We start from the raw sequence: 56,278 nt of genomic DNA on the forward strand, positions 1-56,278 counted from the left end.
TCGACGAGGATGAGCACCTCGGGGTCGGTGATCAGCGCTCTGGCGAGCCGCAGCCGCTGCTGCTGGCCGCCGGAGAACTCGCGCCCCGCCTCGGCCACCTCGGTGTCGAGCCCGTCGGGCAGGGCGTCGACGATGTCGGTGGCGCAGGCGGCGCGCAGGGCCCGGTGGATGTCCTCGTCGGTGGCCTGGCCGCGGACGTCGAGCTCGTCGCGGAGCCGGCCGTTGAACAGGCGGGCGTCGTTGTCGGCGACGAGGATGCGGGAGCGCACCTCGTCGATGGGGAGGGTGCGCAGCTCGGCGGAGCCGAAGGTGACGTCGCCGTCGGCGTAGCGGCCGAGCCGGTCGGCGATGGCGATGGCGTCGCCGGGCGCGGCGGCGGCGACGGCGCTGAGCCAGCCGGGCTGGAGGGTGACCCCGCTGTAGGAGTCGCGCAGCACGCCGCCCGCGCTGCTGCCGGTGCCGCCGGTGACCTCGGGCTCTAGCGACAGGATGCGGATGACCCGGCCGGCGGCGACGTGGCCTTTGGTGAGTTTGTCCGCGGCCTCGGTGAGGGTGCGCATGGGGCCGATGAGGAAGACCGCGTAGAGGTAGAAGGCGACGAGTTGCCCGGTGGGGATGTCGCCGGCGACGGCGAAGGAGGCGCCGATGCCGGTGACGAGGGCGATGAGCAGGCCGGGCAGCACGATCTGGGCGCCTTCGAGCACGGACTCGACGCCGGCGACGCGGACGCCCGCCCCGCGTACGTCCTGGGACTCGTCGCGGTAGCGCCGGGAGAAGACCTGCTCGCCGCCGACGCCGCGCAGCACCCGCAGCCCGGCGACGATGTCGGCGGCTCGGGTGGACAGCTCGCCGGTCAGCTCGCGCTGGTGGCGCTGGCGCCGGTGGAGCGGGCGGAGCAGGGGCGCGACGGCGGCGGCCATGATCGGCACGCCGACCAGCACGAGGAGGCCGAGCGGCAGCGAGGTGGAGATGAGGATCACCGTGACGGTGACGATGGCGACGACCGCGCCGGTGCCGCGCAGCAGGATGTCGATGCTGTTGCCGATGTGGGCGATGTCGGAGTTTCCGACGCTGACGACCTCGCCGGTGGACAGGCGTTTGGGCAGCGTGGCGCCGAGCCTGGCGGCCTGGCGGGAGGTGAGCTGGACGGTGCGGTAGGCGGCGGCCAGCCAGTTGTAGACGGCCATGCGGTGCCGCATGATGCCGCTGAACGCCTGGATCAGCCCCAGCCCGAACAGCACGGCCGACCACGTGACCAGGGACGGGGTGTCCTTGGCGGTGACGGCCTGGATGCCCTGCCCGAGCACGGCCGGCATGAGGGCCTGCACCAGCCACCACAGCACGGCGAAGCCGATGCCGAGGAGCAGGGACGGCGCCTGGCGCCCGGCGTTCCACCACAGGTAGCGGAGCGGGCTGCGGATGTCGGGCACGCCGGGATCGGCCTCAGGAAGGGAGCGCATAGCTCGACCACCTTGACAAGGCGTCACCTGGACCGGCAAACCGTTTTCATCCAGTTACAAGAGCCCCGTCCACAATCTTTACAAGGTGCACATCCGGGGCGAATGGGGTGCCCCGGACGCTTCCCGTCCAGCCTCCCGGTGCCCAGAATTTCCGCCCTGTTGGGGCATTTGTACCGTCCTTACATCGTGTATCGGAGCCGCCCGGATCGCGCGGCGCAGCGCCCGGCGAGGGTACGCGTACGCCAGAATCGACCCTTGTGAAGCACGGGTACACCAACAGCACGTTCGGCGACGGCGCCCTGGTCGTGAAGTGCTACCAGGGTCCCGAGGCGGCCTTCAGGCTGACCACCGAGAGCCGCTACCTGCGCCGCCTGCGCGGCCGCCTGCCCGTCCCCCGCGTCCACCAGGTCACCGCCACCAGCCTCACCACCCGCTACGTCGACGGGCTGCACGGCCAGGACCTCCTCGACGAGGGGCGGGCCGAGGAGGTGTTCGCCGAGTGCGGACGCATGCTGGCCCGCATCCACCGGCTCGGCATCGTCCACGGCGACTACGGGCCCCAGAACATGCTGTTCGACCCGGCCACGTACGAGACGGCGGCCATCCTCGACTGGGAGTGGGCGCACCCTGGGCGCCCTGTCGAGGACCTCGCCTGGGTGGAGTGGATCGTGCGCAGTCACCACCCCGAGCACGTGGCCCTGCTGCCGCGCTTCTTCGCCGCGTACGGCGACCCCGTGCCCGCCTGGCCCGACCGCCACGCCGCCATGGCGGCCCGCTGCCGCGCCCTGCTCGACTTCTGCGCCCGCTGGGAGCCGGGCGGCGACGGCGAGAAGCTGTGGCGCACCCGCCTCGACGCCACCACCGCCTGGACGGAGTGACCCACCGGCACACCGTGGACGGTTTCTGTCGGTGGGCTTTGCTTGAGTGCGGGGATGAACTCTCAAGTGATCCTTGTCCTCGGTGCCACGGGGTCCACCGGCCGCCGCGTGGCGAAGATCCTGCGTGAGGCCGGTCACCCCGTCCGTGCCGCCTCCAGGAGCGGCCAGACCAGGTTCGACTGGTCCGACCAGGCCACCTGGGAGCCGGCCGTCACCGGAGCTTCGGCGGTCTACCTCATGGCGCCCGACGGCGTCCCGATCGACCCTGAGTTCGTGTCCCTGGCGGTCGCCAGGGGCGTGGCGCGGGTGGTGCTGCTGTCGAGCGGCGCCATCGAGGTGATGCGCGACGAGCGCCTGCTGGCCGCCGAGCGGACCGTGCGCGACTGCGGCGCCGCGTGGACGATCCTGCGGCCGAGCTGGTTCGACCAGAACTTCGACGAGGGCTTCCTGCGTCCCGCGATCATGGCGGGCGAGCTCCTGCTGCCGCTCGGCGACGTGGGCCAGGCGTTCGTGGACGCGGGCGACATCGCGGCGGTCGCCGCGGCGGCGCTGACCCAGGACGGTCACGCCGGCCGCTCGTACGAGGTCACCGGCCCGCGCTCGCTGTCGTTCGGTGAGGCCGTCGAGATCATCGGCCGGGAAATCGGCCGCGAGGTGCGTTACCGGGGCGGCGAGGAGGACTACATCGCGGCCAACGCCTTCTCGGACGAGTCGATCGGGGCGGCGAAGGCGTTCGCGGCGCTGCGCGCGCTCGGCGACCAGCCGGTCTCCGAGGTGGTCGCCCAGGTGACGGGCCGCCCGCCGAAACCCTTCGAGACGTACGCGGCCCGGGCCGCGGCGGCAGGAGCATGGCGCTGACCTGGCTGTACAGGGCCTGAGCCACCCCCCGAACGGTAAAATAGATGGGAAATCCTCTCGGGTCACGACACACTGATCACGACTCAGTGAGGAGATTCCTTTCATGCCGAACCAGCCCGCACCGAACCTGCTGTCGTGGGCCAGCGAGATCGACGAAGGCGCGATCATGCAGGCCGCACGCACCGCCCGCCTGCCATTCGTCGCCGGTCACGTCGCTCTCATGCCTGACGCTCACGTCGGCATCGGTGCGACGGTCGGCTCGGTGATCCCGACCGAGAACGCCATCATCCCGGCCGCCGTCGGCGTCGACATCGGCTGCGGCATGGTGGCGACCGAGACCACGCTCACGGCCGCCGACCTGCCCGACACGCTGGCCGCGCTGATGCCGATGGTCGAGCGCCGCATCCCGGCCGGCGTCGGCAAGGGCCACGACGACCCGGGCATCGACCGTTCGCTGAGCGAGCTCGGCCTGCCCCACACCGACCTCAACCCGAAGCAGACGAAGAAGGTCGCCGACCAGTTCGGCACCCTCGGCTCCGGCAACCACTTCGTCGAGGTCTGCCTCGACGAGCGTGACCGGGTCTGGACGGTTCTGCACTCGGGTTCGCGTGGCATCGGCAATCAGCTCGCCCAGTTCCACATCACGGGCGCGAAGAAGCTCATGCGCAAGCAGGCCGTCGGTCTCGAGGACCCCGACCTGGCCTACCTCGTGCAGAGCACGCCGGAGTTCACCGCGTACATCGAGGACATGCTGTGGGCGCAGCGCTACGCGATGGCCTCGCGGGCGCGGATGGACCGGGTGCTGATCAACGCGCTGTTCAAGGTCGTCGGGAAGGGGCAGCGGGTCCGTACGATCAACTGCCACCACAACTTCACCCAGCAGGAGACCCACTTCGGCAAGTCGTTGTGGATCACCCGCAAGGGCGCCATCAAGGCCGACCACGGTGACGAGGGCGTGATCCCGGGCTCGATGGGCACCCGCTCGTACATCGTGCGCGGGCGCGGCAACCCCGACTCCTACCACTCGTGCTCGCACGGGGCGGGGCGGCGCATGTCGCGGACGAAGGCCAAGAAGCAGCTGTCGGCGCGGTCGCTGACCGAGGCGATGAGCGGCCGCACCTGGAACGCCGACCGGGCGGCCGCCCTGGTGGACGAGCATCCGGAGGCGTACAAGCCGATCGACCAGGTCATGGCCGACCAGCAGGACCTGGTCGAGGTGCAGCACACGCTGCGCCAGATCTTCAACTACAAGGGGTGAGCCGGTGGCGATGCCGAAGAAGGGCTCGCGACGCATCACCGTCGCCGGCGGTTCCTACCGCTGGCGGGTGCGCCGCAAGCCGTCCTACAGCCAGGGCAACGGGTGGACGCCGCTGACGTTCGCGGTCGAACGGGCGGAGGAGCCGGGCGACGTCCTGGTGGTGTCGCTGCCGTGCGCCCGGCCGGACAACTGGCTGGGTCACCGTACGATCCCGGTCACGCCCGCCCTGGTGGCCGCCTGCGTCGGGCGGGCGCTGGAGCGGGGCTGGGACCCGGGGCGGTCCGGCTCGGCCGTCACGCTGAAGGTCTCCGAGGACGATCTCACGCACTTCCTGGGCGAGCAGCCGCGCTACCTGATCCCGTTCTTGTGGGGTTTCGTCCCCGCGGACGGCACGGCCTCCGCCTGAGCCGCCGCTGCTGCCCGGCCCGGCAGCAGCGGGATGAGCGCCAGGACGACCACGACGGCGGCGAACGAGATCCAGAAGACGCCGCGCAGCCCGCTCATGGTGTCGGCGGCGGTCTGGACGACGAGCGTGACGAGGGCGACGCCCAGGGCGGCGCCGAGCTGGTTGAGCATGTACAGCACGGAGCTGCCCTGGGCCACCATCGGCCCGGGGAGCGTGCGGTAGAGGGAGCCCATGGTGGGCGCGCTGAAGCAGCCACTGCCCAGCCCGAACGTCAGTGCCGCCAGGGCCGGCCACACCTCGGGGGTGTCGGGGCCGATGCGGGTGAGGGCGTACACGCTGAGCAGGGCCACCAGCGCGCCTCCCGTGGCGAGGCCGCGCGCGCCGAGCCGGTCGGACAGCCGGCCGGCCAGCGGCATCGCGATGGAGCCGCCCAGCCCGAGCGGCGCCATGAGCAGCCCGGCCGCCAGCACGTCATGGCCGTGCTCCTGCTGGTAGTACAGGGGCAGCGCGAACAGGGCGGCGTACAGGCCCATCCCGCCGAGCCCCATGATCGTGACGCTGGCGGTGAAGCCGCGGCTGCGGAACAGCCCGAGGTCGATCAGCGGGCGCTCGCGCCTGGCGTGCCCGGCGTACGCGATGAGCAGCACGATCCCCGCGACCAGCGGCAGCAGCACCTGCCACGCGCCGAACCCGCCCTGCTCAGCCGTCTGCGACAGCCCCAGCACGACGGCCGCGAACCCGGGCCCGAGCAGCGCCAGGCCGATGACGTCGAGCCGCGCGGGCCGCTCGCCGGCCGGTGAGTCGGCGGGTGAGTCGGCGGGTGAGTCGGCGGGGATCACCCGTACGGCGAGCACCAGCGCCACCACCCCCACGGCCACGCTGAGCAGGAACATCGCCCGCCACGACAGCGACCCGAGTATCGCGCCACCGGCGATCGGCCCCAGCACGGGCCCGAGCGACAGCACGACCCCCATGAGCCCCATCACCCGCCCGGCCCTGGGCGCCCCCGCCGCCCTGGCGAGCAGGATGAGCACGAGCGGGTCGAGCAGCCCGGCCCCGAATCCCTGCACCACGCGGAACGCGATCAGGCTGCCGATGTCCCAGGCCAGCCCGGCGGCCAGCGACCCGGCGAGGAACACGCCGAGGCCGGCGAGCCAGAGCCGCTTGCCGCCGTAGCGGTCGACGGCCCAGGTGGTGAACGGGATGGTGGCCGTCACCGCGAGCAGGAACCCGGTGGACGCCCACCCGACCGTGCTCAGCGAGGTGTCGAAGACCGTGGCCAGGCTGCCGGTGGCGACGGCGGCCATCGTGCTGTTGAGGATGCCCAGCAGGCCGCCGAGCAGGACCACGGCGATGGTGGCGAGCAGCCGCCCGTCCATGCGGTCGTCATTTGAACTCATGAGTTCAACGTAATGATCCCATCCGTTGCATGGCAACCCGACCAGTCCACCTACTTGAACCCGTGAGTACAATCGGAACCATGACGACCACGCGCGGCCGGATCGACAAGCGCCAGGCGATCCTGGAGGGCGCGTTCACCGTGTTCGCCCGCGAGGGCTACGCGCAGGCGTGCGTGCAGGCCATCGCCCGCGAGGCCGGCGTGGCCAAGCCGACGGTCTACAACCACATGACCGACAAGGCCACCCTGTTCAGGCACGCGCTGGAGGCCGCGGCACGCACCGTGCTCGACGAGCGGATCGCCGCCCTGGAGCCGCTCACCGCCCCAGGCGACGACCTGCGCGCCACCCTGGAGCAGGTGGCCGGCCGCCTGCTCGGCCTGCACACCGACGGGCGCTCATGCGCGCTGCGCCGGCTGCTCTACTCCGAGGTCACCCACTTCCCCGACATCCTCGACATCGTCAAGGACAGCGGCCCCGACCGGCTCACCAGGGCGCTCGCCGACCGGCTGGCCCGCCTCGCCCTCGCCGGACGGCTGCGCGCCGCCGACCCCGACCTCGCCGCCGAGCAGTTCCTCGCCCTGCTCCTCGGCCCACTCGAAGCACGCACGCAGCTCGGCACCCGCACATTGGCGGACGCCGAGCTGCGCGCGATCGCAACGTCGGCCGTGGACACCTTCGCCCGGGCCTGGGACCTCTCCTAGCGGGGCAGCGTGTCCGTCCAGCTCGCCTCGATGAGCGCGTTCGAGTTCCACACCGTGCCCGGCTCAAGCCCCGCCTGGTAACCGCCGGACCGCACGACCACGTGCTCGTTGGCGAGCGGGCGGCCGGTCGCCTCGTCGAAGATCAGCCGGTTGTCCGAGACGCCGCCCTTGGGGTAGGTCTCGCGTACGGACACCGCCGTGCCCCGCCGTCCCTCGGCGTCGGTGACGCCGGCGGTCACCTCCACCTCGTCCAGGTCGGCCAGCATGCGGAAGGCGGCGCCGCGCACCTCGGGCGTCACCGGCATGTCCATGATCAGGCCCATCGCGACCCTGAACAGCCAGGCGTCGCCGGTCATCTCCTCGCTCGTGGACTCCGTCCCGTGCCCCGCGTACGACGCCATGAGCCACTTCTTCAGCGCCTCCGGCTCGTCCGGCAGCCCGCGCAGGTCCTTCATCGTGACGTTGCGGCCCAGCCAGAACACGTGGCCGTCCACCAGCTTGCTGCTGTCGAACCGCTCCGGGCGCGGCGTCGTGGGCAGCGTGAGCCTGCCCGGCTTGTTCTTCCTGTCCTTCGCGGGCATCCGCACGTCGATCTCGGACGGCTTGCCCGCCGCCTCCCACGCCTGCCTGTCGGCGTCGGTCATCGGCTGCACGCCCAGCGACCGCGTACGCCACCACTGCTCGCCCTTGGGATCGGCGGGCGTCCACTGCTCGCTGCTCGACCGGTCGACGACGCGGTAGCCGTCCTCGGCGACGTACACGTTCCTGCTGATCGTGACGCTGTGCCAGAAGTCGCCCTTGCCCTCCACCTGCCGCCCGGCCTTCTCTGCGGCGGCCAGCAGCACGTCACGCGCCGACAGCCGCACCGTGGGGGCCTGCTCGGTCGGGGTCTGCTCGGTCGGAGTCTGCTCGGTCGCCACCGGGTGCCGCACCCCGGGGCCGGGGACGGCGGTGTTGCCGGAGACGACGATCGCCACCGCCGCCGCGGCGGCCACCGCGCCCGCGAGCCCGAACCCCCACACCGGCCGCGCCACACGATTGCGCCCCCGTCTCGGCTCGCGCGGCCGCGCCATCGCCCTGGCCAGCTCCACCGCCCGGGTCTGCTCGTCCACCTGCCGCTCATCGAGATGCGCGGGCCTGGCCGCCCGGAGCTCCTCCATCGGGTTCATGACCACTCCTCGCTGAGATTCCGCACGTGGGACCGCTTCGGCGCCGGCTCCGTCTCCATGGCCTGCTTCAGGCGCTTGCGGGCCCGGTGCAGGCGTACGCGGTAGGCCGCGGGCGAGCAGCCGACGACTCCGGCCGCCTCCTTCGGCGACAGGCCGTGCCAGGCGACGAGGACGAGGATCTCCCTGTCGTCCTCGTGCAGCGCGGCCAGCGCCCGCAGCACCCCGAGCCGCTCGGTCACCTGCTCGGCCACGTCGCCCTCGGTCCAGGCCCGCAGCTCGGCCGCCAGCGCCTCGCGGCGCAGCTCCGCGCGTACGTTGTCGCGCAGCACGTTCCTGGCCACGCCGAGCAGCCACGGCAGCGCGGGCTCCGGCACGTCGTCGAGCCGCCGCCAGGCGATCGCGAACGTCTCGCTCACCACCTCGTCGGCGACCTGCCGCCCGGCGCGACTGACCACGTACGCCCACACGCGTTGCCGGCATGCGTCGTACATGCCGGTGAACCGGTGCGCATCATCCGCCACCGCCCAGCCCCTTCGTTCGGACATCGTTTCTTCCTGACACCGGGAAGTGGTCCGAACCGCCCCCTTGTTACCGCCTTCTCAGAAAAAGAGCTATTCGCCCGCGTACAACCGGTGCAGATCCACCAGCTCCACATCCCGCCGCCCGCGCGCCGCCTCCACCAGCTCGCCCGTGAACCCCGCCCTGGCGAACAGCAGCAGCTTGGGCGGCCCGTCCACCCGATCGTCGGGCAGCAGCGCGCGCAGGTGCTCCAGCCGCTGGAGCTGGGGGACGTCCATGGGGGCGAGCGTGCCCTTGGCCTCGCCGATGGCGGTGATGCGATCCCGCTGCGACGAGGCCGTCCCGGTGACCACGACCCCGTCGGGAGACGATCCCGCGGTTGAGATGGCGTCAAGGGACCACCGTCTCCGCACGCGACCTCCTCCACAGCCGTCAGCCGCAAGACCCTCACGATTGAGGTGGGCAGCCTTCGCTCCGGGCCTCACAGGCAACTACGATGAACGGCCCCACGGCCCTGATCGTGCAAGGCCACAGGTCAACACGCTCAGGACGATCCCAAGGTCAGGGAGGGCGTAGAGGGCCCACCGTCTCCACGGGCAACGGGTGGGAGACCAGTCACCGGAGGCGTGGGGTGCGCCGGGAGGCGCCGAAAGCAGAACTGCCTGAGCTCACTTGCGCGAAGCGCTCCAGAGCGAAGACCTGTTTGCTCGGAGCACCAAAGCCGAAGGGGCAGGTGAGCGCAAGCTCACCCGCCCCTTCGGCGTGATCGGCTACTTGGCGTTCGCCTTCAGGTAGTCGCTGTTCATCTGCGCGATCGTGTCCAGCGGGATCCCCTTCGGGCACACGGCCGTGCACTCACCGGTGTTCGTGCAGCCGCCGAACCCTTCGGCGTCCATCTGGTCCACCATGGCCTTGGCGCGGGAGAGCCGCTCAGGCTGCCCTTGCGGCAGCAGGGACAGGTGGGTGATCTTGGCGGCGGTGAAGAGGGAGGCGGAGCCGTTCGGGCAGGCCGCCACGCAGGCGCCGCACCCGATGCAGGTGGCCGCGTCGAAGGCGGAGTCGGCGTCCTCCTTGCGCACCGGGACGCTGTGGGCGTCCGGCGCGGACCCGGCCGGTACGGAGACGAAGCCGCCCGCCTGGATGATGCGGTCGAACGCGCTGCGGTCCACGACGAGGTCCTTGACGACGGGGAACGGCGCGGCCCGCCACGGCTCGATGGTGATCTCGGCGCCGTCCTCGAAGTGGCGCATGTGCAGCTGGCACGTCGTGGTGGCGCGCTGCTCCCCGTGGGCGACGCCGTTGATGACCATGCCGCACATGCCGCAGATGCCTTCGCGGCAGTCGTGGTCGAAGGCGATCGGGTCGTCGCCCTCCAGGATGAGGCGCTCGTTGAGCACGTCCAGCATCTCCAGGAACGACATGTCCGGGGAGACGTCCTCAACCTTGTACGTCACCATGCGGCCCTCGTCCGAAGGGCCCTTCTGACGCCAGACGCGTAGGGTCAGGTTCACTTGTAGCTCCGCTGGGTCATCTTGACGTACTCGTACTCGAGCGCTTCCTTGTGCAGGACCGGCCCGTCGGGGGTGTGCTCCCAGGCCGACACGTGCGCGAAGTTCTCGTCGTCGCGCAGCGCCTCGCCGTCGGCGTCCTGGGACTCGGCGCGGAAGTGGCCGCCGCAGGACTCGGTGCGGACGAGGGCGTCCAGGCACATCAGCTCGGCCAGGTCGAAGAAGTCGGCCACCCGGCCGGCCTTCTCCAGCACCTGGTTGAGCTCCTCGGCGGTGCCGGTGACCTTGACGTTCTGCCAGAACTCCGCACGCAGTTCGGGGATGCGATCGAGGGCCTTGCGCAGCGACTCCTCGGTGCGCTCCATGCCGCAGTAGTCCCACATGAGCTTGCCGAGCTCGCGGTGGAAGGAGTCGGGCGTCCTGGTGCCGTTCACGGACAGGAGCCGGTCGATCTTGTTGCGGACGCGGATCTCGGCCTCGGCCACGGCCTCCTCGTCCACGTCGCCGAACGGGCCGGCGGCGAGGTAGTCGCCGATGGTGGTCGGCAGCACGAAGTAGCCGTCGGCCAGGCCCTGCATGAGCGCGGACGCGCCGAGGCGGTTGGCGCCGTGGTCGGAGAAGTTGGCCTCGCCGATGACGAACAGGCCGGGGACGGTGGACTGCAGGTCGTAGTCCACCCACAGCCCGCCCATCGTGTAGTGGACGGCGGGGTAGATGCGCATCGGCACGTCGTACGGGTTCTCGCCGGTGATGCGCTCGTACATCTCGAAGAGGTTGCCGTACTTCTTCTCGACGGCGTCGCGGCCGAGCCGGTTGATGGCGTCGCGGAAGTCGAGGTAGACGCCGAGCCCGCCGGGGCCGACGCCGCGGCCTTCGTCGCAGACGTTCTTGGCGGCGCGGGAGGCGATGTCACGCGGCACCAGGTTGCCGAAGGCGGGGTAGATGCGCTCCAGGTAGTAGTCGCGCTCCTCCTCCGGGATGTCGCCGGGGGCGCGGGTGTCGTTCTTGAGCAGCGGCACCCAGACGCGGCCGTCGTTGCGCAGCGACTCGGACATGAGCGTGAGCTTCGACTGGTATTCGCCCGACACGGGGATGCAGGTCGGGTGGATCTGCGTGTAGCAGGGGTTGGCGAAGTACGCCCCGCGCTCGTGCGCCCGCCAGATGGCCGTGGTGTTGCAGCCCTTGGCGTTCGTGGACAGGAAGAACACGTTGCCGTAGCCGCCGGTGGCGAGCACGACGGCGTCGGCGTAGTGGCGCTCGATCTCGCCGGTGACCATGTCGCGCACGATGATGCCGCGCGCGCGGCCGTCGGAGACGATCAGGTCGAGCATCTCGTGCCTGGTGTGCATGGTGACGGTCCCGGCCGCGACCTGCCGCTCCAGCGCCTGGTACGCCCCCAGCAGCAGCTGCTGCCCCGTCTGGCCGCGGGCGTAGAAGGTGCGGGAGACCTGGGCGCCGCCGAAGGAGCGGGTGTCGAGCAGGCCGCCGTACTCGCGGGCGAACGGCACGCCCTGCGCCACGGCCTGGTCGATGATGTTCACCGAGACCTGGGCGAGGCGGTAGACGTTCGACTCGCGGGCCCGGAAGTCGCCGCCCTTGACGGTGTCGTAGAAGAGCCGGTAGATCGAGTCGCCGTCGCCGCGGTAGTTCTTGGCGGCGTTGATGCCGCCCTGGGCGGCGATGGAGTGGGCGCGGCGCGGGGAGTCCTGGTAGCAGAAGGACTTGACGTTGTAGCCCAGCTCGCCGAGCGTGGCGGCGGCGGATCCGCCGGCCAGGCCGGTGCCGACGACGATCACGTTGAGCTTGCGCTTGTTGGCCGGGTTGACCAGCTTGGCGCTGAACTTCCGCTTTTCCCAGCGCTCCTCGATGGGCCCGGCGGGAGCCTTGGTGTCCCGGATCTCGGGGCCTTCGGTGTACTTCACTTGACTACTCCGAACGTGATCGCGAGGGGCGGGGCCAGGAAGCCGATGACCAGCGCGGCGGAGACGAGGCCGGCGGTCGCGCGCAGGACGCGGTAGCGGCTGCGGTTGGCCCAGCCGAGCGTCTGGAAGCCGCTCCAGATGCCGTGCCGCAGGTGGAGGCCGACCATGACGACGGCGACGAGGTAGATCAGCGTCACCCACCACCGGGAGGGGTCGAAGCCCGCGATCATCCGGTCGGCGGGTTCTGAGTTGAAGCCCTTGGGGTTGACGACGCCGAAGGTCAGGTCGAGCAGGTGCCAGATCACGAAGAGCACGATCGTCACGCCACCCCACCGCATGATGTGCGTGGTGTAGCCGCTCGCCTGGGACTTCTTGGCCACGTACTTGACCGGCCTGGCCTTGCCCGCGCGGCGGGAGAGCGAGATCGCGGCCCACATGTGCGCGACGACCGAGACGACGAGGACGATCTCGACGAGGGTCAGCAGCGTGCGGTAGGGCGCGATGGGCTCCAGCAGGGTGCGCAGCGCGTGGGCGTACTCGTTGAAGGACTCACGGCCGAAGAAGATCTTCAGGTTGCCGAGCATGTGGCCGACGAGGAAGAGCACCATCACGGCGCCCGTGACGGCCATGACGACTTTCTTGCCGTTGGACGAGCTCAGGAACCCGCCGGGCTTCTTGCCCGTCGGGGCTTTCTTGGGGGCGGAAACAGGCGCGGTGGCGGACCCGCGCTCTATCGTGGCAGTCACAACGCAAAAGCTAGGTATCCAGCAATGATCCGTCCAAGTCATCGTGGGTCTGGTTTCGATAGCTTGCGGCTATGATGTGGGTCGGTGCGGCTTTCTCGAAGTTCCCCGCACGCGCCGATGCGAGGAAAATCACATGCAGTTTCAGCAGCTCGCGTACTTCGTGGCGGTCGCGGAGGCCCGTCACTTCACGCAGGCGGCCGAGCGCATGCGGGTCGCGCAGCCGTCGTTGAGCAAGCAGATCAAGGCGCTGGAGGAGGATCTCGGCGCCCGGCTGTTCTCGCGGGCGCGCGGCAACGTCACGCTGACCGCCGCTGGCGAGGCGCTGCTGCCGCTGGCCCGCCGCATCCTCGCCGACGCCGACACCGCCCGGCAGGAGGTGGCGCAGCTCGCGGGGCTGCGCAGGGGCCGGGTACGCCTGGGCGCGACGCCCTCGCTCTGCGCCGGGCTGATGGCCGACGCGCTGGCCCGCTTCCACCGCTCGTACCCCGGCATCGAGCTGCTGGTCGAGGAGGGCGGCTCGCGTGACCTGGTCAGGGCGCTGGCGAGGGGGCAGCTCGACCTGTCGCTGATCATCATGCCGCTGCAGAGCGACGACCCCTCGCTCGTCACCCAGGAGATCCTGCGCGAGAACCTCGTCGTCGTCGCGCCCGCCCACGAGCCGCTGAAGCGCCCCTACCTGCACATCGAGGACCTGCGGGGGCGGCAGATGGTGATGTTCAGGCGCGGCTACGACCTGCGCGAGGCGACGCTGGCGGCCTGCCGGCAGGCGGGGTTCGAGCCGCGGTTCGCGGTGCAGGGCGGCGAGATGGACGCGGTGCTGCGCTTCGTCGAGGCCGGGCTGGGCGTGGCGGTGGTGCCGTCGATGGTGCTCGACGGCCGTCCTGGGCTGCGCGGCACGCCGCTCGCGCCGCCCGGCCTGAGCAGGACGATCGCGCTGGCCCACCGCAAGGACGTCGAGCCCACGAGGGCCGCGCAGGCCTTCAGAGAGACCCTCCTCTCATACGTCGTCGAGGCCGGGCACGACGGTACGCTTCCGGAAGGGGTCGAGCTCATCGCAGAATGAGCATCCAGGGCACCGCACTCCCCAGAAGAGGTGTTTTGACCGCCAATCTCTCCGAAACGCTGACGTTGCTCCTCATCGAGGATGACGACGGTGACGCGTTCCTGGTCGAAGAGCTGCTGAAGGAGGCGGTGGCGCCGCCCCGGATCTTCCGTGCCCGCAGCTTGAGCGAGGCCAGGCGCAAGCTGACTCCGGAGATCCAGTGCGTGCTGGTCGACCTCTCGCTGCCCGACGCCAGCCGGCTGGAGGCCCTTGAGGAGGTCATCGCGCTCGCGCCGTACACCGCCGTGCTGGTGCTGACCGGCCTCAGGGACGTCCACGTGGGCGTCACGGCGGTCCAGGCGGGCGCACAGGACTATCTGGTCAAGGGCGACGTGGAGGCCCGGCTGCTGGCCAGGTCCATCCGCTACGCGATGGAGCGCAAGCGGGCCGACGTGGCGCAGCTCAAGCTCGTCCAGGCGGAGCTGACGGCCAAGGAGAACGCGCGGCTGGAGAGCGCGCTGTTGCCCGACCCGCTGCTGCGTACGCAGGAGATCGAACACGTCACCCGCTACCTGCCCGGCAGCGGCGGCACGCTGGCCGGCGACTTCTTCGACACCGTGCAGACCCCCGACGGCTCGGTGCACCTGGTGATCGGCGACGTCTGCGGCCACGGCCCCGACGAGGCCGCGCTGGGCGTGGCGCTGCGCATCGCCTGGCGCACGCTGGTGCTGGCCGGGCAGACCGGCGACACGCTGCTGCGCACGCTCGACGCCCTGCTGCGCGCCGAGCGCCAGGCGCCCGAGATCTTCACCACGCTGTGCACGGCCACGATCTCTCCCGACCTGCGCCACGCGACCATGCGCGTGGTCGGCCACCCGCCGCCCGTGCTGGTGCGCGGGGGCACGGTGGAGGTGGTGGACGGCACGCCGTCGGGGCCGCCGCTCGGCATCTTCCCCGACGCGGCGTGGTCGGTCATCGACGTGCCGCTGGGCGACGACTGGTCGATGATGCTCTACACCGACGGGCTCATCGAGGCGGCCGTGCACGAGCCGGGCCGGCTGCTCGGCGTGGACGGCCTGGTCGAGCTGGTACGCGCCCACGGCGTCATCGACCTCGACGGCCTCATCAGACATGTCGGCACGCTCAGCGACGATCTGGCCGTGGTCATGCTGAGGAGGAGGAGAATGTGAGCATCCACCCGCTTCCTCCGCCGAAGGAGCCCACGGGTCTCGGCCGGCTGCCGGTCGCCCGCTGGTTCCTGCTGGTCGCGATACTCGCCGGGCTCATCTTCGCCGCCGGGGTGGCGACGGTGATGACGATGACCGCCAAGACCGCCGAGCTCAACCCGCGCCCCGAGGTGGCCGCCCAGGTCGACCGGCTGATCGTGGCGCTGGTCGTGGTGTTCGTGCTGCTGCTCGGCTGCGGCGCGGGGCTGGTGGTGATCGTCAGGTACGCGGTGCTCAAGCCCATCGACCAGCTCACCGACCAAGTACGCGCGGTCGCCGCCGGCGACTTCGACCGCGACCTGCACGTCGACCGGCCCGCCGAGCTGGCGGAGCTGTCCAGCCACATCGACTCCATGCGCGGCCGCATCCTGTCGGCCTGGCGGGTGGCCAACGACCAGGCGGAGGAGCTGCGCCGGTCGAACGGCGAGCTGGAGCAGTTCGCGTACGTCGCGAGCCACGACCTGCAGGAGCCGCTGCGCAAGGTGGCGAGCTTCACCCAGATGCTGGAGCAGCGCTACGGCTCCCAGCTCGACGAGCGGGCGAAGCAGTACATCGCCTACGCGGTCGACGGCGCCAAGCGCATGCAGCTGCTCATCAACGACCTGCTGGACTTCTCCCGGGTGGGCCGGGTCACCGGCGAGCGCACGGTGACCGAGCCGGGCGCGGCGCTGGACCGGGCGCTCGACAACCTCTCCGCCACGATCGAGGACACCGGGGCCACCGTCACCCGCGACGAGCTGCCCGCGGTCATGGGCAACCACCTGCAGCTCACCCAGCTCTTCCAGAACCTCATCGAGAACGCGGTCAAGTTCCGCTCGGAGGAGCCGCCCCGGGTGCACATCGGGGTCAGGCGCGACGGCGACATGTGGGAGTTCAGCTGCTCCGACAACGGCATCGGCGTCGAGCCCAAGTACGCCGACCGCATCTTCCTCATCTTCCAGCGCCTGCACGCCCGAGACGTCTATCCGGGGACTGGCATCGGGCTGGCCCTGTGCCGGAAGATCGTCGAGTATCACGGCGGACAGCTCTGGCTCGACGGCGAGGACACCGAGCCGGGCGGCCACGGCGCCACGTTCCGCTGGACGTTGCCTGCGGCGGGAGACGGACGATGAACGGATGGCGGCCCATCGAGGTGCTCCTGGTGGAGGACGACCAGGGGGACATCCTGCTGACGAAGGAGGCGTTCGACCTCAACAAGGTGCGCAACCGGCTCAACGTGGTCAACGACGGCGAGCAGGCGATGGCGTTCCTGCGGCAGGAGGGCGAGTACGTCGACGCGCCGCGCCCCGACCTGATCCTGCTCGACCTCAACCTGCCGCGGATGAGCGGGAAGGAGGTGCTGCGGGAGGTGAAGGCCGACGCGGTGTTGCGGACGATCCCCGTGGTGGTCCTGACGACGTCGGAGGCCGAGGAGGACATCCTCCACAGCTACCACCTCCACGCCAATGCTTATGTCGCGAAACCGGTGGATTTCGAGCAATTTATCCGGGTTGTCCGACAAATCGATGATTTTTTCGTGACGGTGGTTAAGTTGCCGGCACAGGGGCAGCGCCTCTGACGCGGGTACGTGACAGGAATCACAGCTAGTCATCGAAAAAGTGAGTGACCCCGCTCACAAAACACGATCCTGTCGTCGTAACGTATCCCCCACCAACGCGCGCCCGAGCGGATCCCGCCGTGTGAGCGCGCCCAGCGAAACGAAACCACGGACCCCCTGCGCGAAGGGTCCGCGGGAGGTGGAGAGGTCCGCGATGACCCAGACGACGCCCGAAGCTCCGGTCCGACGGCAGCGTGCGCAAGTGAGAGTACGCACCCTGCGAACAGACAGATGGTGGCTGGCCCCGCTCGTGACATTCCTCGGGCTCGCCTCCTTCCTCGTCTACGGCGTATGGGCGATCATCGACAACAGCATCTTCGTCGATCCGTACATCGCCCCGTTCGCCTCGCCCTGCCTGGCGGCGGTGACGTGTCCCGAGGGGGCGCAGCTGTTCGGGTGGGCGCCGATCGGCGACTGGTACACCCTGTCGCCCGGCCTGCTCATCCTGGCGCTGCCCGGCGGATTCCGGCTGACGTGCTACTACTACCGCAAGTCCTACTACCGCTCGTTCTGGCTCTCGCCGCCGGCCTGCGCCGTCCAGGAGCCCCACGGCAAGTACACCGGTGAGCGCCGCTTCCCGCTCATCCTCCAGAACGTGCACCGCTACTTCTTCTACGCGGCCATCGTGATCGGCCTCGTCCTGGCCTACGACGCGGTGCTGGCGCTCGTGCACAAGCCGCTCGGCCTCGGCAGCTGGATCCTGATCGCCAACGCCGTGCTGATCAACGCCTACACGCTCTCGTGCCACTCCTGCCGGCACATCACGGCCGGGCGGCTCAACCACTTCTCCCGTCACCCGCTGCGCTACCGGGCCTGGACGTTCGTCTCCAAGCTCAACGCCAAGCACCAACCCCTCGCGTGGGCCTCGATGTTCTCGGTGATGGGCGCCGACCTGTACGTCCGCCTGGTCGCCAAGGGCATCATCGCCTTCCCGTACGCGTAAGGACAGCTTTCAAGTGGAAAACACGCACAACACAGAGCGCCACGAGTACGACGTCGTCGTCATCGGCGCCGGCGGGGCCGGTCTGCGAGCCGCGATCGAGGCCCGCCAGCAGGGCAAGCGCACGGCCATCGTCTGCAAGTCGCTGTTCGGCAAGGCGCACACGGTCATGGCCGAGGGCGGCGCCGCCGCCGCGATGGGCAACGTCAACCCCGACGACAACTGGATGGTGCACTTCCGTGACACCATGCGGGGCGGCAAGTTCCTCAACAACTGGCGGATGGCCGAGCTGCACGCCAAGGAGGCTCCCGACCGCGTGTGGGAGCTGGAGGCGTGGGGCGCGCTGTTCGACCGCACCAAAGACGGCAAGATCAGCCAGCGGAACTTCGGCGGGCACGAGTACCCACGGCTCGCACACGTGGGCGACCGCACCGGCCTTGAGCTCATCCGCACCCTGCAGCAGCGCGTCGTCGCGCTCCAGCAGGAGGACTACGAGACGCACGGCGACCACGAGGCCTACATCAAGGTCTTCGCCGAGTGCACGGTCACCCGGCTGCTGAAGGACGGCGACGCGATCTCCGGCGCGTTCGGCTACTGGCGCGAGACCGGCAACTTCGTCCTCTTCGACGCGCCCGCCGTGGTCCTCGCCACCGGCGGCATCGGCAAGTCGTACGTCGTGACCTCCAACTCCTGGGAGTACACCGGCGACGGCCACGCCCTGGCCCTGCTGGCCGGCGCCAAGCTGATCAACATGGAGTTCATCCAGTTCCACCCCACCGGGATGGTCTGGCCGCCCTCCGTGCGCGGCATCCTCGTCACCGAGTCCGTCCGCGGCGACGGCGGCGTGCTGCGCAACTCCGAGGGCAAGCGCTTCATGTTCGACTACATCCCCGAGGTCTTCAAGGACAAGTACGCGACCACGGAGGAGGAGGGCGACCGCTGGTACACCGACCAGGCCAACAACCGGCGCCCGCCGGAGCTGCTGCCCCGTGACGAGGTGGCCAGGGCGATCAACGCCGAGGTGAAGGCCGGGCGCGGCTCACCCCAGGGCGGCGTCTTCCTCGACGTGTCCACCCGGCTGCCCGCCGAGGAGATCAAGAAGCGGCTGCCGTCGATGCACCACCAGTTCAAGGAGCTGGCCGACGTCGACATCACCGCCGAGCCCATGCAGGTGGGCCCGACCTGCCACTACATCATGGGCGGCGTCGAGGTCGACGCCGACACCGGCTCGTCCAGCGTGCCCGGCCTGTTCGCGGCCGGCGAGGTGTCCGGCGGCATGCACGGCTCCAACAGGCTGGGCGGCAACTCGCTGTCCGACCTGCTGGTCTTCGGCCGGCGGGCGGGCGCGGGCGCGGCCACGTACATCGACTCCCTGCCCGCCCGGCCCAAGGTCGCGGCCGAGCAGGTGGAGACCGCCAGGGAAGAGGCGCTGGCCCCGCTGGGCCGCAGCGGCGAGAACCCGTACGAGGTGCACCACGAGCTCCAGCGGACGATGAACGACCTGGTCGGCATCATCCGCAAGGCCGAGGAGGTCTCCGAGGCGCTCGGCGTGGTCGAGAAGCTCAAAGAACGCGTCCGCATGGTCGGCGCGGCCGGCTCGCGCATCTACAACCCCGGCTGGCACCTCGCGATCGACCTGCGCAACATGGTGCTGGTGTCGGAGTGCGTCGCGCGCGCCGCGCTCATGCGCGAGGAGAGCCGCGGCGGGCACACCCGCGACGACTTCCCCGGCATGAGCCCGGAATGGCGCCGCAAGCTGCTCGTCTGCTCCACCGAGGACGGCTCGACGGTCAACGTGGAGGTGAAGGTCCAGCCGCCGATGCGCGACGACCTGATCAGCCTGTTCGACCGGGACGAGCTGAAGAAGTACCTCACCGACGAAGAGATGGCCGAATTCGACAGGATAGCGAAGACGTCATGAGCTACAAGGCAAAGTTCAAGGTCTGGCGCGGTGAGGGCGGCGAGGGCCGGCTGGAGGACTTCACGGTCGAGGTGAACGAGGGCGAGGTCGTCCTCGACATCATCCACCGCCTCCAGGCGACCCAGGCACCCGACCTCGCCGTACGGTGGAACTGCAAGGCCGGCAAGTGCGGCTCGTGCAGCATGGAGATCAACGGCAAGCCGCGGCTGGGCTGCATGACCCGGATGTCCACCTTCGAGGAGGACGAGACCATCACGGTCACGCCGATGCGGACGTTCCCGGTCATCAAGGACCTCGTCACCGACGTGTCCTACAACTACCAGAAGGCCCGCGAGGTGCCGTCCTTCACGCCGCCCGCCGGCGTGCGGCCCGGCGAATACCGGATGAAGCAGGTCGACGTCGAGCGCTCGCAGGAGTTCCGCAAGTGCATCGAGTGCTTCATGTGCAACAACGTCTGCCACGTCATCCGTGACCACGAGGAGAACAAGACCAACTTCTCCGGTCCCCGGTTCCTCATGCGGATCGCCGAGCTGGACATGCACCCGTACGACGTGGCCGACCGGCAGGAGGCGGCCCAGCAGGACCACGGGCTCGGCTACTGCAACATCACCAAGTGCTGCACCGAGGTCTGCCCCGAGCACATCAAGATCACCGACAACGCGCTGATCCCGATGAAGGAGCGCGTGGTGGACCGCAAGTACGACCCGCTGGTGTGGCTGGGCAACAAGATCTTCAGGCGCGGCGCCGACACCACCAAGCCGTAGCCCGCTCAACCGAAAGGGCCGGTTACCCCCGCGGGGGTCACCGGCCCTTCGCCGTCTACGGCCCGGCACGCTCGCGCCCCTCAGAGCCTCCGCGCCTTCTCGGCCCGTGCCCCCAGGGCCTCCGCGCTCCCTGGCCCGGCGCTCCCTGGCCCGGCGCTCCCTGGCCCGGCGCTCCCTGGCCCGGCGCTCCCTGGCCCCGCGCTCCCTGGGCCCGCGCTCCCTCCCTGGGCCCGCGCTCCCTCGCTCGGCCCGCGCGCCCAGCGCTCACCGGCCCCGCGAGCTGTCCGCCCGGCGCCTCGGGCGGTTCGCTACTTCTTCTTCCTGCCGAAGAGGCGGCGCTTGGAGTCGGGCATCTCCTTGGTCGGCTCCTGCGGCTGAGCCGCCTGCTCCTGCTCCTGCTCCTGGGCCGGAGCGTCGGGCTGGGGCTGGGGTTGGGGCGGGAGAGGCTGGATGGCCGTCGCCTCGCCGTCGGCCGGCACGTACGGCGGCGGCTCATAGTCCTTGGCCGGCTCGAACAGCCCGCGCTGATGCTGCTGCCACGGCTCCGAGTCGCCCGACTCGGCCGCCGAGGCCGGCCCGAGCGGCTGGTCCTGGTCAGGATCGTACGGGCCGGCCCCACCCGGCGGGATGTCCGCCGCCACCGGCTCCGGCGGGATCACCGGCTCGAACGGGTCACGCTCACGGGAGGCCGGCGGCTCGCTGTAGGAGTCGAACTCGTCCGGGTGCAGCACCACCGGCTCCTGCGGCGGCTCCGCGTAGGGGGTGGTGGGTTCCTGCACGTACCCCTGCGGCGGGTAGGGGTGGTGGGGGTCGTACTGGGGCGGGGTGGCCGGCGGGTAGGTCTGCACCGGCACGAAGCTGATGATCGGCGCGTACGCCGTACCGCCCGGGTAGCCGGGAGCCGCGAACCCGGCCGTCGCGTAGCCGGGGCCCGCCGGGTAACCGCCGGGCGGCATGGCCGCCGCGTCCGGGGGCAGCTGCGGCCCCGCCTTCCGTACGGCGGCCGCGTGGGCCATCCTGCGCAGCCGTCCCTCGAAGATGAGCACCGCGAACAGCGCGAGCAGCACCAGCACCAGCGCCGGGATGCTGAGCTTCTGCGTCAGCGTGCGCTGGTCGTACTCCGGCGCCGCCTGCCGCAGCTCCAGCGGCACCTCCTCGGTGGAGGCGGCCTGCGTCTGGCTCGGGGGCGTCTCCGGGGTGGTGGCCGCGTCGGTCGGCGCGACCGTCGGCAGCTCCACCGACGCCTCCGCCGTGGGAGTGGTCGAGGTCACCGGGGGGACCTCGATGTCCTCCTGCGTCGGCAGCGGCTGCGGGGCGTGCGTGGGGGTGGTCTGCGGGGTGGGCGTGCTCTTGGTCTTGGTCGGCTTGGGCGTGGCCGTCTTGCTGGGAGTGGCCTTGGTCGGGGTCGCCGTGACGGTCTTGGTGACCGTGGTCTCCGGCGCCTCCTCGTCGCTCTCGGGCGGCGGCGGCTGGCCGGCGGTGGCGGTGACCGTGACGGTGACGTCGGTCTCCGGCGGGTCCAGGTCGCACACCTGGCCGGCGTCACACCCCTCAATGGGGTCCATCGCCACGGAGGCGCTCGCACTCTGCATGATGAACGGCGCCGCACCGGCACCCGACAGGGTGAGTGCGAGGACGATAGCGGACACGGCCGTCACTCGTGTGCGTGCCACCGGTGCCCTCCGCGTAGTCCCGGAACCTTGGTCAAGGGAATACTAGTCGGGTCAAAGTAACAGTAAAGACGAAATTAGAACACCTTTCTCTGGTTACGCCACTTTTGTACCGTGACAACGAGCCACAAGCCGCTCATCAGCACGGCGATGGCCGCCACGACCAGGGGAAACGCCTTCGGCCCATCAATCGGGCTCACCCACGCGACCGGCTTGACCGGCTTCGTCCGTACGCCCATTTCCCATGGCAACGGCGCTTCACCCCCCGGCAACCCCCCGTCCCCCACAACGCCACCCACCGTTCCAGGCATACCTCCAGCCGCCACACTAGGAGCCACCCCAGGCACGCCACCGGGCGCGGAACCCAAGGCGCCCCCAGGCGCAGGCACCGCCTCCGGCATCACCAGCCCCGCCGCACCCGCCCCATCACCACTCACGCCCGCATTCCCGGTCACCCCCGGATTCCCGGTCACGCCGGCATTCCCGGTCACCCCGGCTGCGGCCTCCCCCGCCACGCCCGCGTCCACGCCTCCGACACCCGACTGCGCCGCCGCACCGGCCTGCGCCTGGTTCCCCGCACCGGTCACCGCACCGGTCCTCGCCCGCTCCCCCGCGCCGGCCGCCGTTCCGGCCCGCCCCGCGCCCTTGCGCGCCACGCGGGCGTCGCCCGCGCCTCTCCGTGTCGCGCCGGCGCGCGCCACGCCGCTCTGAGCGGTGGCCGTTGCGGGGCTGGTCGCGGTTCTGTCGGTGGGGGTGTGGGGTGCGCTCTGGGCGGCTCGGGTGCCGGTGGGTCTCAGGCGGTGGGCGGGGCCGCTGAAGGTGGCGGCGTCTCCTCTGATCGGTCCGCGCACCTGTACGGCGGCCGTCCTGCTCATGGTCGTCAGCTTCTTGCCGTCCCGCATCCTGGCCACGGCGGCTACCACCACCTGTCCGGCCCCCTCCGGCGCTCGCACGGTCACGTCGACCGCCTTCGTCCCGGACACCTTCCCCAGCGCGCACACCCGCGCCCCCGGCACCACCGCGCCGTCCGGCAGAGCCTGGACGTGCTTCGCGTCTTCCAGGACGGCCTGGGCGCTCGTCGGGTCCGCCGACGAGGCCATCCTGGCGGCGCCGGCGGCGGTCAGGGCGCGTGCGGCCAGCGCCCCCGCCGCGACCGTGCGACCCGTCACCTGCACCTGATCCACCGGCACGGTGCCCACCTCGGCGGCCCGGTGCCCACCTGCCGTCGCAGGCTGAGCCGCACCCGCGATCGGCGGCACCCCACCAGAACCGCCCGCGACCACCCCAGAGGCCGCCCCCGCCGTCCCAGAGCCCGCCCCGGCCGCCGCAGAGTTGGCCGCCGCAGAGTTGGCCGCCGCAGAGTTGGCCGCCGCCGTCCCAGAAGCCATGGGACCGGCCGTGGTCGCGCCGGAGGCCGCCGACAGTGCGGCGGTCTTGGTGTCGGGAGGTGTGGCGCATGACACCTCGGCCAGGGCTTCGGCCGGGTCGGCGGCGACCGCCACCCGTGTGCCCCTGGCCATCCCGTTCACCCGCACCCGGAACCGCTGCGTGTCCCCGGTCCTGACCCACTTGCCGACGTCCTCGGCCCCGTTCATCCGCTCAAGCACCAGCGACACCCCGGTCGCCGCCACAGGCACGGACGGCACCGCCACCAGGGTCAACACGCCGGCGACGATCCACCCACGCCGCATCGCTCCCCACTCCCCCGCCGCGACAAATTACTCGTAGTAATCATTGTGTCACAGAGAGGAACGGCCTAATCCTCCGGGAGCAGGTTCTCCACGGCCCTCATGATGGGCAGATCAGCGGAAAGCCAGGCGACGTCGTAATACTCGCCCGGCCCGAGCCAGCGCAGCGCCAGATGTTCCTTGGCCACGGGCTCCCCGGAGGCGAGGGAGCAGAGCCAGACGCGCATGACGTACCCCTCGGCGAGCGGCCAGTCGGCCCCCACCCGCCGCCCGACCGCGACCTCGACCCCGATCTCCTCCCGGCACTCGCGGACGAGCGCCGCCTCATCGCTCTCCCCCGGATCCACCTTGCCGCCGGGGAACTCCCACCCACCGGCGAGCGCGGCGGGCTCGGCGCGCTGGGCGGCCAGCACGCGCCCGCCGGGGGCCACGATCACGGCTGCGACGACTGTTCTCATAGGGCAGGATTCTGCAGCTTCTTGAGCTGCTCCAGCACAGCGGGGTTCTGCAGGGGACGGGTGAAGCCGACGCGGTTCTGGCGGGCTTGGTAGCTGGTGACCTTGATGGGCCCGCACAGCCGGCACCGCGCCTCCAGCATCTTGCCCTTGGAGACGACGAGCCCGACATGGCCGGGGTTGTTCGGCGCCGTGCCGGGCCCGGAGTTGAAGAACACCAGGTCACCCGGCTGCTCCTCGCCCGCCTTGATCTTCACGCCGAACGGCCACTGCCCGAACGTCGTCCGCGGGATGGACAGCCCCGCCGACCGGTAGGCCGCGTAGATGACCCCGGAGCAGTCGAACGCGTCGGGCCCCGTGCCGCCCCACAGGTACGGCTTGCCGCGCTGCGCCAGCGCGAACTGCAGGATCTTGGCCACCACGTCACTGGGCGCCGCCTCGACGAGGGGCTCGTCGCAGTCCTCGGACGCCTGCGGCGGCACCTTCACCTCACCCGACTTGGCGTACTTCCTGGCGATCTCCTCGACCTGGTCGACGTACCACCAGGCGCGGTTGTAGACGAACAGCGCCTGCCGCACGTTCTCGGGCGCGCCGTTGCGCTTGAGCATCTTGGCGGCGCCGAGAATGGCGTCGGCCGGGTTGTAGACGTCGCCGACGCCGTCACCGTCGCCGTCGGAGGCGTACCCGTTGAACGTGGACGACATCGGCACCCTGGCCTTGCCGCCCCACGTGGAGATCAGGAACTGCATCGGCCCCGCCGCGCCCGCGTGGTTGGTGCCGCTCTTGACGCCGGGCAGGTCGGACCTGCCGTGGTCGGTCTCGCGCTTGCCGACGGCGGCGAGGATGTTCCACTGGACGCCGATCTTCTTGCCGTACTCCTTGTAGAGCTCCAGGTAGTCGTCGGGGATGTCGGAGGAGGCCGAGTCGGAGACCTCCTCCACCTGCGCCTGGTCGTCGCAGTCGACGGTGGTGCCGCCGTTGCTGAGGAACGACGGCATCGACATGAGCAGCAGCGGCGAGACGACGACCGCGACCAGGAGCAGTAACCCGGCCAGGCCGACGAGCAGCGCGATGCGTCCTCGTGTGAGCTTCACCCGGAGGTGTCTCCCTCCTGGCCCTCGGTGGACGGGAGGATGTCGTAGATCCGCCAGTCGCTCCCCGACTGGCTGACCGTGACGGCGTACTCCTCGCTCGCCTGCTTGTCACCGCTCTGCGCGGCGATCTGCCGGGTGGCGGTGACGACGAAGACGATGGAGTTCTTCTCGACCTGCCTGATCTCCTTGAGACTGGCGGTGGCGGTGGAGACGATCTGGTCGTTGCGGTTCTGCTCGACGGTGCCCGCCGAGGTGAGCGTCCTGGCCAGCGTGTTGCCGAGCTCGGGCGTGGTGTACGCCTTGAGCCTGGCTGCGTACGCCGCCGGGTCCTCGTCGAAGCGGAAGGTGCCGTACTCGGCGGTGAACCGCTCGGCCAGGTCCGCCGCCGCCGCGAGCTGCTCCTTCGACATCGGCAGGTACGAGTAGACGTCGAACGGCGCCGCGCTCGCGGTCGCCAGCGGCGTGCTGGACACCACGGCCGAGCCGGTCGTACGGGCCGCGGGCGGCTCGGCCTGCTCCTGGTCGGGCGTGTCGGGCCACATCGTCAGGTAGATGCCGACCGCGGCGATGACCACGACGACGGCGGCGAAGGCCACCCCCCGCCTGTCACCTGGCTGCGCCATGTCTCAGTCCTTGTCGGGGTTGTTCGGCTTGAGCCAGAACGGCACGGAGGGGCTGTCACCTCCGGAGCCGCCGCCGTCACGGCTGCTGCGCAGCCAGAGCGGGGGTGCCTCGGAGGTGCGGGATGAGGGCTCGTCGGCGCCGAAGATCCTGGGGCCTGGCGAGGTGCCACCGCCCGACCTGCCGCCGCCGCCCGTACGGGACGAACCGCCGAACAGCCCGCCGCCGCCGGACCGCGACCCGTTGCCGCCCGAGCCACCCGACCGCGACCCGCCCGACCGCGACCCGCCGCCGCCGAACAGCCCGCCACCCGAGCCGCGCGACCGACCGCCGCCGCCCGAACCGCCCGACCCGCCGGAGCCGCCGAAGCGGGAGCTGCGCGTGCCGCCGCCCGAACCGCGGGTGCCGCCCGCGGAGCCGCCGCGCCTGGCCCAGCCGCCACCCGACGCCCCGCCGAACCAGCCCCCCGACCCGGCCCCGGCTCCGGAACCTCCTGAAGCGCCGTTCGTGGTCGGGCCGCCGACCCGGGGACCACCCGCTGCCGGACCCCGCGTACGTCCCTGACCGCCGCCCAGGTTGAGCGGCGGCGCGGTGCCCCTGCGCGGCTCGGGAACAACGCGCCCGGCCGCCTTGCCGCCCTGCTGGTCGGTGTCGAGGGGAGCCGCCGTCGCCGGTACGCGGGTGCCGGAGGGCGTGCCCTCCCCTTCCTCCCCGCGTACGCGGACCTGCCCGGCCGCCATCGAGCCGGCCGCCGAGGCCGCCGCGCCCGTGCCGCTGACCGCGCTCGCCGCCCTGACGATGGGCTCGGCCTTCCGCAGCCCCCAGCGTCCGATCCTGGCCGAGGCGACCGGCGGCAGCACCCCCGCCGACCGCTCGAGCACCGGCGAGCCGGCCGCCTCGCCCAGCATGCGGGTGGCGACCGTGTGGCCGCTCATCGAGGCGAACAGGTGCTGGAACGGCCGCCGGTAGAAGAACACCGCGATCGTCAGCAACGCCATGAACAGCACCTGCATGCCCCACGGCATGGCGGTGGAGATGATGAGCGCGTACCCGTAGACGAGCACGCTGAGCACGATGGTCAGCACGGCCTGCCGCAGCAGTGTGCCGATGAGCATCTCGACCCAGCGCATGGCGATGATGCGGCCGCTGCCCGGATGGACGCCGATCAGCAGGAAGATCGGCCCGAGTATCAGGAGCAGCAGGAAGCCCACCTTGAGCACCAGCAGCGAGACCGCCACGAGGAAGATGAGCAGCCCGGCCACGAGCGCGGCGATGAACGCGCCCACCGCCACGCCGAGCCGGTTGGACCAGTCGCGCCCCGAGAAGGTGGCGTAGCGGGGGTCGTTGCGCAGCTTGTCGGCCAGGTCCGCGTATTCGGACTGGCGGGCTCCCACGTCTGGCGCCGCCTGCCCGGCGACGGCCTGCGGGACCGACTGCATCTCCAGCACCTTGCGGCCCCAGTCGCGCACGATGGGCTGCTGCGGGTCGGCGGTGCCGAACTGGCCCACCAGCCACGGCTTGCAGACCAGCGTGGACCACAGCGCGTCGGCGTTCTGGTCGACGCCCGGGGTGCCGGTCTGCGCGTAGCCGCCCGCCCTGACCTGCGCGTCGGCCTGGCCAGGCGGCTGCAGGCAGGACGCGCCGCCGGCGCCGGGCAGGCCGGCGAAGGCCGAGTTGACGACCTCGCCCGTCTTGTCGGTGACGACCTTGCCGAGGCCGGTGAAGTCGCCGGGCCGGCTGAAGAACCAGACGGCCACGGTGACCGCCAGCACCATCCAGATGACGCCCTCGGCGGTCGTGGTGGCGCGCTTGCGGATCAGGCCGTACCAGGCGAGCCAGATGGCGCCGAGGATGACGATCGGCCGGAGGAAGGGCCAGTACATGGCGTTGGACAGGTTCGTGACGATGTCGTCGACGACGTCCTTGATGGACTGGAGCGGTCCCTCGGTCGCCGCCGCCTGGTACGTCGTGATCGTCAGCCGGTCGACCGCCTTGGCCGCGGTGAAGATGCCGTTGGCCCACATGTTGCCCAGCACGGCCACGTAGTCGGAGCAGGTCAGCTCGTGCGTGTGCCAGAACTGGCCGCTCATGCCGAACTGGGCGTAGTTGGTGGTCGCCGCGGGCTGGGCGCCCTCGGGCACCGGCGGCTGGATCAGGCCGTCGACACCGCTGCCCACCATCTCGGGCGACAGCGGGCCCGACAGGTCACAGGGGGCCGCCGCGACCGGTGTGGCCACCGCCCCCACCACGATCGGAACCACCAGGATGCCGGTGACGAGCGCGAGCGTCAGCGCGAGTCGTCGGGATAGCCGGATCTTCATGACCGTACCTCCTGCGCCCTGCCCACGCCCCCTTGAAGATCATCATGCCCGGCGCCGTCGGGTTTGTCGTGTGTCGGGTTCGTGTCGAGCCAGCGGAGAAGTTCCTCGGAGATCAGGTCTACTCCGATGCGGCCCGCCCTGCCATCCAGATCGCGGAATACGCATTCGCCGTTGCCCAGCGAACGCAGCACGGCCTTGTGCTCCTCCGACGACTCCACCCCGAGCAGGGACATGACGTGGTCCACCTCCACCCGTTCGGTGGACCTGAAGGCGAAGACCGACGACAGGCAGTTGGTCACCTGTTCGTTGAGCAGGTCTCCGGCGTTCTGCGACACCAGGACGAGCGCCGTGTTGCGGGAGCGGCCCATCCTGCTCACCTCGGGCACCAGCTTGGCGCCCTCCGGCGTGGACGTGATCGCCCACGCCTCGTCCAGGAAGATCGCCTTGGGCGCGCGGCGGTCGAGCCCGTTCATCAGCCGGCGGGCGAACTGGGAGACCAGGTAGAGCAGGGCCACCGAGAGCCGCTGCTCGTAGGAGTAGTCCTCCCTGCCGGTGGTCACGTCGGGCAGCGTCAGCCCGCCCAGCGTGAACACCGTCGTCCACCCCTCGGTGTCGATCTGCTCGCCGCCCGACGGGTCGAAGCAGAGCCGCGCCAGGTGCATCTCCGACATCGAGCGCAGCACCGCGCCGAGGTTCTTCGACGCGGCGTCGTCGGCCCGCTCCAGGTAGTCGACGACCTTGCCGAGCGACGGGTCGGAGCCGTTGGAGACCGCCGCGACCGCCTGGATCATCGCCGACTCGCGCTCCTCCGACATGCGCGGCAGCAGCAGCCGCAGCGTCTCGGTGGCCATCGTCTTCTTCGCCGCGATGTCGTCGCCGAACGAGAACGGGTCGAGCAGACCCGGCGCCGCCGAACCGAGCGGGATCACCCTCGCCTTGCGCCCGCGCTTGTCCAGCAGCTGCACCAGCGACTCCGCGTCGCCCTTGGGGTCGATGACCGCGACCGTCACGCCGCGCAACGCCATCTGGTAGATCATCAGCAGCGCCAGCGTGGTCTTGCCGCCGCCGGGCTCGCCGGTGATCGCGATGGCCGTCGGCCTGTTACGGGTCGCCGCCACCAGCGGGTCGAAATGCACGATGCTGCGCGCCCTGCCGACCGTCTCCCCGATGTACGGCCCCAGCCAGCCCTCGCTGCCCTCGCCCAGCCGGTCGCCGAGATCGACCGTGGCCGTGGCCATGCCGCCCGCGATCGTGCGCAGCGGCTGCCGCTGGGCGTAGGCGTTGACCCTGACCTTCTCGCCCGGCAGCGCCTCGCAGAACAGCGAGAACTGGTCGCCCGTCGAGTTGACCACGTCGATGCCCATGTCGCGGTAGTGCTCCACCACCGCCTCCACGCGCTGCACGCAGATGTCCTCGGTGGGGGCCGAGATGATCAGGCGGTGCCAGCCGTACACGAAGGGCAGGCGCTCCTTGGTGATGCCGTGCTCCAGCATGCGGGCCGCGTCGATCTGCTCGGCCAGCGCCAGCGGCGCCTCCGCGCCCGCCTCCCTGATGTGGTGGTCCATGTCGCGGGCGTGCGCCAGCTTGCGCGCCACGTCCTTCGACGCCTTCACCGGCGGGATCAGCCGCATCCGCGAGGAGATCTCCACCGGGAACGGCAGCTGGTCCGCGAAGTGCATCCACGGCTCGCCGTCGGGGAACGGCATCAGGTCGGGGAAGCGCGCGAACGACAGATGCGCGACGTACGAGTCGCCCTGGGGCTGCACGATCCGCAGCAGCGACCTGCCGTTGTGGATCTCCCCCTCGACCAGCGACTCGATCTCGCCCCTGCCCCAGCGCCGCCGCGGGCTCGCCGACGGCGGCGGATCACCGAGCGAGCCCGCCGCCGCGTGCTGGAACAGCCACGCCACCTCCGTCGAGGTGGCGTGCCTGGCGTAGAGCGCGCTCGACGCGAGCGCCCTGCCGAGCCGCTCGGCCGACTCGGTCCACCGGCCGATCTCGCTGTCGGGTACGTGGTCGTCCTCCATGCCCAGCGTCTTCTCCGTCTTCTGGTAGAAGCCGAAGAGCTGGGAGAGCACGCCGCTGCCGAGCTGCTTGCCGCGCGGGCCGAGGCGCACCCCGAGATAGACCTCCTTGGTCCAGAAGTCCTTCGCCCAGACGTGCCGGTACATCTCCTCGAGGTAGTCGCGCCAGCCGGGCCCCTCGTCGGAGGTGGCGTTCAGCGCCATGGCCCACTCCGCCGCCGGATAGGTGCGGTGCGCCACCCGCAGGTGGACCTCGGCGTCGGGCATCCTGATCGCGGCCAGCGCGATCGTGATGTTGGTGGCCAGCGCCTCGCGCTCCTCCGGCGTGACGAACTCGTAGCTGACCGTGGGAAGCCGGAAGTAGGCCCATGCGCAGGTGTCCGTGAGCAGGATGCGGTCGTCGAAGTAGCGGACCGCGAGGCGCTGATGCGCTCGGGACGCCCTGCTCATGCCGCCCCCTCGGCGCATGAACGGGCCAGACCTGCTCGCTTGTTCACTTATCGCTCACCGATTCTCGTGCCCGGGGGGTCACTCGCCAACTCCTCTTCGCTCGGTCGTACGGTCTGCGCCGCGAAGCCCGCGACCACCACACCGGCGAGGGCGAGGTAGGCCCGCCGCCCGGCCGCGCGCAACTGCCCGGGATCGACCACCTCCGCGCCGCCAGGCGCCAGGTCGTCCTCCCAGGGGACCCTGACGATGGCCCGGCACCTGCCCCTGGCCACCGACTCCGCCTGCTCGACGTCGGCCATCGAACGCCTGCTGACGCCGTTGACCACCATCACCGCCCGCCTGCGCAGCTCCGCGCAGCCGTGCCCGTCGAGCCACTCGTACGTCATCGCCACCGCTTCCGGCGCCTCCTCGCTCGCCGGCACCACCAGGACGAGCTGGTCCGCGTACGGCAGCAACCTGGCCGCCAGCGCGGCGGCCGGGTCGATGACGGCCAGCTTGTAGTGGCGGTCGAGCAGGCGCATGGATTCGCCGATCCGGCGGTCGGAGAAGAAGGACCGGTCCGCGAGCCGCTGCTCGGCGCCCGCGTCGGTGTCCGCGCTGATCACCTCGAGGCCCGAGGCGGTCCGCGTGGTGTATCCCCGCATCGTGAGGTAGCCGCTGACCCGGTCGAGACCCGACAGCAACGACGTCAGGGTCTCGGGGGTCTCCGGCTCGATCTTGCTGGTCAGGGTGCCGCCGCCGGTGCTCGCATCGACCGCCACCACCCTGTCGTCCCTGTACTGCGCGAAGGTGTGCCCCAGCATCAGCGCCGTCGTGCTCTGCCCCGCCCCACCGGTGCACCCCAGCACGACGACCCTGCGGCTGCCGCCGAACACCGCGCGGGCCCGCGCCTCGTCCAGCTCCGACCCGTCGGTACGCACCCCGCCACCGCCGACGACGACCTGAGCGATCCGCCGCCATCCGCCGGAGTCGCGTCCCACGACGGACTCGACCCTCCGCACCCGGCCTTCACCACGAGGCCCCGGCACCGGCACGTCGGCCGCCCGCCGCCCGGCCTCATTGTCGTCAGGCTCGGTCACATCCCACCGAGGCAACCGCGCCGCCATCTCCCGCCCCGGCCGCGACGAACCCGCCGCCCGCCCGGACCGCTCATCGGCACCCGCACGCCCCGCCGCACCCGAACGCCCGCCAGCGGCCTCCCGGCCCGCCGCACCCGAACGCCCGCCGGCGGCCTCTCGGCCCGGCGCCTCGCTCGGACGCGCGGCGGCGGCCTCCTTGCGCTCCCGGCGCTCCCGGCCGAGCGGAATGACCTGCCCCTCAGCCGCCTCCGGCGCACCGGCAACGGTCGGACTCCCGGCAGCCGCCTCAAGCCCGGCCGCCGAGCGCGACCGCTCACGACCCTGCTCACGCTCACCCGCAACCGTCGGCGTCTCACCTCCGGCGGCCGAGCCCTCGGTGCTCCTCGGCTCAGCGCTCGCCTGTGGGGTCTCGTTCTCATCGACCGCCTCAGCGCTGGACGCAGCGGCCGGGCGCTGATCGGTGGGGGCACCTTCCGCGGCCTGCTCGATCACCGGCGCGGCCGGGCGCTCGTCCGCGTCGCCCGTGGCCGACCTCGGCTCGGCGTCGTTGCCGGTGTCCTCACCGCTCGCCTGGACGGTGTCCTGGGCCGGGGCTTCCCCGCCCGCGGTCGCGAGCTCGCCGGGCTCGGTGGCGGGCATCTTGGGGAGCGGGCGCAGGTCGTCGTTCGCGTGCGGCTCGGCGGCCGGACCTGAGGCGGGCACCGGCGTCCCCGCCTCCGGCGCGGACGCCGTGGCCGATGGCTCCGGCGCCGCAGCTTCCCTCTCGTCTGCCGGGGCACTCGTGCCGTCGGTCCGGGACGGAGTGGGGCCGGCCGGAAGGTCGTGGCCGGCCTGGACTTCGCGACCGGTCTCCGGGGCTTGGGCGGGGTGCTCGGTGCGGTCCTCGGTGCGGCCCTCGGTGCGGTCCTCGGTGCGGCCCTTTGCCTGCTCGTCGTCCTTGCGGGGTGCGGGGCGCGGGGTGGGCTTGGTGTTCGGGTTGAGCGGGGGCCAGACGCGGTGGGTGCCCGACAGCAGCAGACCGGGGGCGAGCCGGGGTGGCTGGCCCTTTCTGTGCTGGTCGCGGGCGATCTCGTCCTCGTGCCGTGCGTCCTCCGGAGATCCGCCGCCCTCGACGTGCGAGGCCGCCTCGGCCCGTGCGTCGGCCTGTGCGTCGGCCCGTGTGTCGGCTCGGCCCGCCATCTCGGCCGGCGCGTCGGCGCTGGCCGCCAGCTTGCGCAGCCGCCGCAGCGCCTCGGTGTCGATCGGCTTGCCCGCCACGCCGCTCACCACACCATCGGCGCCATGCCCATCGGCGCCATGCCCATCGGCGCCATGCCCATCGGCGCCATGCCCATCGGCGCCATGCCCATCGGCCTCTTGACCGTCCGCGGTGCGGTCCGCCCCACGCGGCGCGGGGCTCTCCGAAGCGGCGGGCTCGTCGGCCGTGAGGTCGGGGGCGGCGGGGTCCAAAGGCTCGTCGGCGGGGGTGCGGCGGCGGATGTCAGAACCCCCGCCCCACACGTCACCCCCGCCCCGCAGGTCACTTCCGCCCCACACCTCACCCCCGCCCCGCAGGTCACCGCCACCCCGCAGGTCACCCCCGCCCCGCGAGTCACCCCCGTCTCGTGCGTCACCCCCGTCTCGTATGTCCGGGTGGAGGACGATGCGGTCGGTGGAGGCGCGGCGGGCGGTGCCGATGACCTCGTCCATGAGGGGCACAGGTTCCTGGCTGCGCCCAGAGCCGCCTGAGAGGCCCTCCTCGCGCCGTACGCCCCCGCCCGGGGCGCCGGTGCCCGCCGGCAGGGCCGGAGCCTTGAGAGCGGGCGCTGTACCCCTGCGGGACCCCCACCCCGTACGCCCGGCCGCCGGCTCGGCGACGGGCGCCTGTGAGGCGGCGGCCGCCGCGGCGGCGACGGCGGGACGGACCTGCCGCGGCCCGGTGAGCTGACCCTCGCGGCGCCGCTGCGTCCTGCGTTCCTTGCGCGGCGCCTTGGCCGCCTTGGCCGCCTTGCCCGCCCGCGTGGCCTTGGTGGCCTTGACCCGCGCGGGCGCGGCCCGCCAGACCCGGCCGGAGAAGGCGACGACCTCGGGCTCGGACGAGGGCGCGAGGCGGTACCAGGCCTTGGGCTGCCCGAGGTAGCGCAGCTGGGACTCCAGCAGCTCGGTGAGCCGCTTGCCCTCGATGACGGGCCGGGTGGACAGCCACGTGACGATGCCGGGCGGCACCAGGAACAGCACGTGCCAGGGCATCTCCACCGGCACGCCGACCAGGACCAGCAGGAGGGACCACGGGACGAACACCCCGACGAACACGCCGATCCAGACGATGGGCAGCGGCATGGGCAGCCGTAGGTCGTACAGCTTGTAGAGCCGCTTCTCGATACGCCAGATGTTCGTATACGTGGGCAGGTCCAACGCGGTCCTCCTCTCCACCCGCTCGTACATGACCGCGGGAAAGCGGTCTCAACCCTTACTTGATGCCCAGTGCGCCCGCGATCGCCCTCGCCGTCACCTCGATGATGTTGGGAACGTAGAAGATCACTCCGATGGCCACGGCCAAGATCAGGAACTGTACGAAACGGGTGATCTCCCGCGTGAAGAGGAAGAACAGCGCCACCACGGAGACGACGACGAGGAACAGCGGGGCGAAGAACGCCCGCAGGAAGTTGGCGAGCCCCCCGGTGTCGATGCCCGTGGGAGTCGGCGTGGGCGTCATCTCCATCAAGGTGAGCAATATGGTCTTCAAGGTCACTTCTTGTCCTCCCGGGGGGTACCGTTCAGCAGCGCGGCCGTGCGTCTATCCAACGGACCGGCCGCCGCCGCGGATGTCGGCGACGAACCATTTGTCGCCCTGCTTCTCGACGGTCAGCCGGTAGGCCTGCTCGAGCGTGCCCCCGACCACGGCCGGGTCGGTGGCATCGGGAGATGGTGATGGGGCATCGCTCTGCACGGCCCACACCACGACCGCCTGGATCTCTCTTGTGGCACCCCCCACAGGCACCACGACTTCCTTGAGCTGCGAGAAGGTGAACGTGCCGCCGAAGCTCGGCAGGCTCTTGCCGGCGGCGACGTAGCGCTGCAGCCCGGCGGAGTCGCCAGAAGCGTATTCCTTGAAGAAGCCTTCGAGCTGCGGCTTCAGCTCCGCCGCCGCGGCGTCGTCCGTCTCTGGCGCGGCGACCTGGGGCAGGTCGGCGGGAGCCGGCGCGGGCAGGATGGCGGGGCGGCCCGAGACCACGAAGCGCCCGGCGTCGTCGCCGGAGAAGTAGACGGGCACGGTGAGGATCATGCGCTTGGGCCCCGACTGGAAGGCCACGCTGACCACGGCGTTCTGGGCGTCGGTGACCTCGACGTCGTACGGCTGGATCGCGACGGCGGCCAGCTTGCCGTAGCCGTCCCAGCCCATCTGCTGGTCCATGCCGGCCGCGAGGAATGCGGCGAGCTTGCCCGACCTGCTCGCCGCGTCTTCCGGGCTGAAATTGAGATAGACCCCGGCGAACTGGGCGGCGAATGCCATGCCGCGCTCGGTCGGGAATCCATGGTCGGCCTGCACGGCGCCATTGGGCGTCGCAGGCTCTTGCTGGGTAAACCGCTCAAATGGGGCACGAATCCCATTCACCACGATAACCACAATAAGCGCCCAGAGAATGACGCGGCCGGTCCATACCAGCCAGCGCCCGCCGCCACCCGACCAGCCGCCACGCCGCGGCCGGCGCGGCGGCGGCGCGTCGAAGTCAGCCGTGTCAAGGGTTGCGGAAAGCCCGGGGCCGTCAGCGATCCGAGGATCGTGGACGGTAGACCTACGAGCCATCACGCCTCCGCTCGCGCCGATCCCCCCGGCTGGCGCGGTGTCGTCCGTTGCCGATCCCCATCATCCGCGGTGAAGTAGCCACCCTATCCGGTCTCCGCCATTGTTCCAGGAAAGCCACGCCCATGCTGCGGCATGACCGTCCGCACGGCAAACCGGGCCCGTATGACAGGCCGCAGTGCCGATTCCTGTCAGTTCCCGGCAGAAACAGCTTTTGACCAGGCCAGACGCCTAAAATCGGGTAGCGCGGCGGCCACGGATTCCTGTCCAAAACAGGCATGAACTGTCCCGACCTGCGGAATCGGCATGGCTCGCGCGCCGGAGGTCACGGCCGGGCAGCATGGAAACCTGTGCTCAGGCGGGCTCTGGGTCCTGGTGCGCGCGCGCCTGGCGCCTGCTGTGGAGGTCGACGACGGTCGGGCGCACCGACCGCTCGAGCGAGTGGCGCAGATCGGCCAGCATCTCGGCGGGCTCGCGCTCGCGCATGCGCGTGGCCATCTCGTTGCGCTCGTCCACCTTCCTGCGGAGGTACTCCTCGCGGTTGACGCGCAGGCCGTACATCAGCTCGACCCTGATGAGGGCGAGCTCCTCCTCCAGGCTGATGCCGGTGAGGGTGGGTGCCGGGCGTCGTTTCCGGATGATGCGACGGATCATGAGGGCCTCCCGAGTCAGCGTGAACGCCGTGACGATTCGACGCGCGGGGGCCCAGAATGGTTGACGCATCAGTTGTCCCGGCGGCAAGCGATGGACGGCCGCCGGGAATGAGCACGCCAGACGGGCTGCACCGCCGTCCGCCGCCGGTAACCTACCGCAAGCGAAGATCACCGAGCGTGATTGGCGGGCGGCGGGGCGCTCAGACGTTGAAGCGGAACTCCACGACGTCGCCGTCGCGCATGACGTAGTCCTTGCCCTCGATCCTGGCCTTGCCGGCCGAGCGGGCGCTGGCGATGGAGCCGGCCTCCACCAGGTCGTCGAACGAGACGACCTCGGCCTTGATGAAGCCGCGCTGGAAGTCGGTGTGGATCACGCCGGCCGCCTCCGGCGCGGTGGCGCCCCTGCGGATCGTCCAGGCCCTGGTCTCCTTCGGGCCGGCCGTCAGGTAGGTCTGCAGGCCGAGCGTCTCGAAGCCGACCCTGGCGAGCTGGCGCAGCCCCGACTCCTCCTGGCCGACCGACTGCAGCAGCTCCAGCGCCTCCTCCTCGTCGAGCTCGACCAGCTCGGACTCGATCTTGGCGTCGAGGAACACCGCCTCGGCGGGCGCGACCAGCGTGGACAGCTGCTCCCTCAGCGCGGTGTCGGTCAGCTCGTCGGCGTCGAGGTTGAAGACGTACAGGAACGGCTTGGCGGTGAGCAGGTGGAGCTCGCGCAGCTCGTCGCGGTCGAGACCGCTCTCGAAGATGGTCTTGCCGGTCTCCAGGACGGCCAGCGCGGCCTCCGCGGCCTCCAGCGCGGCCTTCTTGTCCTTGTTGTTGCGCGCCTCCTTCTGCAGGCGCGGCACGGCCTTCTCCACCGTCTGCAGGTCGGCCATGATCAGCTCGGTGTTGATGGTCTCGATGTCGCGCTTGGGAGAGATCTCACCGTCGACGTGGGTCACGTCGGGGTCGCTGAAGACCCGGATGACCTGGCAGATCGCGTCGGTGTCGCGGATGTTGGCGAGGAACTGGTTGCCCCGGCCCTGGCCCTCGGACGCGCCCTTGACCAGGCCCGCGATGTCGACGAACTCGACCTTGGCGGGCAGGATGCGGGCCGAGCCGAAGATCTCGGCCAGCACGGGCAGCCGGTCGTCGGGCACGCCGACGATGCCGACGTTGGGCTCGATGGTGGCGAACGGGTAGTTGGCCGCGAGCGCGTTGCCGGTCTTGGTCAGCGCGTTGAACAGCGTGGACTTGCCGACGTTGGGCAAACCGACGATGCCGATGGACAGACTCATCGGAGCGGCTCCGTCTCTCGCGGAAGTCTCTGACTGCTGGTTGTCGCCTCGCTGCGCTCGTTCACGGTCAGCGAGTTTACTGGCTGGCGACGTACAGACAGGTAACCGGACGATAGCCGCCCTCGGCGCGGAGGTAGCGGCGCGCGCGCTCCGGGCAGTCATCGGGCGAGGACGTGAACGCGAGCACCTTCGCCCAGGCGTGCGGCGCGTCGCACGGCACGCGGGTGAGGGCGGACCTGGCGGTCACGTTCGCGGGCGGCTCGGCCACGCAGGCGCCCTCGTCGAGCACCTGACCGCCCCGGCCGAGGCAGAGGACCTGGGCGCCGGCCTGGAGGGTGTCGAGGGTGCCGTCAGGGCAGGTCTCGGGGGCGGGGGCGAGCGCGAGTGCGCGGCCGTACCAGCCGGAGCCCGCGCAGGGGTGCTCGCGGCCGTCCAGCGAGACGCAGTCGCCGGGCCTGAGCAGGCCGCCGCCCCCGCCGGGCGCGCCCGGGTGCGGATCGAGGAAGTTGCGTACGCACGCCGTCCTGCCCTCGCCCACCCGCAGCACGTCGTCGGTATCCACCGGGCACTCGCCCGGCCCGGGCGGGTCGGAGGCCAGCGCCACCACCTCGGACCGGCCGCCGTTGCACGCGGTGAGCGCGTAGTCGGCCGTCACGCACGCGCCGGGCGACCAGCGCAGCACCGGACGCGGCGGGCCGGTCTCGCGCACGCCCGTCTGCGAGCCCGCGACGACGGCCCCGGCCAGCGCGATCAGCGTGAGCGCCAGGGCGCCGCAGGCGGCGGCCACCTTCGGGAGCGTGTTCATCCCTGTACTCTGCGTGACCGTCGATGGACCGCACAAGCGGAACGCCCAAGCGTGTCGGGAAGAAGCGCGGCCCCAAGTTTTGCCATCATCGCTGGAGTGGACGTCGTCTCGCTTGTCATCGGTCTGGCCGTCGGGTTGCTCGTCGGGTTCCTCGTCGCGCGGACGCGGGCGGCGGTGCGGGTCGCCGAGGCCGACGCCAGGGCGAAGGCGTCCGCCGAGAAGCTCGTCTACGTCGAGGAGCAGCTCGCCGAGCGGTTCCAGGCGCTGTCCACGCGGGCGCTCGACGTCAACAACATCCGCTTCCTTGAGCTCGCCGAGACGCGCCTCGCCGCCACCCGCGCCGAGGCCGCGGGCGATCTCGACCAGCGAAGGCAGGCCGTCGAGCACCTGGTCGAGCCGCTGAAGGACGCGCTCGCCCGCGTCGAGGAGCAGCTGCGCGACACCGAGACGGGCCAGAAGGTGGCACGGGCCGAGCTGGCCAAGCAGATGGAGTTCGTCCGGCAGAGCAACGAGCAGCTGCGCTCGCAGACGACCGCGCTGGTCAGGGCGCTGCAGCGGCCCGAGGCGCGGGGGCGGTGGGGCGAGCTGCAGCTGCGCAGGGTCGCCGAGATCGCCGGGATGCAGCGCTTCTGCGACTTCGACGAGCAGGTCACCGAGGGCTCCATGCGGCCCGACATGGTCGTCAGGCTCGCCGGCGGCAAGAACATCGTGGTCGACTCCAAGGTGTCGCTGGCGGCCTATCTGGAGGCGGCCGAGGCGGCCGACGAGTCGCTCGCGTCCGTCCGGCTCGACGCCCACGCCAGGCACGTACGCGAGCACATCGACCGGCTGGCGGCCAAGGCGTACTGGCAGGGGTTCAACCCGTCGCCGGAGTTCGTGGTGCTGTTCATCCCCGGGGAGGCGTTCCTCGCGCCGGCGCTCGAACGCGACCCAGGGCTGCTGGAGTACGCGATGACCCGCCGGGTGCACATCGCCACCCCGACCACGCTGATCACCATGCTGCGCACCGCGCACTACGCCTGGCAGCAGGCGGCGCTCAGCGAGAACGCGCGCACGGTGTTCGAATTGGGCAAGGAGCTGTACGAGCGGCTGTCGTCACTGGGCAGGAACGTCGAGTCGCTCGGCCGGGCGCTGACGCGGACCGTGGAGGCGTACAACAAGTCGGTCGGATCTCTCGAAAGCCGCGTCCTGGTCACCGCGCGCAAACTTAACGATCTGGGCGTGGTCGAGGGCGAACTCGACGCCCCGGAGATGCTCGAAGGGCTGCCCAGGCCTTTGGCCTCCCCCGAACTGCTCGAAACCTCATCTCTGATAACCCACGCGAACGGTAAGTTGGCCAACGGGTCGCAGTAAATGGGGGTGGGCCACGTGGGTGAGAAGGGCAGGCGTTCTGCCGTCAGGCTGACGGCTCGCGGTGCCATCGCGCTCGCCCTGGTCGCCACTCTGGCGGGCTATGTGCTCGCCGCCCTGCTCGACGTCGAACACGTCGTGGGGGCCGCGTTCGTGCTCGCCAGCGCGCTCGGCGTGCTGCTGGTCAACCGGCGCGAGCTGCTGTCGCTGGTGGTGACGCCGCCGCTGGTGTTCTTCTGCGCCACGCTGTTCGTCGAGCTCGGGCGGGCGTTCGGGTCGGTGTCGATCGTGCAGTCGCTGGCGCTCGGCCTCTACACGTCGATGACGCGCGGCGCGCCCTGGCTGTTCGCCGGCTCGGCCATCGTGCTCGGCGTGGCCTGGCGGCGCGGCCTGCGCGACAACGTGCGCGAGCTGCGCGAAGAACTGAAGGCGGGCGCGGAGGCCGCGCGCCCGCGTCAGTCGTTCGTGCCCGAGCCCGAGGGGTACTTCGAGCCCAAGGTGTACGGCACCCCGCGCGGCGAGGACTAAGAGACCCGCAGGTCCTTGCGCAGCTCGTGGGGCAGCGCGAAGCGCATGCTCTCCTGCACCGGCTCGACCTCGGTCACGTCGCCGAACCCGTGGCCGGCCAGCCGCGCGAGCACCTCCTGCACCAGCTCGTCCGGCACCGACGCGCCGCTCGTGACGCCCACCGTGGTGACGCCGTCGAGCCACTCGTCGCGGATGAAGTCGGCGTTGTCGACGAGGTACGACGCCTGCGCGCCGTAGTCCTTCGCCACCTCCACCAGCCGCTTGGAGTTGGAGGAGTTGTCGGAGCCGACGACGATGACCAGCTCGGCCTCGGCCGCGATCTCCTTCACCGCGACCTGCCGGTTCTGGGTCGCGTAGCAGATGTCGTCGCTCGGCGGGTCGAGCAGGTTGGGGAAGCGCTGCTTGAGCCGCGAGACGGTCTCGGTGGTCTCGTCGACCGACAGCGTGGTCTGCGACAGCCACACCAGCTTGCTCGGGTCCTTCACCTCGACCTGGTCGACCGCGTCGAGGCCGTCGATGAGCCTGATGTGCTCGGGCGCCTCACCCGAGGTGCCCTCGACCTCCTCGTGGCCCTCGTGGCCGATCAGCAGGATCTCGTAGTCGTCCTTGGCGAACCGCTTGGCCTCGTTGTGCACCTTCGTCACCAGCGGGCAGGTGGCGTCGATCGTGCGCAGGTTGCGCTGCCTGGCCTCCTCGTGCACCGCGGGCGAGACGCCGTGGGCCGAGAAGACCACGATCTGGCCCTCCGGCACCTCCTCGGTCTCGTCGACGAAGATGGCGCCCCTGGCCTCAAGGGTCTTCACCACGTGCGTGTTGTGGACGATCTGCTTGCGGACGTAGACCGGCGCGCCGTACTGCTCCAGCGCCTTCTCGACCGCGACGACGGCTCGATCGACTCCGGCGCAGTAGCCCCGTGGCTTGGCTACGAGGACTCGGCGGGAAGTGGGGGTCTGGGGCTCCATACTTCTTATGCTACGTGGAGCGGCCAATCGGCCTGCGCGTGCGGTGCCCGCCCGCGGTGCGCCAGACTGGCCGTCCAAAACTGACCTCCCAGGGAGACGTACATGTCCTTCAGCGACGTGCTACGCAACATCGCTAAAACCGTCACCAACAAGGACGAGCTCAAGGAGAAGGCCAAGGACCTGCCGCTGCTCGTCGTCCAGACCACCTTGAGCGCCGCCGGGCAGGCGCTGCTGCTCGTCGATCGCATGAAGAACTCGATCAAGGGGAAGGGCGGCAAGGAGGAGCGCGAGGAGGAGGAGGAGGAGGAGTACGACTCCCGTCCCTCCGCCGCCGAGCAGGTCGCCGCCAAGCCCGCCGAGACCGAGGACGACGACAAGCCGGCCCGCAAGGAGCCGGTCATCTTCGCGCCGCGGCCCGAGCCGAACGGCGTCGCCAAGACCAAGCCCGACCCGGTCATCTTCGCCCCCGCCAAGACCGACGAGCCCAAGCCCGAGGCCGCCGCCGCTGAGGCTGCTCCGGAGCCCGCTGCTCCGGTGGTCGCCCCTGCCGCGCCCAAGGCCGTGGCCGAGCCCGCCGTCGAGAAGCCGGTCGCAGAGAAGCCCGCCGTCGAGGAGCGGGTCGCAGAGAAGCCCGCCGTCGAGGAGCCGGTCGCAGAGAAGCCGGCCAAGACCTCCAAGACCTCCAAGACCTCCAAGGCCGCCAAGCCGAAGGCGACCGAGTCGAAGGCCGCTGAGCCGGTCGCGGCGCCCGAGCCCGCAGCGGCGACCGAGGAGCCCGCGCCGGCGCCCGAGCCCGCCGCCGCTCCCGAGCCGGCCGCCTCCCCCGCCAAGGTGGACATGACCGAGCCGCTGCCTGGCTACGGGCAGCTCACCGTCGCGTCCCTGCGCGCCAGGATGCGCGGCAAGACGGCCGAGCAGATCGGCGACTACCTGGCGTACGAGAAGGCGACGACGGCGCGCCCCGAGGTCATCAAGATGTTCGAGAACCGCCTCGCCAAGCTCCAGGCCGCGGAGTAACCCCCACAGGACCCCGTAGTCTTCCCAGCATGACCTCGAAGACCTCGCCCGAGTCTCCCCTGCCGATCCGCACGGTCCTGCAGATGGTGGGCGGCTGGATCGGCAAACTCGGCACGGTGTGGGTCGAGGGCGAGATCACCGACCTGAGCGCGCGCGGCGGCACGGTGTTCCTGACCCTGCGCGACCCGATCGCCAACGTGTCCGCCAGGGTCACCGCGCCGCGCGGCGTCTACGAGGCCACGGTGCCGCGGCCGGCCAACGGCTCGCGGGTGGTGCTGCACGTCAAGCCCGACTTCTGGGTCAACAGGGGCTCGTTCGCCTTCACCGCGCTGGAGATGCGCCCCGTCGGGGTGGGCGAGATGCTGGTCAGGCTGGAGCGGCTGCGGCAGTTGCTGGCCGCCGAGGGCCTGTTCAACGCCGACAGGAAGCGGCGGCTGCCGTTCCTGCCCGGCACGATCGGGCTGATCTGCGGGCGCGAGTCGGCGGCCGAGCGCGACGTGCTGGAGAACTCCCGGCGGCGCTGGCCGGCGGTGACGTTCAAGGTCGAGGAAGTCGCCGTGCAGGGGCCGTACGCGGTGGGCGAGGTGACCGAGGCGCTGCGCAAGCTCGACGCCGACTCCTCGGTCGAGGTCATCGTGATCGCCCGGGGCGGCGGCTCGCTCGAGGATCTGCTGCCGTTCTCCGACGAGACGCTGGTACGCGCCGTCTCCGCCTGCCGCACCCCCGTGGTCAGCGCGATCGGCCACGAGCAGGACAGCCCGCTGCTCGACCTGGTGGCCGACGTACGCGCATCGACGCCCACCGACGCCGCCAAGAAGGTGGTGCCTGACGTGGGCGAGCAGCTGTCGCTGGTGCGCCAGCTGCGCGACCGTGGCCGCCGGGTGATGAGCGGCTGGCTCGATCGCGAGATGTCCTGGCTGACCTCCGTACGCTCCCGGCCGTCGCTCGCCGATCCCGTACGCGAGCTGGAGCGCCGCGCCGAGCAGGCGGAGGCGCTGCGCGACCGGGCCAGGCGGTCGTTGTCGAGCTCGCTCGACCGGGCCGCCGACGACCTGGCCCATCTGCGGGCCCGGCTGGTCTCCCTGTCCCCCGCCGCGACGCTCGAACGCGGCTACGCGATCGTCCAGCACCCGTCGGGCGACGTCGTCCGCCTGGCCAAGGACGTCGCGCCCGGCTCCCGCCTGACGATCCGGCTGAGCGACGACCGCCTGAACGTCCGCGCGGAGGAAGACGGCTGACCTCAGCGCATGACCGACTCGGCCAGCAGGGTCAGTCCCGCCTTGATGTCGTCGACGGTCATGCCCCGTTCGTGGCGCTGGTAGGCGATCAGGCAGGCGTTGGCGGGGGCGAGCAGCGCGTCGGCCAGGTAGGCCGTGGGCGTGCCCGGCCGCACCTGGGTCAGCAGCGCGGCCAGGTGGACGTGGTGCAGCCCGTACGGGCCCATCCCGATGTTCGCCTTGCGGCTGCGCTCCAGCAGCACGTACAGGTCCTCCTGGGCCACGATGCGGTCCACGAGCGCGTGCAGGAAGGCGATCACCCGCTCGTCGGGCGGCGCACCGGGGCCCAGCGGTGGCGGGCCGGCGAGGAACGCCTCCTGGAAGCGTCGCTCGTGCTCGTCCAGCAGGGCCATGAGCAGTCCCGTACGATCGCCGAAACGCCGGTAGACCGTGCCCACGCCGACCCCCGCGGCGCGGGCCACCTCGTCGAGCGACAGGCCGTCGGTGCCGTGCTCGATGATCATCCTGGCCGCCACGTCGAGGATCTTGCGCCGGTTGCGTACGGCGTCGGCTCGCTCCGGCTGCGGCTGGCCGATGACGGGCAGAAGGCGACGTTCCCACACGGGGTCGAGCATACCGATGACAAGCGGAGAGAATTCCGGTTAGGCTGCCTCAAGCGGAGAATTCTCCGATTAGTGGGACGAGGAGCCGAGAATCGTGAACGACTTCAACGCGAAGGTCATCGAGGAGTTCCGGGCCAACGAGGGCCGGGTCGGTGGCATGTTCGAGGGCCAGCCGCTGCTGCTGCTCACCACCAAGGGCGCCAAGAGCGGCAGGGACGTCACCACGCCCGTGGTGTATCTGGCGGACGGCGACCGCTACGTCGTCATCGCCTCCAACGGCGGCGCCGACAACAACCCCGCCTGGTACCACAACCTCCGCGCCACCCCGGAGGCCACCATCGAGGTGGGCAAGGAGACCTTCGTGACCAAGGCGGACTTCGTGGGCGACGAGGAACGCGACCGCCTCTACGCCCGCATGGTGGAGCAGGCCCCGGGCTTCGCCGAGTACGAAAAGAAGACCACCCGCCGCATCCCGGTCATAGCCCTCACCCGCACCGCCGCCTGAAAACGGAGGCTCGGACGAGAGGCCCGGCACCGGGCCCGCAGCCGAAGGCCAGGGGCCAAGGGCCAAGGGCCCGAGGGCCATGGGTGGGGGCAGGGGGCCAGGGGCCCCGACGGCCATAGGCGGGGCCAAGGGCCAAGGGGCCCGACGGCCATTGGCGGGGCCAGCGGCCGTTGGCCGGAAACCCGGAGCCGGAAACCCGGAGCCGGAAGGCGGGCGAGGGGCCGGAGGCCGAGGCCAGTGGCTCGGGAGTCGGGGGTCAGAAGGGGGTGTCGTCGGATGTGCTGGGGTCGGTGCGGCGGGCCATGGCGGCGGCGAGTTTGACGCGGGCGCCCTGCAGCCACTCCTCGCAGACGGCCGCCAGCTTCTCCCCCCGCTCCCACAGCTCGATCGACTGCTCCAGCGTCAGCCCGCCGGTCTCCAGCCGCCGCACCACCTCGGTGAGCTCTTCGCGGGCCTGCTCGTAGGAGAGTGTCTTCTCGCCCGCGGGCGCCTTCTCGTCTGCCACGCCGTCCAGCCTAGACGCGCCGGCGCCCGTGCTCAGCCTTTCGGCCGCTGCTGGAGGCGGCCGGCGAGGTCGGCGAGTTCGGGCCAGTCGGCGGTGCCGGTGACGACGAGCGTGACGTCGGGCAGGACGCGGACGAGCGAGCGCTGGTTCTTGTCCTCGCGGAAGCGCTGCTCCCAGGCGACGCCGCCGATCTGCTGGGTGCCGACGGCCTTGTCGCTGTTGGCCATGCGGCTGGCGAACCCGGCGGCGGGCTGCTCGTCGCTCTGCGCGAACATCGCGTGCTCGCGCTTGGCGGTGGCGTAGCCGAGGTAGAGGACCTTCGCGCCGTTCTCGCCGTCGGCGATCCTGTTGCTGTTGGGGACCCACCCGGGCGGGTCCTGCTGCGGCGCCCACACACCGTACGGCACGCCGTGGCCGAAGTTGGCGACGGTGATGGAGTAGTCGAGCCGCGGAATGTGCTCATCGCGGCTTTGCGGGGTGACCAGCAGGAACAGCCCGGCCCCCGCGAGGCAGACGAAGAGGGCTACCGCGTAGCCGTAGAGACCTTGGGTGAACCGTCGCACACTTGGCGAGGTTACCCGTTGGAGCGGCCGGTCGCAGAAGCGGCCGGGCGGATGCCGCCGATGATGGCGAGAACGTCCTCGGCCAGGGCCCGGTTGTCGGTGAGGACGATCTCGGAGACGGCCGCGGCGAGCGCGCCGGTGATCACCACGACGAGGGCGCGGTCGTCCTCGAAGAGCGCGGCGTTGCGCTGCGCCCACGTACGGAGCCGGTCGCGCATGATGACGTCGAACCCGGGCGGCCCGTCACCGCGCAGGAACAGCGCGGCCAGCTCGCGTTCCTCAAGGCACCCGTCGAGGTACGCGCGCGCGGCACGCACGAACACCCCCATGGGGTCGCTCTCACCGGCGGCGCGGGCCGCGCGGGCGGCCTCCTTGGTGCGCTGGGTCTGCCGGGCCTGGAACTCCTCCCACAGCGTGAGGTAGAGGTCGGCCTTGCCGGAGAAGTGGTGGTAGAGACTGCCGACGCTGGCCTCGGCCCGAGCGACCACGTCGGTCACGCCGGCCTCGGCGAACCCCTTGGAGACGAAGACCTCGCGGGCGGCGGCGAGCAGTGAGCTGCGGGTGGCCGCGCCGCGCTCGGACGTACGCGGCTGGGTGACGACGGCCCCGTCGCTGCTCGCGCCGACGGGGACGTCGCCGTCGACGTCGCTGTCCACTTCGCTCATCAGGGATCTCCTCCACGGCGGGGGCGCCACGCACCATGTTGGAGGCGCGATCCCCGGCGCGCACAGCGTATGGCACAAAATCCACGCACCATTTGCAGATTATCCCCCTCCGACCGGGAATAGACCGGCAACTACGATCGAGGGAGACGTCCCACGAGGAGGCCAGCCATCATGTCCGACCAGACTTCCGTGCCGCCGGCGCTCGCCACCAGCGAGCACGCCCCTGATCGCAACCTGGCACTGGAACTCGTCCGTGTCACGGAGGCGGCCGCGATGGCGGCGGCCCGGTGGGTCGGCCGCGGCGACAAGAACGGCGCGGACGGCGCCGCCGTCAACGCCATGCGCCAGCTCATCAGCACGGTCTCCATGAACGGCGTGGTCGTCATCGGCGAGGGCGAGAAGGACCACGCGCCGATGCTCTACAACGGCGAACAGGTGGGCGACGGCAGCGGCCCCGACTGCGACGTGGCGGTCGACCCGATCGACGGCACCCGGCTGACCGCGCTCGGCATGCCCGACGCGGTGTCGGTGATCGCGGTGAGCGAGCGCGGCTCGATGTACGACCCGTCGGCCGTCTTCTATATGGAGAAGCTGGTCACCGGCCCCGAGGCGGCGGACGTGGTGGACATCGAGGCCCCGGTCGCGGTCAACATCGACGCGGTGGCGAGGGCCAAGCACTGCTCGCCCTCCGACGTGACCGTGGTCGTGCTCGACCGGCCGCGCCACGAGCGGCTGGTCAAGGAGATCAGGGAGACGGGCGCGCGGATCAAGTTCATCACCGACGGCGACGTGGCCGGCGCGATCATGGCGGCCCGCCAGGGCACCGGCATCGACCTGATGCTGGGCATCGGCGGCACGCCCGAGGGCATCGTGGCGGCGTGCGCGCTCAAGTGCCTGGGCGGCGTCATCCAGGGCAAGCTGTGGCCGCGCGACGACGCCGAGCGCTCCCGCGCCGTGGACGCGGGCCACGACCTGAGCCAGGTGCTCACCACGAACGACCTGGTGAAGTCCGACGACGTGTTCTTCGCGGCGACGGGCATCACGCAGGGCGAGCTGATGCAGGGCGTACGGTTCCGCGCCGGCTCGGCGGTCACGCAGTCGCTGGTGATGCGCGGGCGGTCGGGCACGATCAGGAAGATCGAGAGCGAGCACCAGCTGTGGAAGCTACGGGCGTACAGCGCGATCAACTTCGACACCGCGGGCTGATCGTCAGGAGAGAGCTCAGCGGCGGCGCTTGCGGCGCGGCGGCTCCTTGACCTTGACCTCGCCCGCGAAGTTCGTGGTGCGCACCTCGACGACCGGCGCGCCCGGCTCGGTGGGCTGCTTGGTCAGGCGGACGGTCTTGTCCTTCGCCACCCTGATCACCTCGAGCCCCTCGGGCACGTGGATCTCCAGCCCGCCGAAGACGAGGGTGGCGTTGATGATGATCCGGCGGTTCTGCAGGATGGCGTCGCGGAAGTCGAGCTTGGTGGTGCCGAACATGGCGGTCACGGCCAGCTCGGCGGGCACCACCCAGCGCCCGCCGCGCTTCTCCTGCTTGAAGATCGCGGAGACGGGCCGTCCGTCGAGGTTGAGCGGCTGCTGGTCGGGCGGCAGCAGGTCGGTGGTGAGCTCGGCCAGTTCGCCGAGCGTGCGGGCTGAGTAGAGCACGCCGAGCCGCTCTTCGAGCTCGTCGAGCATGAGCCGGCCGTCGGCGTGGGCGTCCTGGAGCACCTGGGCGATGCGTTCGCGGTCGGCGTCGGAGGCGCGCAGCTCGTGCGGCTGCGGCACGTCGCCGCCCGATGGCTGCGGCCGGCGGGCGGAGACCCACTCCTCGGCCAGTCGCTCCCCGACTTCCTGCAGCTTCGGCAACCACGAGCCCGCGCGTTCGTTCACATCTCCGACGATATCCGGCGGTCGGCGGATTCGCTCGCCCTCGGTGGTGAGGTGTCCGAGGATCCCGGCGAACGGCGGCGTGCCGCGCGTGTCCCGTTTTCTCCGCCGATTACGCGGAATCCAGGCGTCCGTACGGCCGTTGATCCGCTTAAAGGGAGGCGTACGTGCATCGACCGGCGCGGTGGGGACTCGGCGCGGCAGGCGCCGGCATAGCGGTGATCATCGGCTTGGAGCTCTCCAGCCTGGACGAGATGGATCCGTTCCGCCGGACCATCAGCGAGCACGGGCTGGGGCCCGGCGGCTGGGTCTTCGGCCTCGGGGTGGGCTTATTGGCGGCGGGGTCGCTGGCCATCGGCGTGTCGCTGGCCAGGAAGAAGCTGGCCGGGGTGCTCGGCACGATCGCGCTGATGGGGTGGAGCCTGGGATTGTTCGTGACGGCCTGGTTCGAGAAGCACGACTGGTCGGTGGGGCCGAGCATGAGCGGCAGCATCCATCGGGTGGGCAGCTTCGTGGCCTTCCTCTGCCTGCCGCTGGCCGCGCTGCTGATCGCCAGGCCGTGGCACCGGCAGCGGTCGCGGGCGACCTTGGTGGCGTTCGGGTTCGGGGTGTGCTCGCTGCTGTGGGTGGCGGGCATCGGCACGATGATGGTCATCGCGTCCGCCGAGGGGCTGCCGTGGTATCGCGTCATGCCGTTGGGGCTGGTGGAGCGGGGTCTGGCCGTGACGGAGGTGGCGGCGCTGCTGGCGCTCGGGGTGTGGGCGGCGGCGGGGCGGATCGACGTACGGGAGCGGGAGCGGCCGGGCGGCGTGGCGGTGGAGACCTCGACGTAAACGTGCCGATCTCGTGCTGGTGGTGGGCCGGGGCAGCCGCTAACCTGACTCAGCCTCACGTTTGACTCCCCCCACCAGGAGGCCGCCGTGCCGTCCTCACGTGATCGCCAGGCCCGCGTCGCCACGTACGTCGTCTACGGCGTCCAGGGCCTGTCCTTCGCCTCGCTGCTCATCCAGGTCGCGAACCTGCAGTCCAAGCACGGCCTCGACGAGGGCAGCCTGACGTTGCTGCTGCTCATCGTGCCCGTGTTCGCGGGCGCGGGCAGCGTGGCGGCCGGAGCGTTCGCCGCCCGCCGGGGCAGCAGGCTGCTGCTGCGCGTCGCGCAGCCGGCCGTGGCCGCCGCCGTGGTGCTGGCCGGGCTCGCCCCGAACGTGCCGCTGCTGGTGCCGGTGCTGCTGCTGTTCGGAGTGGCCGTGGGCGCGGTGGACGCGGGCATGAACATGCAGGGCGTGGCGGTCGAGCGCCGGTACGGCATACAGGTGCTCAACGGCTTCCACTGCGTGTGGAGCGTGCTCAGCATGCTCGGCGCGCTGTGGGCGTCGGCGGCGGCCGACCTGCCGCTGCCGGTCGTCATGGGCGCGCCCATGGTGTTCGCGCTGGCCGGCTCGCTGTACGCGGGGCGGCACCTGTGCGGCCCCGCCGAGGAGAAGGTGGAGACACCCGCGGAGACGGTCGCCGGCCGCTTCCCCTGGCGGCCGATCATCCCGCTCTGCCTGGCCATGGGCTTCCTGTACGTCGGCGACGCGGCCGTCTCCAACTTCAACACCGTGTTCATGAAGGATGTGCTGGAGGCCGGCCCCCGGGTGATCCCGCTGGCCTACGTCGCCTACCAGGCGACCACGCTGGCCGTCCGCCTCGCCGGCGACCTGGCCGTGCGCCGCTACGGGCCCGCCGCCATCGTCAGGATCGGCGGGGTGATCGCCACGATCGGGTTCCTCGGCGTCGTGCTGGCGCCCAACCAGCCGCTCGGCATCGTCGCGTTCGGCCTGACCGGGGTGGGGCTGTCGGTGGTGGCGCCGCAGTCGTTCTCGGCGGCCGGGCGGCTCGACCCGGCGGGCACCGGCGTCGCCATCGCCCGGGTGAACCTCTTCAACTACGTCGGGTTCATCGTGGGCGCGGCGCTCGTGGGCGGGATCGCGGACGCCGTGGACATGCGGGTGGCGTTCGCCGCGCCGCTGGTGCTGGCGGCGGCGATCATCGCCCTGGCGCCCGGCTTCGAGCCCAAGCGCACCCCGGCCACCACCTGACGAGCCACGCCGCCCACCGCCCACCACCTGCCGTTTCGGCCGGCTGCGTCCCGGCCGCGTCAGCGGCGGACCTCCGCCACCTCCACCTGGCGGCCTTCGCGGAGCGAGAGGTCGGCGGCTTCGGCGACGTACAGGGCCTCCAGAGCGTCCTCGACCGAGCAGGGGCTGTGGTCGCCAGTGAGGAAGGCGTCGATCTCGGCGCGGTAGGCGGCCTCGAAGCGGGTGACGAAGTCGGGCCACGGCTCGGCGCCGCTCGCGGGCTGCTCGGCCGAGTGCAGCGGGGCGCGGGGGCCCAGCCCGACGGCCTGCGTGCGCCGGGTGCCGGCCAGCTCCATGCGCACGTCGTACCCGCCGCCGTTGTAGCGCGAGCCCTGCAGCGTGGCGAGCGTGCCGTCGTCGAGGGTGAGCAGCGCGGCGCTGTTGTCCACGTCGCCGGCCTCGGCGAAGAAGGCGGCGCCGCGGTTGGCGCCGCGCGCGTACACCGACGCCACCTCCCGGCCGGTGACCCAGCGCAGGATGTCGAAGTCGTGGATGTGGCAGTCGCGGAAGATCCCGCCCGACATCGGCAGGAAGTCGGCGGGCGGCGGCGCGGGGTCGGCCGTCACCATGTGGACGCGGTGCAGCTCCCCCAGCTCGCCGGCGCGCAGCGCCGCGGCGGCGGCCACGTAACCGGGGTCGAACCGCCGCTGGAACCCGATCTGCACCCGGTTGTCCCCGCGCGCCTCCAGCACCTTGACGGTCTCGGTGACCGTGCCCGCCACCGGTTTCTCGCAGAAGGCCGGGATGCCGCGCTCGCAGGCCGCGACGATCAGCTCGGCGTGGGTGCCGGTCGGCGTGGCGATGACGACGGCGTCCGCCTCGAAGGGGTCGCCCGGCCTGCCGTACGGGGATGTGCGCACGGGGTCGGCCACGATCAGCTCGTCCACCAGCGGGTGCGCGGCGAGGGTGGCGGCGTGGAAGGCGCCGATCCGGCCCAGACCCAGCAATCCCACCCGCATGACGCCTCCCTGCTTATGGGATCAGATTCTCGTTCTAGGCCCGCCTACCCTCTCCAGTCAAGATTTGTCCAGACATTCTGACCTTCAAGCCTCGTACGGCCTCCTCTGCCTTGTGCACGGGCAGCCGGGCGAACCCCATGACCACGGCCGGCGGCCCTGCGGACTCCCGCATCGGACCGACCGGCTCGACCGACAGGCCCAGCTCCTGGGCGGCCCGCACCGTACGCGGCTCGTCCCACCCGGCGGGCAGCTCCAGGTAGACGTGCAGCCCGGCCTCGATGCCGCGCACCCGTACGGCGGGCAGCTCCGCGGCCAGCGCGCCCACCAGCGCGTCACGACGGCGGCGATACTCCCTGCGCATCCGCCGCAGGTGCCGGTCGTAGCCGCCGGTCCGCAGGAAGTGCGCGAGCGCGTGCTGCTCGATGACCGGCGAGCCGAGGTCCAGCTCGCCACGCGCCCTGCGGATGCCCTCGGCCAGGTCGGGCGGCGCCGCCACCCAGCCGAGGCGCAGGCCGGGCGCGAGCGCCTTGCTCACGCTGCCGCACAGGATCACCCGGTCGGGCGCGAGCCCCTGCAGGCAGCCGACGGGGTCGCGGTCGAAGCGGAACTCGGCGTCGTAGTCGTCCTCGATGATCAGCCGGTGCCCCGCGTACGCCCACTCCATGAGCGCGGCCCTGCGCCGCGGCGAGAGCACCACCCCGGTCGGGAACTGGTGCGCCGGCGTCACCAGCGCCGCGTCACCGCCGATGCGCCGCACGTCGAGGCCCTCCTCGTCCACCGGCACCGGCACGACGTGCGCGCCCGCCCTCCTGAGCAGCGGCACCTGCCGGTGACTCGTCGGGTCCTCGACGGCCAGCCGCAGCGGGCGCTGGCCGGTGAGCACGTGCAGCGCCAGGCTCAGCCCCTGGGCGACGCCGCCCACGACGACGAGGTTCTCGGGGCGCACGTCGGCCGCCCTGACCCTCCTGAGGTAGCCGGCCAGCTCTTCCCGCAGCTCAGGCACGCCGCCGGGGTCCCCATAATCGAGGGCGTCCGAGGGTACGGTGGTCAGCACGTGCCTGACGGCCGCCAGCCAGCGTTCACGGGGGAAGTGGCTGAGGTCGGGGGAAGTGGGGCGATGGCCATGGTAGGAGACGGTGCTCGGCGTCCTGCGGCGCACCTGTTGCGGCTTGGGCGGCGGCGCGGCGCGCTGCCGGGTGTTCGCGGGCGTCACCTGTGTGCCGACGCCGACCCTGGAGACCAGGAAGCCCTCGGCCACCAGTTGCTCGTACGCCTCCACCACCACGCCCCTGGAGACCTGCAGGTCGGTGGCGAGGTCGCGGGTGGCGGGCAGGCGGGTGCCAGGCGCGAGCCGCCCGCCGCGGATGGACTCGCGCAGCTCCGACGCGATCTGCCCGGCGATGCCTCCCTTCCCGCGGTCTATCCGGATATGGAGGTCGGCCATATTGGTCCTGTCTTCCAGCGGCGAATTGGACTGTTTTCCCGAACCATTGTCTCCCTAGCATCCTTCGCATGATGAGAAACGGCATCCTGGGCGCCGCCGCGGCCATGTTCCTGGTGGGGACCCTGGCCGGAGTCGCGGGACTGATCGGCGCTTACCCCATATACGGCGGACAGGCCGTCAGGTATCTCGTCGCGGCGGTCGTTCTGCTCGTCATCACGCGGGTGCTCGGCCTGCGGTTCGTCAGGATGACCGGCCGCGAGGTGCTCTGCCTGGCCGGGCTCGCGCTGCTCGGGCTGATGTTCTTCAACGTCTGCGTCATCGAGTCCACCCGCGCCTCAGGCCCTGCCCTGGTCGGCACCGTGCTCGGCACCGTGCCGCTGGCGCTCGCGCTGGCCGGCGGCCGGCCGGCGCCCCGGCTGCTGCTCGGCGCCGCCGTCGTGGTGTCCGGCGCGACGCTGGCCACCGGGCTCGGCAGCGGCACCACGGAGAGCCTGCTGTGGGCGCTCGGGGCGCTCGTCGGCGAGATCAGCTTCTCGCTGCTGGCCATCCCGCTGCTGCCCAGGCTCGGGGCGATCAGGGTCTCGGCGTACTCGACGACGCTGGCCGTGCCCATGCTGGCGCTGGTCGGCTGGGTGAGCGAGGGCCCCGCGATGCTGCGGACGCCCACTCTGCCCGAGGCGCTCGGGCTCGGCTACCTCGCGATCGTGGTGACGGTGATCGCGTTCTTCCTGTGGTACCGCTCGCTGCCCAAGCTGGGCCCCGGCAGGGCCGGGCTGTTCGCCGGGCTCATCCCGGTGGCGGCGATCGTCACGGGCGCGGTGCTCGGCGTCGCCACGCCGACCGCGTACGACCTGGTCGGGGCCGGGCTGGTGATCATCGGCATCATGGTGGGCCTGACCGCGGCGCGCACCGGCGGCCCCGAGCCCGCCGTCCGGCCGTCGGAGGCCTGAGCCGGTCCCTGGTCCGCTTCAAGGGCGCGTAATCTCTTGGAGCGACCGAAAGGATGGACATGGGCGAGTTCGACTACACCGACCTGCTTCCGCTTGGAGCCGACGACACCGAATACCGGCTGATCACCTCGGAGGGGGTGCGGAAGGTCGAAGCGGCCGGGCGTACGTTCCTCGAAGTGTCGCCGGAGGCGCTGCGCCTGCTGACCGAGGCGGCCGTCCACGACATCTCCCACTTCCTGCGCGCCTCGCACCTCGCCCAGCTCAGGAAGATCGTCGATGACCCCGAGTCCAGCGGCAACGACCGCTTCGTCGCCCTCGACCTGCTGAAGAACGCCTCCATCTCGGCCGGCGGCGTGCTGCCGATGTGCCAGGACACCGGCACCGCCATCGTCATGGGCAAGCGCGGCCGCCACGTGCTGACCGACGGGCGCGACGCCGAGCACATCTCGCGCGGCGTGTACGACGCCTACACCAAGCTCAACCTGCGCTACTCCCAGATGGCCCCGATCACCATGTGGGAGGAGAAGAACACCGGCAGCAACCTGCCCGCCCAGGTCGAGCTCTACGCCGAGGACCCCCACGGGCACCCCGACGAGTACAAGCTGCTGTTCATGGCCAAGGGCGGCGGCTCGGCCAACAAGTCGTTCCTGTACCAGGAGACCAAGGCCGTGCTCAACGAGAAGCGCATGATGGCCTTCCTGGAGGAGAAGATCAGGTCGCTCGGCACGGCGGCCTGCCCGCCGTACCACCTGGCCGTCGTCGTGGGCGGCACCTCCGCCGAGTACGCGCTGAAGACCGCCAAGTACGCCAGCGCCCGCTACCTCGACTCCATCCCCACCGAGGGCTCGCCGTCCGGCCACGGGTTCCGTGACCTGGAGATGGAGGCCAAGGTCTTCGAGCTGACCCAGAAGCTGGGCATCGGCGCGCAGTTCGGCGGCAAATACTTCTGCCACGACGTCCGCGTGATCCGCCTGCCCCGCCACGGCGCGTCCTGCCCGGTGGCCATCGCGGTCTCCTGCTCGGCCGACCGCCAGGCGCTGGCCAAGATCACGCCGGAGGGCGTCTTCCTGGAGCGGCTGGAGACCGACCCGGCCCGCTTCCTGCCCGACACCACCGACGAGCACCTCTCCGACGACGTCGTACAGATCGACCTCAACCGGCCGATGCCCGAGATCCTGGCCGAGCTGTCGAAATACCCGGTCAAGACCCGCCTGTCGCTCACCGGCCCGCTGGTCGTGGCCCGCGACATCGCACACGCCAAGATCGCGGAGCTGCTCGACGACGGCGGCGAGATGCCGCAGTACCTCAAGGACCACGCGGTCTACTACGCCGGACCGGCCAAGACCCCCGAGGGCTACGCCTCCGGCTCGTTCGGCCCGACCACGGCCGGGCGCATGGACTCCTACGTCGAGCGCTTCCAGGCGGCCGGCGGCTCCATGGTGATGCTGGCCAAGGGCAACCGCTCGAAGCAGGTCACCGAGGCGTGCCAGAAGTACGGCGGCTTCTACCTCGGCTCGATCGGCGGCCCCGCGGCCCGGCTGGCGCAGGACTGCATCAAGAAGGTCGAAGTGCTGGAATATCCGGAGCTCGGCATGGAGGCGGTGTGGAAGATCGAGGTCGTCGACTTCCCCGCGTTCATCGTCGTGGACGACAAGGGTGAGGACTTCTTCACCGACAAGACGGGCCCCGTGCTGAGCATCGGCCGCCGCTGAGGCTCCTCATCGGACGGGTCACCGCCGCCGCTGGGGCTCCTGTGCCCTGGCGGCGCGGCGGTCAGGAGCTCAGGCGGCCAGCGGCGCGCGGTGCGGGGCCACGACGGTGCCGTCGGGCAGCAGCAGGCCGGTGTCGTCGAACAGCACGACGCCGTTGCAGAGCAGGCTCCACCCCTGGTCGGGGTGGGAGGCGATCACGTGCGACCGCTCACGGTCGGGAGAGTCGGCACTCGGGCAAACGGGGTAGTGACTGCACATCGCGCACCTCTCAGATGGCGCTCCTGGTAGCTGGTGGTCAGAAGGGCAGATGGCGCCCTGACGGAGTGCGGAGGTCGAGCGCCACCTTGACCGGCTTCCTCGGCCGGCGGCGCACCTGCGTCTGGCGCATCTCCCTCACATCCTTCGGCGGTCTGTCTTCGGTGGATGGGACTTCAGTCTGACGTCGGGGACCGACAGTTTCCGGTGAGTTCGCCGCGAGTTCGCCGGGCGCTTCGCCGGGTTTCTACGCCTTCACCGTGCCTCCGTCCTCTTACGGCACCCTTTCAACTCGCTGACGGCACCCCCGTGGTTCCTGTCAGCCAGCCTGCCGTACTACTGGTAGTCCCCTACCAGGCATCATGCACAACCAATCCGCCGAATGTTGTGCCGATCGGCACATACGGCGCATGACCTGCGAAAACGCTCTGCCACTCGGGGCAGGGGTTGCGACGAACCGCAGGTGATCGCGTACGCTGGGCTACCGGAGACGGGGCGCGAGCACCGCGAGCCCCCGGCGCACGCATGTGACCAGGGGGTTTGCTGACGTCACAAGTCATACGGGTTGACTTAAGTTCGCAACAATTAATCGGCCCTGCCTCTACTGGTCGGTTTACACAAATAGGTAAGCTGCCTGCCATGCGTGCGCCTTCCGGTTACCTCCTCGCCGCGCGCTATCGGCTTCTTGAGCCGGTTGGTCGTGGCGGCATGGGCACCGTTTGGCGGGCGCATGACGAGCTGCTCGACCGTGACGTGGCGGTCAAGGAGGTGCGGCTGCCCACCGTTCTCGACGAG

The 56,278-nt window shown here is 71.1% G+C and carries 53 protein-coding genes (2 of these 53 cut by a window edge); 23 read left to right on the forward strand and 30 right to left on the reverse strand.

Features of this window, described 5'->3' with window-relative positions:
* Positions 1-1,460, reverse strand: the 5' portion of a protein-coding gene (locus ACFFR3_RS16985; protein WP_345389948.1) for an ABC transporter transmembrane domain-containing protein. Its footprint begins 229 nt before the window's first position; 1,460 of the gene's 1,689 nt are visible here — the first part of the coding sequence; the start codon lies at positions 1,458-1,460; its stop codon lies beyond the left edge, outside the window.
* Positions 1,461-1,717: 257 nt separating this feature from the next.
* On the opposite strand from ACFFR3_RS16985, the gene ACFFR3_RS16990 reads away from it, so the two are divergent.
* The 4 genes from ACFFR3_RS16990 to ACFFR3_RS17005 all read left to right on the forward strand — a co-directional run bounded on the left by ACFFR3_RS16990 (position 1,718) and on the right by ACFFR3_RS17005 (position 4,860).
* The gene (locus tag ACFFR3_RS16990; protein ID WP_345389950.1) at positions 1,718-2,338 is read left to right on the forward strand and encodes a phosphotransferase; all 621 of its coding nucleotides are present in this window, start codon (positions 1,718-1,720) and stop codon (positions 2,336-2,338) included.
* Between the two features lie 66 nt (positions 2,339-2,404).
* The gene (locus ACFFR3_RS16995; RefSeq protein WP_345389952.1) at positions 2,405-3,196 is read left to right on the forward strand and encodes an SDR family oxidoreductase; all 792 of its coding nucleotides are present in this window, start codon (positions 2,405-2,407) and stop codon (positions 3,194-3,196) included.
* 103 nt (positions 3,197-3,299) lie between these two features.
* Positions 3,300-4,454 carry an RtcB family protein gene (locus tag ACFFR3_RS17000; protein WP_345389953.1) on the forward strand — a complete coding sequence of 385 codons (1,155 nt, stop codon included), beginning with the start codon at positions 3,300-3,302 and terminating at the stop codon, positions 4,452-4,454.
* 4 nt (positions 4,455-4,458) lie between these two features.
* Positions 4,459-4,860: a hypothetical protein gene (locus tag ACFFR3_RS17005; protein WP_345389955.1), complete on the forward strand. Its 402-nt coding sequence runs from the start codon at positions 4,459-4,461 to the stop codon at positions 4,858-4,860.
* Here ACFFR3_RS17005 and ACFFR3_RS17010 read toward each other — a convergent pair.
* Positions 4,803-6,260, reverse strand: a complete 1,458-nt coding sequence (locus ACFFR3_RS17010) for a DHA2 family efflux MFS transporter permease subunit (protein WP_379483412.1) — start codon at positions 6,258-6,260, stop codon at positions 4,803-4,805. The genes ACFFR3_RS17005 and ACFFR3_RS17010 overlap by 58 nt on opposite strands.
* Before the next feature lie 80 nt (positions 6,261-6,340).
* Here ACFFR3_RS17010 and ACFFR3_RS17015 point away from each other — a divergent pair, with 80 nt between their 5' ends.
* Positions 6,341-6,961, forward strand: a complete 621-nt coding sequence (locus ACFFR3_RS17015) for a TetR/AcrR family transcriptional regulator (RefSeq protein ID WP_345389966.1) — start codon at positions 6,341-6,343, stop codon at positions 6,959-6,961.
* Here the strand turns inward: ACFFR3_RS17015 and ACFFR3_RS17020 are convergent.
* The 6 genes from ACFFR3_RS17020 to ACFFR3_RS17045 form a co-directional block, all read right to left on the reverse strand.
* Positions 6,958-8,130, reverse strand: coding sequence for a CU044_5270 family protein (locus ACFFR3_RS17020; RefSeq protein ID WP_364371423.1), 1,173 nt, complete (start codon positions 8,128-8,130; stop codon positions 6,958-6,960). The two genes, ACFFR3_RS17015 and ACFFR3_RS17020, sit on opposite strands and share 4 nt — an antisense overlap.
* Positions 8,127-8,675 (reverse strand): RNA polymerase sigma factor, encoded by a 549-nt coding sequence (locus ACFFR3_RS17025; protein ID WP_345389975.1) that lies wholly within the window; start codon positions 8,673-8,675, stop codon positions 8,127-8,129. The genes ACFFR3_RS17020 and ACFFR3_RS17025 overlap by 4 nt, the downstream gene beginning before the upstream one ends.
* Positions 8,676-8,741: 66 nt before the next feature.
* Entirely contained in the window at positions 8,742-9,062 is a 321-nt protein-coding gene (locus ACFFR3_RS17030) for a hypothetical protein (RefSeq protein ID WP_379483413.1), read from the reverse strand.
* 357 nt (positions 9,063-9,419) lie between these two features.
* The gene (locus ACFFR3_RS17035) at positions 9,420-10,160 is read right to left on the reverse strand and encodes a succinate dehydrogenase/fumarate reductase iron-sulfur subunit (protein ID WP_345389981.1); all 741 of its coding nucleotides are present in this window, start codon (positions 10,158-10,160) and stop codon (positions 9,420-9,422) included.
* The gene (locus ACFFR3_RS17040) at positions 10,157-12,079 is read right to left on the reverse strand and encodes a fumarate reductase/succinate dehydrogenase flavoprotein subunit (protein ID WP_379483414.1); all 1,923 of its coding nucleotides are present in this window, start codon (positions 12,077-12,079) and stop codon (positions 10,157-10,159) included. The genes ACFFR3_RS17035 and ACFFR3_RS17040 overlap by 4 nt, the downstream gene beginning before the upstream one ends.
* Entirely contained in the window at positions 12,076-12,825 is a 750-nt protein-coding gene (locus tag ACFFR3_RS17045) for a succinate dehydrogenase cytochrome b subunit (RefSeq protein ID WP_364371433.1), read from the reverse strand. The genes ACFFR3_RS17040 and ACFFR3_RS17045 overlap by 4 nt, the downstream gene beginning before the upstream one ends.
* A gap of 133 nt (positions 12,826-12,958) precedes the next feature.
* On the opposite strand from ACFFR3_RS17045, the gene ACFFR3_RS17050 reads away from it, so the two are divergent.
* From ACFFR3_RS17050 to ACFFR3_RS17080, 7 genes are all read left to right on the forward strand, one after another.
* On the forward strand, positions 12,959-13,888 hold the full coding sequence (locus ACFFR3_RS17050; protein ID WP_379483415.1) for a LysR family transcriptional regulator: 930 nt from the start codon (positions 12,959-12,961) through the stop codon (positions 13,886-13,888).
* Between the two features lie 35 nt (positions 13,889-13,923).
* Complete coding sequence (locus ACFFR3_RS17055; protein WP_379483416.1) at positions 13,924-15,057, forward strand: PP2C family protein-serine/threonine phosphatase; 1,134 nt, start codon at positions 13,924-13,926, stop codon at positions 15,055-15,057.
* Positions 15,054-16,205 carry a sensor histidine kinase gene (locus tag ACFFR3_RS17060; RefSeq protein WP_345409393.1) on the forward strand — a complete coding sequence of 384 codons (1,152 nt, stop codon included), beginning with the start codon at positions 15,054-15,056 and terminating at the stop codon, positions 16,203-16,205. Before ACFFR3_RS17055 ends, ACFFR3_RS17060 begins: the two co-directional genes overlap by 4 nt.
* Positions 16,202-16,651, forward strand: coding sequence for a response regulator (locus ACFFR3_RS17065; RefSeq protein WP_364371444.1), 450 nt, complete (start codon positions 16,202-16,204; stop codon positions 16,649-16,651). The genes ACFFR3_RS17060 and ACFFR3_RS17065 overlap by 4 nt, the downstream gene beginning before the upstream one ends.
* Positions 16,652-16,844: 193 nt before the next feature.
* Positions 16,845-17,633, forward strand: a complete 789-nt coding sequence (gene sdhC, locus ACFFR3_RS17070; RefSeq protein WP_355424269.1) for a succinate dehydrogenase subunit SdhC — start codon at positions 16,845-16,847, stop codon at positions 17,631-17,633.
* Between the two features lie 13 nt (positions 17,634-17,646).
* Positions 17,647-19,551 carry a fumarate reductase/succinate dehydrogenase flavoprotein subunit gene (locus ACFFR3_RS17075; protein WP_345389987.1) on the forward strand — a complete coding sequence of 635 codons (1,905 nt, stop codon included), beginning with the start codon at positions 17,647-17,649 and terminating at the stop codon, positions 19,549-19,551.
* Entirely contained in the window at positions 19,548-20,315 is a 768-nt protein-coding gene (locus ACFFR3_RS17080; protein ID WP_345389990.1) for a succinate dehydrogenase/fumarate reductase iron-sulfur subunit, read from the forward strand. Before ACFFR3_RS17075 ends, ACFFR3_RS17080 begins: the two co-directional genes overlap by 4 nt.
* Before the next feature lie 308 nt (positions 20,316-20,623).
* Here the strand turns inward: ACFFR3_RS17080 and ACFFR3_RS17085 are convergent, their stop codons facing one another.
* The 13 genes from ACFFR3_RS17085 to ACFFR3_RS17145 all read right to left on the reverse strand — a co-directional run bounded on the left by ACFFR3_RS17085 (position 20,624) and on the right by ACFFR3_RS17145 (position 38,236).
* Positions 20,624-21,964, reverse strand: a complete 1,341-nt coding sequence (locus tag ACFFR3_RS17085) for a hypothetical protein (RefSeq protein ID WP_379483417.1) — start codon at positions 21,962-21,964, stop codon at positions 20,624-20,626.
* Between the two features lie 98 nt (positions 21,965-22,062).
* The gene (locus ACFFR3_RS17090) at positions 22,063-23,676 is read right to left on the reverse strand and encodes a hypothetical protein (protein ID WP_379483418.1); all 1,614 of its coding nucleotides are present in this window, start codon (positions 23,674-23,676) and stop codon (positions 22,063-22,065) included.
* 65 nt (positions 23,677-23,741) lie between these two features.
* Positions 23,742-24,131, reverse strand: a complete 390-nt coding sequence (locus ACFFR3_RS17095; RefSeq protein ID WP_364371455.1) for a (deoxy)nucleoside triphosphate pyrophosphohydrolase — start codon at positions 24,129-24,131, stop codon at positions 23,742-23,744.
* Complete coding sequence (locus ACFFR3_RS17100; RefSeq protein ID WP_345390005.1) at positions 24,128-25,222, reverse strand: C40 family peptidase; 1,095 nt, start codon at positions 25,220-25,222, stop codon at positions 24,128-24,130. Before ACFFR3_RS17100 ends, ACFFR3_RS17095 begins: the two co-directional genes overlap by 4 nt.
* Positions 25,219-25,845, reverse strand: a complete 627-nt coding sequence (locus ACFFR3_RS17105) for a hypothetical protein (protein ID WP_345390008.1) — start codon at positions 25,843-25,845, stop codon at positions 25,219-25,221. The genes ACFFR3_RS17100 and ACFFR3_RS17105 overlap by 4 nt, the downstream gene beginning before the upstream one ends.
* A 3-nt stretch (positions 25,846-25,848) precedes the next feature.
* A complete protein-coding gene (locus tag ACFFR3_RS17110) occupies positions 25,849-28,164 on the reverse strand; it encodes a type IV secretion system protein (RefSeq protein ID WP_379483419.1) in 2,316 nt (771 codons plus the stop codon).
* Entirely contained in the window at positions 28,161-30,638 is a 2,478-nt protein-coding gene (locus tag ACFFR3_RS17115) for an ATP-binding protein (RefSeq protein ID WP_364371463.1), read from the reverse strand. The genes ACFFR3_RS17110 and ACFFR3_RS17115 overlap by 4 nt, the downstream gene beginning before the upstream one ends.
* Positions 30,639-30,685: 47 nt before the next feature.
* Positions 30,686-34,111 (reverse strand): TcpE family conjugal transfer membrane protein, encoded by a 3,426-nt coding sequence (locus tag ACFFR3_RS17120; protein ID WP_379483420.1) that lies wholly within the window; start codon positions 34,109-34,111, stop codon positions 30,686-30,688.
* A 55-nt stretch (positions 34,112-34,166) separates the two neighbouring features.
* Complete coding sequence (locus ACFFR3_RS17125; protein WP_345409394.1) at positions 34,167-34,418, reverse strand: hypothetical protein; 252 nt, start codon at positions 34,416-34,418, stop codon at positions 34,167-34,169.
* Positions 34,419-34,493: 75 nt separating this feature from the next.
* Entirely contained in the window at positions 34,494-35,504 is a 1,011-nt protein-coding gene (locus ACFFR3_RS17130) for a conjugal transfer protein (RefSeq protein ID WP_379483421.1), read from the reverse strand.
* 351 nt (positions 35,505-35,855) lie between these two features.
* The gene (locus tag ACFFR3_RS17135) at positions 35,856-36,155 is read right to left on the reverse strand and encodes a hypothetical protein (protein ID WP_345390029.1); all 300 of its coding nucleotides are present in this window, start codon (positions 36,153-36,155) and stop codon (positions 35,856-35,858) included.
* Positions 36,156-36,354: 199 nt separating this feature from the next.
* A complete protein-coding gene (gene ychF, locus ACFFR3_RS17140; protein WP_345390032.1) occupies positions 36,355-37,431 on the reverse strand; it encodes a redox-regulated ATPase YchF in 1,077 nt (358 codons plus the stop codon).
* Positions 37,432-37,507: 76 nt separating this feature from the next.
* On the reverse strand, positions 37,508-38,236 hold the full coding sequence (locus ACFFR3_RS17145) for a hypothetical protein (protein ID WP_379483422.1): 729 nt from the start codon (positions 38,234-38,236) through the stop codon (positions 37,508-37,510).
* Positions 38,237-38,332: 96 nt separating this feature from the next.
* Between ACFFR3_RS17145 and ACFFR3_RS17150 the strand changes: the two genes are divergently transcribed.
* Both ACFFR3_RS17150 and ACFFR3_RS17155 read left to right on the forward strand, forming a co-directional pair.
* Complete coding sequence (locus ACFFR3_RS17150) at positions 38,333-39,589, forward strand: DNA recombination protein RmuC (RefSeq protein WP_379483423.1); 1,257 nt, start codon at positions 38,333-38,335, stop codon at positions 39,587-39,589.
* A 15-nt stretch (positions 39,590-39,604) separates the two neighbouring features.
* The gene (locus ACFFR3_RS17155) at positions 39,605-40,114 is read left to right on the forward strand and encodes a DUF6542 domain-containing protein (RefSeq protein WP_364371480.1); all 510 of its coding nucleotides are present in this window, start codon (positions 39,605-39,607) and stop codon (positions 40,112-40,114) included.
* Here the strand turns inward: ACFFR3_RS17155 and ACFFR3_RS17160 are convergent.
* The gene (locus ACFFR3_RS17160; RefSeq protein WP_364371483.1) at positions 40,111-41,076 is read right to left on the reverse strand and encodes a 4-hydroxy-3-methylbut-2-enyl diphosphate reductase; all 966 of its coding nucleotides are present in this window, start codon (positions 41,074-41,076) and stop codon (positions 40,111-40,113) included. The two genes, ACFFR3_RS17155 and ACFFR3_RS17160, sit on opposite strands and share 4 nt — an antisense overlap.
* Before the next feature lie 102 nt (positions 41,077-41,178).
* Here ACFFR3_RS17160 and ACFFR3_RS17165 point away from each other — a divergent pair, with 102 nt between their 5' ends.
* Both ACFFR3_RS17165 and xseA read left to right on the forward strand, forming a co-directional pair.
* Positions 41,179-42,093: a DUF8129 domain-containing protein gene (locus ACFFR3_RS17165; protein WP_379483424.1), complete on the forward strand. Its 915-nt coding sequence runs from the start codon at positions 41,179-41,181 to the stop codon at positions 42,091-42,093.
* A gap of 29 nt (positions 42,094-42,122) precedes the next feature.
* Positions 42,123-43,331, forward strand: coding sequence for an exodeoxyribonuclease VII large subunit (xseA, locus tag ACFFR3_RS17170; RefSeq protein ID WP_364371489.1), 1,209 nt, complete (start codon positions 42,123-42,125; stop codon positions 43,329-43,331).
* A 2-nt stretch (positions 43,332-43,333) separates the two neighbouring features.
* Here the strand turns inward: xseA and ACFFR3_RS17175 are convergent, their stop codons facing one another.
* Positions 43,334-43,933: a TetR/AcrR family transcriptional regulator gene (locus tag ACFFR3_RS17175; protein WP_379483425.1), complete on the reverse strand. Its 600-nt coding sequence runs from the start codon at positions 43,931-43,933 to the stop codon at positions 43,334-43,336.
* Positions 43,934-44,027: 94 nt separating this feature from the next.
* Here ACFFR3_RS17175 and ACFFR3_RS17180 point away from each other — a divergent pair, with 94 nt between their 5' ends.
* The gene (locus tag ACFFR3_RS17180) at positions 44,028-44,438 is read left to right on the forward strand and encodes a nitroreductase family deazaflavin-dependent oxidoreductase (RefSeq protein ID WP_364371495.1); all 411 of its coding nucleotides are present in this window, start codon (positions 44,028-44,030) and stop codon (positions 44,436-44,438) included.
* A 256-nt stretch (positions 44,439-44,694) separates the two neighbouring features.
* On the opposite strand, the gene ACFFR3_RS17185 is transcribed toward ACFFR3_RS17180, so the two are convergent.
* Genes ACFFR3_RS17185 through ACFFR3_RS17195 form a run of 3 tightly spaced genes read right to left on the reverse strand, consistent with a single transcriptional unit; the run spans position 44,695 to position 46,171 of the window.
* Complete coding sequence (locus tag ACFFR3_RS17185; RefSeq protein ID WP_364371498.1) at positions 44,695-44,943, reverse strand: exodeoxyribonuclease VII small subunit; 249 nt, start codon at positions 44,941-44,943, stop codon at positions 44,695-44,697.
* Between the two features lie 32 nt (positions 44,944-44,975).
* Entirely contained in the window at positions 44,976-45,506 is a 531-nt protein-coding gene (locus tag ACFFR3_RS17190) for a DUF4245 domain-containing protein (RefSeq protein WP_364371501.1), read from the reverse strand.
* A gap of 11 nt (positions 45,507-45,517) precedes the next feature.
* Positions 45,518-46,171 (reverse strand): TetR/AcrR family transcriptional regulator, encoded by a 654-nt coding sequence (locus ACFFR3_RS17195; RefSeq protein ID WP_379483426.1) that lies wholly within the window; start codon positions 46,169-46,171, stop codon positions 45,518-45,520.
* A gap of 171 nt (positions 46,172-46,342) precedes the next feature.
* Between ACFFR3_RS17195 and glpX the strand changes: the two genes are divergently transcribed.
* Positions 46,343-47,377 (forward strand): class II fructose-bisphosphatase, encoded by a 1,035-nt coding sequence (glpX, locus tag ACFFR3_RS17200; protein ID WP_345390048.1) that lies wholly within the window; start codon positions 46,343-46,345, stop codon positions 47,375-47,377.
* Between the two features lie 15 nt (positions 47,378-47,392).
* Here the strand turns inward: glpX and ACFFR3_RS17205 are convergent, their stop codons facing one another.
* Entirely contained in the window at positions 47,393-48,046 is a 654-nt protein-coding gene (locus ACFFR3_RS17205) for a DUF1707 SHOCT-like domain-containing protein (RefSeq protein ID WP_345390051.1), read from the reverse strand.
* A 164-nt stretch (positions 48,047-48,210) separates the two neighbouring features.
* On the opposite strand from ACFFR3_RS17205, the gene ACFFR3_RS17210 reads away from it, so the two are divergent.
* Both ACFFR3_RS17210 and ACFFR3_RS17215 read left to right on the forward strand, forming a co-directional pair.
* The gene (locus tag ACFFR3_RS17210; protein WP_345390054.1) at positions 48,211-48,876 is read left to right on the forward strand and encodes a DUF998 domain-containing protein; all 666 of its coding nucleotides are present in this window, start codon (positions 48,211-48,213) and stop codon (positions 48,874-48,876) included.
* A gap of 87 nt (positions 48,877-48,963) precedes the next feature.
* Positions 48,964-50,124, forward strand: coding sequence for an MFS transporter (locus tag ACFFR3_RS17215; protein ID WP_345390057.1), 1,161 nt, complete (start codon positions 48,964-48,966; stop codon positions 50,122-50,124).
* Positions 50,125-50,183: 59 nt separating this feature from the next.
* Here the strand turns inward: ACFFR3_RS17215 and ACFFR3_RS17220 are convergent, their stop codons facing one another.
* Positions 50,184-51,122: a Gfo/Idh/MocA family protein gene (locus ACFFR3_RS17220; RefSeq protein WP_345390060.1), complete on the reverse strand. Its 939-nt coding sequence runs from the start codon at positions 51,120-51,122 to the stop codon at positions 50,184-50,186.
* A 34-nt stretch (positions 51,123-51,156) separates the two neighbouring features.
* Complete coding sequence (pdxR, locus tag ACFFR3_RS17225; protein ID WP_345390064.1) at positions 51,157-52,566, reverse strand: MocR-like pyridoxine biosynthesis transcription factor PdxR; 1,410 nt, start codon at positions 52,564-52,566, stop codon at positions 51,157-51,159.
* Positions 52,567-52,634: 68 nt separating this feature from the next.
* On the opposite strand from pdxR, the gene ACFFR3_RS17230 reads away from it, so the two are divergent.
* Both ACFFR3_RS17230 and ACFFR3_RS17235 read left to right on the forward strand, forming a co-directional pair.
* Positions 52,635-53,516, forward strand: coding sequence for a DMT family transporter (locus ACFFR3_RS17230; RefSeq protein WP_345390067.1), 882 nt, complete (start codon positions 52,635-52,637; stop codon positions 53,514-53,516).
* 59 nt (positions 53,517-53,575) lie between these two features.
* Positions 53,576-55,228, forward strand: coding sequence for a fumarate hydratase (locus tag ACFFR3_RS17235; RefSeq protein ID WP_379483427.1), 1,653 nt, complete (start codon positions 53,576-53,578; stop codon positions 55,226-55,228).
* Between the two features lie 69 nt (positions 55,229-55,297).
* Here ACFFR3_RS17235 and ACFFR3_RS17240 read toward each other — a convergent pair whose 3' ends face one another.
* Positions 55,298-55,486 (reverse strand): DUF5999 family protein, encoded by a 189-nt coding sequence (locus ACFFR3_RS17240; RefSeq protein WP_345390070.1) that lies wholly within the window; start codon positions 55,484-55,486, stop codon positions 55,298-55,300.
* A gap of 636 nt (positions 55,487-56,122) precedes the next feature.
* Here ACFFR3_RS17240 and ACFFR3_RS17245 point away from each other — a divergent pair.
* A protein-coding gene (locus ACFFR3_RS17245) for a serine/threonine-protein kinase (RefSeq protein ID WP_364371517.1) crosses the window boundary here: on the forward strand, positions 56,123-56,278 show its beginning. Its footprint extends 981 nt past the window's final position; the window shows 156 of its 1,137 coding nt (coding positions 1-156); its start codon is at positions 56,123-56,125; its stop codon lies off the right edge, out of view.

The organism is Nonomuraea salmonea, assembly GCF_042428605.1.
GTDB lineage: Bacteria > Actinomycetota > Actinomycetes > Streptosporangiales > Streptosporangiaceae > Nonomuraea > Nonomuraea salmonea.

Excerpts from the sequence above, each read along its gene's own strand:
- pdxR (WP_345390064.1), bottom strand. The coding sequence starts at position 52,566 with ATGGCCGACCTCCATATCCGGATAGACCGCGGGAAGGGAGGCATCGCC.
- ACFFR3_RS17125 (WP_345409394.1), bottom strand. The coding sequence starts at position 34,418 with ATGGAGATGACGCCCACGCCGACTCCCACGGGCATCGACACCGGGGGG.
- ACFFR3_RS17015 (WP_345389966.1), top strand. The coding sequence starts at position 6,341 with ATGACGACCACGCGCGGCCGGATCGACAAGCGCCAGGCGATCCTGGAG.
- ACFFR3_RS17000 (WP_345389953.1), top strand. The coding sequence starts at position 3,300 with ATGCCGAACCAGCCCGCACCGAACCTGCTGTCGTGGGCCAGCGAGATC.
- ACFFR3_RS17110 (WP_379483419.1), bottom strand. The coding sequence starts at position 28,164 with ATGAAGATCCGGCTATCCCGACGACTCGCGCTGACGCTCGCGCTCGTC.
- ACFFR3_RS17130 (WP_379483421.1), bottom strand. The coding sequence starts at position 35,504 with ATGGCTCGTAGGTCTACCGTCCACGATCCTCGGATCGCTGACGGCCCC.
- ACFFR3_RS17080 (WP_345389990.1), top strand. The coding sequence starts at position 19,548 with ATGAGCTACAAGGCAAAGTTCAAGGTCTGGCGCGGTGAGGGCGGCGAG.
- xseA (WP_364371489.1), top strand. The coding sequence starts at position 42,123 with ATGACCTCGAAGACCTCGCCCGAGTCTCCCCTGCCGATCCGCACGGTC.
- ACFFR3_RS17050 (WP_379483415.1), top strand. The coding sequence starts at position 12,959 with ATGCAGTTTCAGCAGCTCGCGTACTTCGTGGCGGTCGCGGAGGCCCGT.
- ACFFR3_RS17195 (WP_379483426.1), bottom strand. The coding sequence starts at position 46,171 with ATGAGCGAAGTGGACAGCGACGTCGACGGCGACGTCCCCGTCGGCGCG.
- ACFFR3_RS17065 (WP_364371444.1), top strand. The coding sequence starts at position 16,202 with ATGAACGGATGGCGGCCCATCGAGGTGCTCCTGGTGGAGGACGACCAG.
- ACFFR3_RS17025 (WP_345389975.1), bottom strand. The coding sequence starts at position 8,675 with ATGTCCGAACGAAGGGGCTGGGCGGTGGCGGATGATGCGCACCGGTTC.
- ACFFR3_RS17230 (WP_345390067.1), top strand. The coding sequence starts at position 52,635 with ATGATGAGAAACGGCATCCTGGGCGCCGCCGCGGCCATGTTCCTGGTG.
- ychF (WP_345390032.1), bottom strand. The coding sequence starts at position 37,431 with ATGAGTCTGTCCATCGGCATCGTCGGTTTGCCCAACGTCGGCAAGTCC.
- ACFFR3_RS17135 (WP_345390029.1), bottom strand. The coding sequence starts at position 36,155 with ATGATCCGTCGCATCATCCGGAAACGACGCCCGGCACCCACCCTCACC.
- ACFFR3_RS17240 (WP_345390070.1), bottom strand. The coding sequence starts at position 55,486 with ATGTGCAGTCACTACCCCGTTTGCCCGAGTGCCGACTCTCCCGACCGT.
- ACFFR3_RS17090 (WP_379483418.1), bottom strand. The coding sequence starts at position 23,676 with ATGCGGCGTGGGTGGATCGTCGCCGGCGTGTTGACCCTGGTGGCGGTG.
- ACFFR3_RS17020 (WP_364371423.1), bottom strand. The coding sequence starts at position 8,130 with ATGAACCCGATGGAGGAGCTCCGGGCGGCCAGGCCCGCGCATCTCGAT.
- sdhC (WP_355424269.1), top strand. The coding sequence starts at position 16,845 with ATGACCCAGACGACGCCCGAAGCTCCGGTCCGACGGCAGCGTGCGCAA.
- ACFFR3_RS17145 (WP_379483422.1), bottom strand. The coding sequence starts at position 38,236 with ATGAACACGCTCCCGAAGGTGGCCGCCGCCTGCGGCGCCCTGGCGCTC.
- ACFFR3_RS17010 (WP_379483412.1), bottom strand. The coding sequence starts at position 6,260 with ATGAGTTCAAATGACGACCGCATGGACGGGCGGCTGCTCGCCACCATC.
- ACFFR3_RS17165 (WP_379483424.1), top strand. The coding sequence starts at position 41,179 with ATGTCCTTCAGCGACGTGCTACGCAACATCGCTAAAACCGTCACCAAC.
- ACFFR3_RS17220 (WP_345390060.1), bottom strand. The coding sequence starts at position 51,122 with ATGCGGGTGGGATTGCTGGGTCTGGGCCGGATCGGCGCCTTCCACGCC.
- ACFFR3_RS17105 (WP_345390008.1), bottom strand. The coding sequence starts at position 25,845 with ATGGCGCAGCCAGGTGACAGGCGGGGGGTGGCCTTCGCCGCCGTCGTC.
- glpX (WP_345390048.1), top strand. The coding sequence starts at position 46,343 with ATGTCCGACCAGACTTCCGTGCCGCCGGCGCTCGCCACCAGCGAGCAC.
- ACFFR3_RS17115 (WP_364371463.1), bottom strand. The coding sequence starts at position 30,638 with ATGAGCAGGGCGTCCCGAGCGCATCAGCGCCTCGCGGTCCGCTACTTC.
- ACFFR3_RS17095 (WP_364371455.1), bottom strand. The coding sequence starts at position 24,131 with ATGAGAACAGTCGTCGCAGCCGTGATCGTGGCCCCCGGCGGGCGCGTG.
- ACFFR3_RS17160 (WP_364371483.1), bottom strand. The coding sequence starts at position 41,076 with ATGGAGCCCCAGACCCCCACTTCCCGCCGAGTCCTCGTAGCCAAGCCA.
- ACFFR3_RS17235 (WP_379483427.1), top strand. The coding sequence starts at position 53,576 with ATGGGCGAGTTCGACTACACCGACCTGCTTCCGCTTGGAGCCGACGAC.